Annotated in this window: 49 protein-coding genes, 2 pseudogenes and 1 riboswitch (1 of these 52 only partly in view); of the genes and pseudogenes, 16 read left to right on the forward strand and 35 right to left on the reverse strand. The window is 42.1% G+C overall.

Annotated elements, in window-relative coordinates; translation table 11 throughout:
* The first annotated feature begins 153 nt into the window (after window positions 1–153).
* Window positions 154–366, forward strand: a complete 213-nt coding sequence (locus Xedl_RS00680) for a hypothetical protein (protein WP_074022148.1) — start codon at window positions 154–156, stop codon at window positions 364–366.
* A 213-nt stretch (window positions 367–579) separates the two neighbouring features.
* Here the strand turns inward: Xedl_RS00680 and Xedl_RS00690 are convergent, their stop codons facing one another.
* The 8 genes from Xedl_RS00690 to rluE form a co-directional block, all read right to left on the reverse strand.
* Window positions 580–1,701, reverse strand: a complete 1,122-nt coding sequence (locus Xedl_RS00690; RefSeq protein WP_074022150.1) for a ribosomal protein uL16 3-hydroxylase — start codon at window positions 1,699–1,701, stop codon at window positions 580–582.
* A gap of 128 nt (window positions 1,702–1,829) precedes the next feature.
* Entirely contained in the window at window positions 1,830–3,296 is a 1,467-nt protein-coding gene (gene phoQ, locus Xedl_RS00695; RefSeq protein ID WP_074022312.1) for a two-component system sensor histidine kinase PhoQ, read from the reverse strand.
* Window positions 3,289–3,972 (reverse strand): two-component system response regulator PhoP, encoded by a 684-nt coding sequence (gene phoP, locus Xedl_RS00700; protein WP_074022151.1) that lies wholly within the window; start codon window positions 3,970–3,972, stop codon window positions 3,289–3,291. Before phoP ends, phoQ begins: the two co-directional genes overlap by 8 nt.
* Window positions 3,973–4,334: 362 nt before the next feature.
* Window positions 4,335–5,705 (reverse strand): adenylosuccinate lyase, encoded by a 1,371-nt coding sequence (gene purB, locus Xedl_RS00705; protein ID WP_074022152.1) that lies wholly within the window; start codon window positions 5,703–5,705, stop codon window positions 4,335–4,337.
* A gap of 79 nt (window positions 5,706–5,784) precedes the next feature.
* Complete coding sequence (gene hflD / locus Xedl_RS00710) at window positions 5,785–6,411, reverse strand: high frequency lysogenization protein HflD (RefSeq protein WP_074022153.1); 627 nt, start codon at window positions 6,409–6,411, stop codon at window positions 5,785–5,787.
* A gap of 2 nt (window positions 6,412–6,413) precedes the next feature.
* Window positions 6,414–7,517: a tRNA 2-thiouridine(34) synthase MnmA gene (gene mnmA / locus Xedl_RS00715; protein WP_074022154.1), complete on the reverse strand. Its 1,104-nt coding sequence runs from the start codon at window positions 7,515–7,517 to the stop codon at window positions 6,414–6,416.
* A gap of 73 nt (window positions 7,518–7,590) precedes the next feature.
* Window positions 7,591–8,043: an NUDIX hydrolase gene (locus Xedl_RS00720; protein WP_074022155.1), complete on the reverse strand. Its 453-nt coding sequence runs from the start codon at window positions 8,041–8,043 to the stop codon at window positions 7,591–7,593.
* Window positions 8,036–8,665, reverse strand: coding sequence for a 23S rRNA pseudouridine(2457) synthase RluE (rluE, locus tag Xedl_RS00725; protein ID WP_074022156.1), 630 nt, complete (start codon window positions 8,663–8,665; stop codon window positions 8,036–8,038). The genes Xedl_RS00720 and rluE overlap by 8 nt, the downstream gene beginning before the upstream one ends.
* Before the next feature lie 140 nt (window positions 8,666–8,805).
* Between rluE and icd the strand changes: the two genes are divergently transcribed.
* On the forward strand, window positions 8,806–10,059 hold the full coding sequence (gene icd / locus Xedl_RS00730) for an NADP-dependent isocitrate dehydrogenase (RefSeq protein WP_074022157.1): 1,254 nt from the start codon (window positions 8,806–8,808) through the stop codon (window positions 10,057–10,059).
* A gap of 112 nt (window positions 10,060–10,171) precedes the next feature.
* Here icd and Xedl_RS31830 read toward each other — a convergent pair.
* The 3 genes and pseudogenes from Xedl_RS31830 to Xedl_RS00740 all read right to left on the reverse strand — a co-directional run.
* A pseudogene (locus Xedl_RS31830) lies at window positions 10,172–10,450 on the reverse strand (site-specific integrase); the annotation flags it as partial.
* Window positions 10,444–10,575 carry a hypothetical protein gene (locus Xedl_RS33950; protein WP_279625348.1) on the reverse strand — a complete coding sequence of 44 codons (132 nt, stop codon included), beginning with the start codon at window positions 10,573–10,575 and terminating at the stop codon, window positions 10,444–10,446. The gene Xedl_RS33950 and the pseudogene Xedl_RS31830, both read right to left, overlap by 7 nt.
* Window positions 10,568–10,747, reverse strand: coding sequence for a hypothetical protein (locus tag Xedl_RS00740; RefSeq protein WP_074022158.1), 180 nt, complete (start codon window positions 10,745–10,747; stop codon window positions 10,568–10,570). The genes Xedl_RS33950 and Xedl_RS00740 overlap by 8 nt, the downstream gene beginning before the upstream one ends.
* A gap of 300 nt (window positions 10,748–11,047) precedes the next feature.
* Between Xedl_RS00740 and Xedl_RS00745 the strand changes: the two genes are divergently transcribed.
* The 4 genes and pseudogenes from Xedl_RS00745 (at window position 11,048) to Xedl_RS00760 (ending at window position 13,265) form a co-directional block, all read left to right on the forward strand.
* Window positions 11,048–11,743, forward strand: coding sequence for a Thoeris anti-defense Tad2 family protein (locus tag Xedl_RS00745; protein WP_074022159.1), 696 nt, complete (start codon window positions 11,048–11,050; stop codon window positions 11,741–11,743).
* 210 nt (window positions 11,744–11,953) lie between these two features.
* The gene (locus Xedl_RS28045; protein WP_074022160.1) at window positions 11,954–12,427 is read left to right on the forward strand and encodes a phage tail fiber protein; all 474 of its coding nucleotides are present in this window, start codon (window positions 11,954–11,956) and stop codon (window positions 12,425–12,427) included.
* Between the two features lie 157 nt (window positions 12,428–12,584).
* Window positions 12,585–12,746: pseudogene (locus Xedl_RS00755) on the forward strand (NADP-dependent isocitrate dehydrogenase); the annotation flags it as partial.
* Window positions 12,747–12,905: 159 nt separating this feature from the next.
* Window positions 12,906–13,265, forward strand: coding sequence for a DUF2007 domain-containing protein (locus Xedl_RS00760; RefSeq protein WP_244149648.1), 360 nt, complete (start codon window positions 12,906–12,908; stop codon window positions 13,263–13,265).
* A 72-nt stretch (window positions 13,266–13,337) separates the two neighbouring features.
* On the opposite strand, the gene Xedl_RS00765 is transcribed toward Xedl_RS00760, so the two are convergent.
* The 3 genes from Xedl_RS00765 to Xedl_RS26125 all read right to left on the reverse strand — a co-directional run bounded on the left by Xedl_RS00765 (window position 13,338) and on the right by Xedl_RS26125 (window position 14,786).
* A complete protein-coding gene (locus Xedl_RS00765) occupies window positions 13,338–13,709 on the reverse strand; it encodes a hypothetical protein (RefSeq protein WP_074022163.1) in 372 nt (123 codons plus the stop codon).
* Between the two features lie 132 nt (window positions 13,710–13,841).
* Window positions 13,842–14,321: a PliI family lysozyme inhibitor of I-type lysozyme gene (locus Xedl_RS00770; protein ID WP_074022164.1), complete on the reverse strand. Its 480-nt coding sequence runs from the start codon at window positions 14,319–14,321 to the stop codon at window positions 13,842–13,844.
* A 273-nt stretch (window positions 14,322–14,594) separates the two neighbouring features.
* Window positions 14,595–14,786, reverse strand: a complete 192-nt coding sequence (locus Xedl_RS26125; protein WP_158024337.1) for a hypothetical protein — start codon at window positions 14,784–14,786, stop codon at window positions 14,595–14,597.
* Between the two features lie 792 nt (window positions 14,787–15,578).
* On the opposite strand from Xedl_RS26125, the gene Xedl_RS00775 reads away from it, so the two are divergent.
* Window positions 15,579–17,033, forward strand: coding sequence for an alanine/glycine:cation symporter family protein (locus Xedl_RS00775; RefSeq protein WP_074022165.1), 1,455 nt, complete (start codon window positions 15,579–15,581; stop codon window positions 17,031–17,033).
* A 221-nt stretch (window positions 17,034–17,254) separates the two neighbouring features.
* On the forward strand, window positions 17,255–18,088 hold the full coding sequence (locus Xedl_RS00780; RefSeq protein ID WP_074022166.1) for an N-acetylmuramoyl-L-alanine amidase: 834 nt from the start codon (window positions 17,255–17,257) through the stop codon (window positions 18,086–18,088).
* 121 nt (window positions 18,089–18,209) lie between these two features.
* Here the strand turns inward: Xedl_RS00780 and Xedl_RS00785 are convergent, their stop codons facing one another.
* Window positions 18,210–18,596 (reverse strand): helix-turn-helix domain-containing protein, encoded by a 387-nt coding sequence (locus Xedl_RS00785; RefSeq protein WP_074022313.1) that lies wholly within the window; start codon window positions 18,594–18,596, stop codon window positions 18,210–18,212.
* A gap of 195 nt (window positions 18,597–18,791) precedes the next feature.
* On the opposite strand from Xedl_RS00785, the gene mgrB reads away from it, so the two are divergent.
* From mgrB to thiD, 4 genes are all read left to right on the forward strand, one after another.
* Window positions 18,792–18,938, forward strand: a complete 147-nt coding sequence (gene mgrB / locus Xedl_RS00790) for a PhoP/PhoQ regulatory lipoprotein MgrB (RefSeq protein ID WP_479688307.1) — start codon at window positions 18,792–18,794, stop codon at window positions 18,936–18,938.
* A 304-nt stretch (window positions 18,939–19,242) separates the two neighbouring features.
* The gene (locus Xedl_RS00795; protein ID WP_074022168.1) at window positions 19,243–20,607 is read left to right on the forward strand and encodes an amino acid permease; all 1,365 of its coding nucleotides are present in this window, start codon (window positions 19,243–19,245) and stop codon (window positions 20,605–20,607) included.
* A gap of 767 nt (window positions 20,608–21,374) precedes the next feature.
* Window positions 21,375–21,584, forward strand: coding sequence for a transcription antiterminator/RNA stability regulator CspE (cspE, locus tag Xedl_RS00800; protein WP_074019552.1), 210 nt, complete (start codon window positions 21,375–21,377; stop codon window positions 21,582–21,584).
* Window positions 21,585–21,709: 125 nt separating this feature from the next.
* Window positions 21,710–21,802, forward strand: a riboswitch (TPP riboswitch).
* Between the two features lie 43 nt (window positions 21,803–21,845).
* Entirely contained in the window at window positions 21,846–22,643 is a 798-nt protein-coding gene (gene thiD / locus Xedl_RS00805) for a bifunctional hydroxymethylpyrimidine kinase/phosphomethylpyrimidine kinase (RefSeq protein ID WP_074022169.1), read from the forward strand.
* Window positions 22,644–22,704: 61 nt separating this feature from the next.
* Here thiD and fbaB read toward each other — a convergent pair whose 3' ends face one another.
* From fbaB to purM, 13 genes are all read right to left on the reverse strand, one after another.
* Window positions 22,705–23,754: a class I fructose-bisphosphate aldolase gene (gene fbaB / locus Xedl_RS00810; protein WP_074022170.1), complete on the reverse strand. Its 1,050-nt coding sequence runs from the start codon at window positions 23,752–23,754 to the stop codon at window positions 22,705–22,707.
* A 598-nt stretch (window positions 23,755–24,352) separates the two neighbouring features.
* A complete protein-coding gene (gene trhP / locus Xedl_RS00815) occupies window positions 24,353–25,717 on the reverse strand; it encodes a prephenate-dependent tRNA uridine(34) hydroxylase TrhP (protein WP_074022171.1) in 1,365 nt (454 codons plus the stop codon).
* A 202-nt stretch (window positions 25,718–25,919) separates the two neighbouring features.
* Window positions 25,920–26,264, reverse strand: coding sequence for a YegP family protein (locus Xedl_RS00820; protein ID WP_074022172.1), 345 nt, complete (start codon window positions 26,262–26,264; stop codon window positions 25,920–25,922).
* Window positions 26,265–26,474: 210 nt separating this feature from the next.
* Window positions 26,475–29,576, reverse strand: coding sequence for a multidrug efflux RND transporter permease subunit MdtC (gene mdtC / locus Xedl_RS00825; RefSeq protein ID WP_074022173.1), 3,102 nt, complete (start codon window positions 29,574–29,576; stop codon window positions 26,475–26,477).
* Window positions 29,573–32,749 carry an MdtB/MuxB family multidrug efflux RND transporter permease subunit gene (locus tag Xedl_RS00830; protein WP_074022174.1) on the reverse strand — a complete coding sequence of 1,059 codons (3,177 nt, stop codon included), beginning with the start codon at window positions 32,747–32,749 and terminating at the stop codon, window positions 29,573–29,575. Before Xedl_RS00830 ends, mdtC begins: the two co-directional genes overlap by 4 nt.
* Window positions 32,749–33,984: an MdtA/MuxA family multidrug efflux RND transporter periplasmic adaptor subunit gene (locus Xedl_RS00835; protein ID WP_074022175.1), complete on the reverse strand. Its 1,236-nt coding sequence runs from the start codon at window positions 33,982–33,984 to the stop codon at window positions 32,749–32,751. Before Xedl_RS00835 ends, Xedl_RS00830 begins: the two co-directional genes overlap by 1 nt.
* Window positions 33,985–34,304: 320 nt before the next feature.
* Window positions 34,305–35,768: a magnesium transporter gene (gene mgtE, locus Xedl_RS00840; RefSeq protein WP_074022176.1), complete on the reverse strand. Its 1,464-nt coding sequence runs from the start codon at window positions 35,766–35,768 to the stop codon at window positions 34,305–34,307.
* Between the two features lie 70 nt (window positions 35,769–35,838).
* On the reverse strand, window positions 35,839–36,015 hold the full coding sequence (locus Xedl_RS00845) for a YfgG family protein (RefSeq protein WP_074022177.1): 177 nt from the start codon (window positions 36,013–36,015) through the stop codon (window positions 35,839–35,841).
* 12 nt (window positions 36,016–36,027) lie between these two features.
* Entirely contained in the window at window positions 36,028–37,560 is a 1,533-nt protein-coding gene (gene ppx / locus Xedl_RS00850; protein WP_074022178.1) for an exopolyphosphatase, read from the reverse strand.
* Window positions 37,561–37,563: 3 nt separating this feature from the next.
* Entirely contained in the window at window positions 37,564–39,633 is a 2,070-nt protein-coding gene (gene ppk1, locus Xedl_RS00855) for a polyphosphate kinase 1 (RefSeq protein WP_074022179.1), read from the reverse strand.
* 49 nt (window positions 39,634–39,682) lie between these two features.
* The gene (gene speG / locus Xedl_RS00860) at window positions 39,683–40,246 is read right to left on the reverse strand and encodes a spermidine N1-acetyltransferase (RefSeq protein ID WP_074022180.1); all 564 of its coding nucleotides are present in this window, start codon (window positions 40,244–40,246) and stop codon (window positions 39,683–39,685) included.
* Between the two features lie 201 nt (window positions 40,247–40,447).
* Window positions 40,448–41,086 carry a phosphoribosylglycinamide formyltransferase gene (purN, locus tag Xedl_RS00865; protein WP_074022181.1) on the reverse strand — a complete coding sequence of 213 codons (639 nt, stop codon included), beginning with the start codon at window positions 41,084–41,086 and terminating at the stop codon, window positions 40,448–40,450.
* Window positions 41,087–41,184: 98 nt separating this feature from the next.
* Window positions 41,185–42,228, reverse strand: a complete 1,044-nt coding sequence (gene purM, locus Xedl_RS00870) for a phosphoribosylformylglycinamidine cyclo-ligase (RefSeq protein ID WP_074022182.1) — start codon at window positions 42,226–42,228, stop codon at window positions 41,185–41,187.
* Between the two features lie 224 nt (window positions 42,229–42,452).
* Between purM and upp the strand changes: the two genes are divergently transcribed.
* From upp to hda, 3 genes are all read left to right on the forward strand, one after another.
* Window positions 42,453–43,079 carry a uracil phosphoribosyltransferase gene (upp, locus tag Xedl_RS00875; RefSeq protein ID WP_074022183.1) on the forward strand — a complete coding sequence of 209 codons (627 nt, stop codon included), beginning with the start codon at window positions 42,453–42,455 and terminating at the stop codon, window positions 43,077–43,079.
* A 69-nt stretch (window positions 43,080–43,148) separates the two neighbouring features.
* Complete coding sequence (uraA, locus tag Xedl_RS00880) at window positions 43,149–44,459, forward strand: uracil permease (protein WP_074022184.1); 1,311 nt, start codon at window positions 43,149–43,151, stop codon at window positions 44,457–44,459.
* 407 nt (window positions 44,460–44,866) lie between these two features.
* Window positions 44,867–45,574 carry a DnaA inactivator Hda gene (gene hda / locus Xedl_RS00890; RefSeq protein WP_074019532.1) on the forward strand — a complete coding sequence of 236 codons (708 nt, stop codon included), beginning with the start codon at window positions 44,867–44,869 and terminating at the stop codon, window positions 45,572–45,574.
* 114 nt (window positions 45,575–45,688) lie between these two features.
* Here hda and arsC read toward each other — a convergent pair whose 3' ends face one another.
* From arsC to bcp, 3 genes are all read right to left on the reverse strand, one after another.
* A complete protein-coding gene (gene arsC, locus Xedl_RS00895) occupies window positions 45,689–46,060 on the reverse strand; it encodes an arsenate reductase (glutaredoxin) (protein WP_074022186.1) in 372 nt (123 codons plus the stop codon).
* Window positions 46,061–46,071: 11 nt separating this feature from the next.
* Window positions 46,072–47,535, reverse strand: a complete 1,464-nt coding sequence (bepA, locus tag Xedl_RS00900; protein WP_074022187.1) for a beta-barrel assembly-enhancing protease — start codon at window positions 47,533–47,535, stop codon at window positions 46,072–46,074.
* 318 nt (window positions 47,536–47,853) lie between these two features.
* A complete protein-coding gene (gene bcp, locus Xedl_RS00905) occupies window positions 47,854–48,321 on the reverse strand; it encodes a thioredoxin-dependent thiol peroxidase (protein WP_074022188.1) in 468 nt (155 codons plus the stop codon).
* A gap of 500 nt (window positions 48,322–48,821) precedes the next feature.
* Between bcp and Xedl_RS00910 the strand changes: the two genes are divergently transcribed.
* A complete protein-coding gene (locus Xedl_RS00910; protein ID WP_074022189.1) occupies window positions 48,822–53,840 on the forward strand; it encodes an autotransporter outer membrane beta-barrel domain-containing protein in 5,019 nt (1,672 codons plus the stop codon).
* A 56-nt stretch (window positions 53,841–53,896) separates the two neighbouring features.
* Here Xedl_RS00910 and Xedl_RS00915 read toward each other — a convergent pair whose 3' ends face one another.
* The 4 genes from Xedl_RS00915 to Xedl_RS26130 form a co-directional block, all read right to left on the reverse strand.
* Window positions 53,897–54,313, reverse strand: coding sequence for a hypothetical protein (locus Xedl_RS00915; RefSeq protein ID WP_074022190.1), 417 nt, complete (start codon window positions 54,311–54,313; stop codon window positions 53,897–53,899).
* Between the two features lie 2 nt (window positions 54,314–54,315).
* Window positions 54,316–54,996, reverse strand: coding sequence for a hypothetical protein (locus Xedl_RS00920; protein ID WP_074022191.1), 681 nt, complete (start codon window positions 54,994–54,996; stop codon window positions 54,316–54,318).
* Window positions 54,997–55,048: 52 nt separating this feature from the next.
* The gene (locus Xedl_RS00925; protein ID WP_074022192.1) at window positions 55,049–56,557 is read right to left on the reverse strand and encodes a hypothetical protein; all 1,509 of its coding nucleotides are present in this window, start codon (window positions 56,555–56,557) and stop codon (window positions 55,049–55,051) included.
* 131 nt (window positions 56,558–56,688) lie between these two features.
* Window positions 56,689–57,671, reverse strand: the 3' portion of a protein-coding gene (locus Xedl_RS26130; RefSeq protein ID WP_074022193.1) for a hypothetical protein. The gene runs 547 nt beyond the window's last position; 983 of the gene's 1,530 nt are visible here — the last part of the coding sequence; the start codon falls outside the window, past its right edge — the gene reads right to left on this strand; it ends in the stop codon at window positions 56,689–56,691.

The raw sequence follows: 57,671 nt of genomic DNA on the forward strand, positions 1-57,671 counted from the left end.
ACTCTTAGTGTGCGTTGAAGAATTTATGACCGCCTTTTCATCAGGGCAACAACCGGGAGTGAGAAAAATGAGTGTATCGTTATTATGAAAGCTTATTTAGATTAATGAAATTTCTGCTTCTTAATCCTTGGCCAGCTTTACACGGTACTTACTATGAATAAAATGCACAAATTGGTCAGAAAAGGAAATTCAGATGTGTTTATTATCATTTTTGGATTAGCAAAGAGTTCAGGTATAAGTGTGATTATTGCTGGCAGGAATAAAGATGGTTATTTTAAATCCGAAGGAATGCACGATAAAGTGATAAAAATTTTTAGGATACTGACTATGTATACCACAAAAACTGCAAAAAAGGATTCATGGTAACTGGACAGAGAAATAGCTTTTCTGAAATATTGCAGATAGGGTGGTATAGCTTTTGGCTTCCCCAGCAGAAAGAGTATTATTCGCTGGGGAAATTCATTACCTGGTATCGCGGCGAGTCTTTAAGTAACAATCCGCAGATTCAAAAAGAAATAAAGATATTTCATGCCAGTCAGTTAAGCTGACTGGCATAGGAAAAATGCCCCTTGGTCTGGATTAATCATTAAAATACCAATAACCGCTATTAACCAACGCCGTCAGCAGGCTGACGAATCGGACATCATCGATAGCATCCCCCAGCAGTTCAGGATTGACTTTGTCATATTGGCAAAGGGCATCAGTGGCATGAATATGAGGGGTATCCATCAGCTCCCCATTGACGAAACATTGATTGCCAACCCGTAGGACGCGCAGGCCACTCAATCGATTTAATTCTTCGCCTTGTTTCAGTAAATCATAAATCTCATCGCTCTCATAAGGAGGTTCTGGTGGTGCCAGATCTAATTCATGGCGCGATTGGGAGATGAATTCGCCAAACCAATTTTGGAAAGTTTCTGGTTGTTCCAACAATTCACGCATCATTGAACGCAGTGTGTCCAGTTCGTTTGTCTGGATCAGTGCTGGGTTATCACGGAATGTCAGTTCAGGATCGCTGTAGCGATGGCTTCCTAGCTCGTTTGCCAGAATATAATCTGCAAATCCACTGAATAATTCACGGGCATTGGGGGCACGGAACCCCACTGAATAGTTCAGTGAATCCTCAATAGCATAACCTTCATGTGGGAAACCTGGTGGAATATAGAGTATATCGCCCGGTAACATCTCTTCGTCAATAATGGCTTCAAAGGGGTCAACCTGCAATAAATCAGGATGAGGGCAATGTTGTTTCATAGAAATTTTTTCACCTACCCGCCAGCGTCTGCGCCCTTTTCCCTGAATGATAAAAACATCATATTGATCAAGATGTGGGCCAACACCACCGCCAGGTACTGAGAAAGAGATCATCAAGTCATCCATGCGCCAATCAGACAGTACACGGAATGGCTTCATAAGCGCAGAAGAGGGGAGATGCCAATGGTCAACAGCTTGTACAAGCAAAGACCACTCTTTTTCGCCTAAATGGTCGTAGGTTTCAAAGGGGCCGTGGGAAACTTCCCAGCGCCCATTTTTCTGACTGACTAAACGGCTATCGATTTCATTTTCCATTGCCAACCCTGCCAGTTCATCGGGGGAAAGCGGATCAACAAACTGATGGAAGCCCTGTTTAATTAATAACGGCCGTTTTTGCCAATGGTTCTGCAAAAACGCCTGCCAGTCCAGATTTAGCCGATAATCCATGGTGACATCCTGAAGTGAGTGAAATGAGAAGTGAATTTCGCGCTATTATAACGAATAGTCAATGACGATATCAGATTTGGTTGAAATATTTCGAGAGTGTGTTAGCAATCACTTGATCAGTATTGTGATTATTGTGTGGAGGCCGCATTGTGTTGGGCTCCAAATATCACGCTCACTCTGGCACCGCCAAGCGGGCTATCATCAATGTTGATATCACCTTCATATTGTTCGACAATTTCAGAAGCTATCGATAGTCCAAGCCCCTGACCTGATCGCAATGTATCAGCTCGTAAACCGCGCTGAAAAATCATTTCTCGCTTATCAGGGGGAACACCTAATCCATCATCATCGACAATAATAGTGACTGAATTCTCTCCCATTGTGGCGGTGATTTTGACCAATTTCAGGCAATACTTACAGGCATTGTCCAGAATATTTCCCATTACTTCCAGAAAGTCATTTTTTTCCCCTAGCCATGTCACTTCTGGAGAGACATCTAGCATAATCTTGATGCCCTTATGTTGATATACCTTGGTTAGGGCACTGATTAGACCATCCAGCAAGATTGGGACAGAAGAAATCTGTCTTAGGAGTAAGCTATGGTCGCTACGCATATTGGCTCTATGCAGATAATAGCCGATTTGTTGAGATATTCGGTCAATTTGTTCAAGCATAATGGGTTCAGCTTGTTTAATGGTCAGTTTTTGCGGGGGGAGCAGAGAGCGTAGGGTTGATTGCAATACCGCTAAAGGTGTTTTCAGGCTATGCGTCAAATCTGAAAGTGTTGTGTGATATTTTGCATAGCGTTTACGCTCGTTGGACAGCAAGTTGTTTAAGTTTCTGACCAGCCCTTTTAACTCAGTAGGAGGGGTCTTTTCGTCTAGTTCTTCCCTTTCACCATTTTCTAGTGAACTGATCTGGCTAATTAAGGATTTTATTGGCCTAAGGCTCCAGTCAGCAGCAAGCCAAATTAACGGGATGATGAGAAGCAAGTTAGCAATTAGTACATATCCAAACCATTCCCATACTTTTGCTGATTCCTGTACATCTTGTGGAATGGTATTAATGATAACAATGGTCATGGCAGGTAGTTTAGCAGTGGCAGGATAAATATTTACAGCAACTGAGTAGGTTAATAACACGTCCTTACTATTTTCTGTCTTTTTTACATTATCTTGATTTGGTGTTGCTGTTGGATTATAGAAAAAATCCCCTTTTTCTTTAAAATACGCTTCTAGCGTATATAAACCCTCTTTTTTCAGCCAATCAGGATCAATCATTCTTTCTAATTCAGGGACATTATTCTGGCGCCAAAGAATATTCCCGTCATTATCATAGATCAGTGCTAATGAACGGTAATTCATAGAAAAATCTTTCGGGGCAAGAATTTCTAGTTTGTTATTTTCCCATTTGGCTAAGGTAAAAAATAGATTACTTTGGCTACGGAGGATGGAATAGCTTGTTTTATCAAAACTGACTAAATAGCCGACAATAGCAACTATTCCATATGATAGCGTCAATGCAAGAATAATAGCAGCCGTAGCCATGAGAAACCGTGTTCTCAAGGAAAAAGGTTGTTCAGAAAACTTAAGCATCATAAGATTTCACATCGAAGCGATACCCTTGGCCACGAACAGTGACAATGACCTCTTCCGGCCATTCATTCAATATTTTTTTCCTCAAACGCCCCATTAATACATCAATTGTATGACTTTCGCGTAATTCAGCATCGGGATACAATTGGCGCATTAGTGTTTCTTTACTGACAACCTTGCCATTATTGCGCATTAAGGTTTCAATAATAATGTATTCAAAGGCGGTCAACTTAATATTAGTATCATGGATAGAAAACTCTTTTCTTGAGAGATTGATTAAAAATGGTGATATCTCAACTAATTGTGATGCCAAACCACTGTTGCGTCGCATTAATGCCTGTATGCGAGCATTAATTTCTTCCAGATGAAAGGGCTTGGTAACATAATCATCTGCGCCTGCGTTCAGCACGTTGACTTTTTCTTGCCAGCTTTCACGGGCGGTGAGAACAAGGATAGGCAAATTAATTTGCTCACTGCGCCAGCGCCGTAACATGCTAAGACCATCTTCTCCCGGCAACCCTAAATCAACGATAGCAATATCAGGGTGACCTTCTTTAAGATAATAATCCGCTTCTTTAGCATTCTCCGCCGCATCAACTTGATGTCCAATATCCCGTAATTGTACGGTTAAGTGATGGCGAAGTAGCGCGTTATCTTCAACGATCAATATCCGCATAATGATTCCTTATGCTAATCAGTCATGTTTATCAAATAAATTTAAAATAGCTAAGTAATCAATTTCGTCAATAAGGATTAAGTAAAATTATAGGCATATAATTATGAGTAAACTAAGTATAGTAACTATTTAGCCTTTGTTGGTATATTAATGATTGGTCTATTTAAAAACAAATGGTTAGGTTGAAATAGTAAATGAATTTACAATTTATTTAGCTTTTATGTAAGTTCATATACTCAATAACATTCAAGTTGCTACGAGGGGCAGGGAATTGGTTGAGATTACGCAGTGGATATGAAGTGGCACCTGAAACTCGCGTATGGGCGGGATAGAACCCGCCCATTGATATGAGTAAACAGAAATTATTTTAATTGATCGACCAGTGAAGTCGCGTATCCAATGTAATTTGCTGGTGTCATGGATTTGAGGCGCTCTTTTTCCGTTTCAGGAAGTTCAAGGCCATCAATAAACGCTTTCATGCCTTCAGCATCAACACGTTTACCACGCGTCAGTTCTTTCAGTTTTTCATACGGTTTTTCAATGCCATAACGGCGCATAACAGTCTGGATAGGCTCCGCCAATACTTCCCAATTGCTATCCAATTCATTCAGTAAGTGCTGTTCATTGACTTCCAGCTTATTCAACCCCTTCATAGTGGACTGATAAGCAATCAGTGCATATCCCAGACCTACCCCAAGGTTACGCAATACAGTTGAATCTGTCAGGTCACGCTGCCAGCGAGAAACAGGCAGTTTGCTGGCAATATGCCCCAAAACCGCATTTGCCAGACCCAGGTTTCCTTCTGAGTTTTCGAAATCAATCGGATTGACTTTATGCGGCATAGTAGAAGAACCAATTTCTCCGGCAATGGTTTTTTGCTTGAAATGGTTCAAGGCGACGTAGCCCCAGATATCGCGATCAAAATCGATTAGGATGGTATTAAAACGTGCCACACAATCAAACAGTTCTGCAATGTAATCATGGGGTTCAATCTGAGTGGTATACGGGTTCCACTGGATACCCAAAGAAGTCACAAATGACTCACTGAATTGATGCCAGTCAACTTGTGGATAGGCTGACAAGTGGGCATTGTAGTTACCGACCGCCCCGTTGATTTTACCCAGAATTTCTACCTGCTCAAGCTGACGGCATTGGCGCTTCATACGATAGGCCACGTTAGCAAATTCCTTGCCGACAGTAGAAGGTGTGGCAGGTTGGCCGTGAGTGCGTGATAGCAGTGGCAAATCGCGATAATCATGTGCCATGCGTGTGATGGTATCGATTATTTGACGCCATTGCGGCAGCAGAACTTCCTCACGGGCTGTTTTAAGCATCAAGGCATGTGACAAGTTATTAATATCTTCTGACGTGCAGGCAAAGTGAATAAATTCTGCAACTTGATGCAGGGCAGGGATATGCGCGACTTTTTCTTTCAGAAAATATTCAACAGCCTTAACGTCATGGTTGGTTGTACGTTCAATTTCTTTAATACGCAATGCATCTTGTTCATTGAAATTTGCAATAATTTCATCAAGGTAAGCGTTTGCGTTGGCATCAAAAGCAGGAACTTCTTTGATTTCTGTTGTTGCGGCCAGTTTTTGCAGCCAACGTACTTCGACTTGCACACGGAATTTTAGTAAGCCGAACTCACTAAAAATAGCGCGTAATGCGCTGACTTTATCGCCGTAACGGCCATCAATTGGAGAAACAGCGGTCAGTGAGGATAATTCCATTGGTAGCAACTCCCGGATTTTATTTAACAATTTATGCTTAACAGCTTTGGTTTAACAGTTTTTAGCTAATCGTTTTTATCTAACAATTAGCAAGGATCTCTTTTGCCTGTCGGATCAGGCGCTGACGCGAAAACATGATTTGCAGGCGGCCACCACCAACTTGTCGCCATAAAACGGCACTGCGGATACCCGCCAGCAACACAGATCTGACTTTGGCCTGAATCAATGTATTACGTAATACCTCAGGTGAACCCGTTACCTGGATGCGTGGCCCCAGCGGGCTGATAACATCGACATAAATTCCAGCCAGGGCGTTGAGCATTCCCTCTGACATAGGTTCAAAATAGGCTTGTTGACGTTCTAATTGTTCAATGCGGTTTGCCAATTGGTCGATGCCAGATTGATTTTTATTCAAACGGCGTTCCAGTACCATCAAACTCAGCATATAGCGGGTAAGATCAGCAGAAACGCCACTGTGTGAACCATTGAACATTCCCAACATGGCATCAAGGCCAATACGCAGGTTGCAGGCGTTATTGCCAAAAACATCCAGCGTGGATGTTGGGTTCATGTTCAGGATGCTGTTGATCATGATCTCAAAAGCATCAGTATCACACTGGCCTTCATGGGCAAGTTTTTGTACCAGACGGCCTGACTGGCAGATACCTGCCAGAGCCAGTGTAATATCGTAATAATTTTTAGCCACAACTACTCCTGTATACGTTGTTCGATCACGCCACCACCGAGACAAACTTCACCTTGATAAAACACGGCTGATTGACCAGGGGTGACAGCGGCAACAGGGCTATCAAAACGAACCTCAATTTTATCTTCGCCCAAAGGGACGACAGTGCAGGGAATATCATGCTGGCGGTAGCGTGTTTTGACTACACAACGCATTTCTGCTTGCAGGGATTGACGATTAACCCAATGAAGTTGCTGGGCAATCAAACCGACAGACATCAAGCGAGGATGCTCATGGCCTTGGGCAACAATCAGTATGTTATTTTCGACATCTTTATCAACGACATACCAGGGCTCTTCACTGCCATTTTTCGTGCCCCCAATCCCCAACCCCTTGCGTTGGCCGAGTGTATGGTACATCAAGCCAGTATGTTGGCCGATGGTTTGTCCATCCACGGTCATAATTGAGCCAGGCTGGGCGGGTAAATAGCGCCCAAGGAAATCACGGAACTTACGCTCACCAATAAAGCAGATACCCGTCGAATCTTTTTTCTTTGCGGTGACCAGGCCAATTTCTTCGGCAATGCGGCGTACTTCGGGTTTTTCTAATTCCCCTACTGGAAACAGGCTCTTGGCAACTTGCTGGTGGCTTAAGGTATATAAGAAATAGCTTTGATCTTTGTTGTCATCCAAGCCACGGAGCAATTGGCTGGTGCCATTCACATCCCGACGACGGACATAATGTCCGGTTGCGATATAGTCAGCCCCTAAATCCTCTGCGGCAAATTCCAAAAATGCTTTGAATTTGATTTCCTTATTGCAAAGAATGTCCGGATTTGGGGTTCTGCCTGCTTTATATTCAGCAAGAAAAAGTTCGAATACATTATCCCAATACTCGGCTGCAAAATTGATGGTATGCAACTCTATGCCCAGTTTGTCACAAACGGCTTGGGCATCGGCAAGATCGGTAGCCGCCGAGCAATACTCTTCACTATCGTCTTCTTCCCAGTTTTTCATGAACAGGCCAGCTACCTGGTAGCCCTGCTGTTGCAGAAGGTAGGCGGAAACGGATGAATCAACACCGCCGGACATGCCGACAATGACTTTTTTCTGGCTGTTATCTGACATGGATATATCTCACTGCGGAAAAAAACAAACGCAATACTTTAGCACGTTGGCAACCAAGGTGCACCAAACGTCTTCATTTGACGAAAGGTGAACCACAATAATCCAGTATCGATAATGGATAAGTTTTATGCTCTAAGTAGCAAAGAAGACTTTCGGCGACCAGAGGCGAGCGTAACTGTGAACTATTAAGGATTTCTTCTGCACTTAACCAATGGCAGTAATGGATATCGTTATCTTGTGGATTGGTGTCCAGGATTTTTTCCATTTCAATGAGGAACAGGAAGCGAATAAATGGCGTCCCATCCGGTGCAACCCATTGGTGCAGTTTTAAAAATGCTTGTGGTTGCGCACGAATTCCAGTTTCTTCCCATAATTCCCGTTCAGCAGCTTCCAGTAATGTTTCATCTGCTTCAAGGTGGCCTGCGGGCTGGTTCCACAGCGGCTTGCCGTTGATCAACTCTTCAACAACTAAAAACTTATTTTCTGCATGAACAATGCAGGCAACTGTAACATGCGGACTAAACAAGGTTAATTTCTCTCCATTCTCCAGGGGATAGTGAGTCTAATTGCATCGAACCCATACTAAAACGAATTAGGCGCAGTGTCGGATAACCCACATGGGCGGTCATTCTACGTACCTGCCGGTTACGTCCTTCATGTAACGTAATTTTAAGCCAACTGACCGGGATGTTTTTTCGTTCACGGATAGGGGGGGGTCTCTCCCAGAGCCATTTCGGTTCTTCCACTAATTCAGCGCCGGCGGGCAAAGTCGGGCCATCTTTCAATAAAACGCCGCGACGAAGTTTATTGAGAGCAGTTTCATCAGGAATGCCCTCGACTTGAACATAATAAATTTTAGCGGTTTTTTTATTGGGTTGAGTCAATTTGGCCTGCAATTTTCCATCATTGGTCAACACCAGCAAACCTTCACTATCACGATCCAGACGACCGGCGGCATAAACATCAGTAAAAGGGATAAAATCTTTTAACGTTGTTCTTCCCATTTCATCGGTAAATTGAGGTAAGACATCATAAGGTTTGTTAAAAATCAATACCCGACGAGGGGCGATTGATTTTTTTAGGATTCTGTTATTTTTTCTCTGGCTGAATCGGTTAAGTTGGCGTTTTTTAAAAGAGATATTTGTCATGATAAGCCATTGTTAAAAATTAGGGTGCGTATTATACCTTAAATCTGTGATCGTTGGCGTTTGCAGAATATTCAAGTAGTATTGACACGTCCCTTACAAAAAATTAACAAGGCATTGCGCTTATTTGAAAGGAGAGGTTAATGGAAAGCAAAGTAGTTGTTCCGGCGGAAGGTAAAAAAGTTACTATTGATGCCAAAGGTAAATTAAGTGTTCCGAATAACCCTATTATCCCTTATATCGAAGGGGATGGCATTGGTGTTGATGTTACGCCGGTCATGCTAAAAGTTGTTGATGCTGCGGTGCAGAAAGCGTATAGCGGTGAACGCAAAATTTCCTGGATGGAAATCTACACAGGTGAAAAATCCACGCATGTTTATGGTAAAGATGTTTGGTTGCCAGATGAAACGCTAGATTTGATCCGTGAATACCGTGTTGCTATTAAAGGCCCTCTGACAACACCAGTAGGCGGTGGTATCCGTTCACTGAACGTTGCATTGCGTCAGCAATTGGATCTGTATGTCTGCCTGCGTCCGGTTCGTTACTATCAAGGTACGCCAAGCCCTGTTAAACAGCCTGAACTGACCGATATGGTGATTTTCCGTGAAAACGCTGAAGACATTTATGCGGGTATTGAATGGAAAGCGGGTTCAGCGGAAGCGGACAAAGTAATTAAATTCCTGCAAGATGAAATGGGTGTTAGTAAGATCCGTTTCCCTCAACAGTGTGGTATCGGTGTAAAACCTTGTTCAGAAGAAGGGACTAAACGTTTAGTACGTGCCGCGATTGAATATGCCATTGATAATGACCGTGAATCAGTCACTCTGGTTCATAAAGGCAATATCATGAAATTCACCGAAGGTGCTTTCAAAGATTGGGGTTATGAATTGGCTCGCACTGAGTTCGGCGGAGAACTGCTGGATGGTGGGCCGTGGGTTAAGATTAAGAACCCTAAAAATGGCAAAGATATCCTTATTAAGGATGTTATTGCAGATGCTTTCTTGCAACAGATCCTGCTGCGTCCAGCAGAATATGATGTTATTGCCTGTATGAACCTGAATGGTGACTACATTTCTGATGCCCTGGCTGCACAGGTAGGTGGCATCGGTATTGCCCCAGGTGCAAACATTGGCGACGAATGCGCGCTGTTTGAAGCAACACACGGTACTGCACCTAAATATGCGGGTCAGGATAAAGTCAACCCTGGTTCTGTGATCCTTTCTGCTGAAATGATGCTACGCCACATGGGATGGTTCGAAGCCGCAGATCTAATCGTTAAGGGAATGGAAGGCGCGATTGCCGCGAAGACCGTGACTTACGATTTTGAGCGCCTGATGGATGGCGCTAAGTTACTGAAATGTAGCGAATTCGGTGACGCTATTATTTCTCATATGTAACAATCACTGATTGAAATAGATAACGGGGGCTTAATGGTTCCCGTTGTTTTATTATAACGTGAGTAACGGTTATCAAAAAGTTATCAAAACAATTTATCAAAACTCAGGTATTTTAGATCACAATTTTTATCCAATCTTTACCGCGGTCATCGTGATATTTATCGGTCTGTTGTTGCGTTTTGTGCCCTAATAAATCCTTCGTATTAATACCCTGTTCGCGATATAGGCGTTCTGACAATGAAGGCTGTTCGTGGAAAGAGGCAGGAGTTCCTTCCCCCCAATCAATTTCTGCCTTATCGCGTGCTTTTTTGAAATTTGTCGTTAGTGTATTGGCAGTTACTTTTCCTCCACGTTTAGATTGCGATGTAGTGTGAAAATAGTGAACTAGATATTGGCCTCAATAGCAATCTCTTTTGCTTCTTGTTCATTGTTATCGTCGTATTTGGGCAGTGCGGTTAATTCTTCAAGGCAATCCCTCGCCACCTTCCTCCTTGCGTTCTCGAATTCGTTAGTCATCGGTGATTCTTACTATTACATCTGATTCTGGGAAATTGACTGATAACAATCCATCTATAGCAATATTGGCAACAAAACCAGATAGCATTCCAGTTGGAACTTCTTTGTCTATGCCAGCCAGTTTTTTTGCTATAGATTTTGGTATTTCAATAGTTATTATTGGATCTTTCATATTTAACTCCGTTAATAAACTCGATATTGTTTACGGGCGATTCATTTCGGCGGGTTTTTTGTTGCCCTGTATTCATTAAAAGTATCCAGGATCAGCAGCAAACTTCAAATTTACACTCCAGCGGATTACTCTCTTGGCGAATAGACAGATTTTATAATGCATCACCACATATTCATGCGTATTAGCTACTGTGTGGTTGTATCCCATTGAGATAAAAATTTGCCTTAAGTAATATCAACTGGCGGTTTAGCAGTAGGATGAAATGACCTTTAACTTTAACGATAAATAAGTGAGGAAATGATGTCTGATGTTAATAAGCTGGATGATAAACAATGCCCGTTTGATCCTGAGCAATATCAAGTAAATGTCAAGGTCAATGATGTAGTCCCAGAGGGTTCCTTTCCATGGGCATTAATTCAAGTGTATGTAGGGAAATCAGCTCGCCGTAAAGGTTGGGATGCGCAGGTTGAGTATATAAAGCTCCTTCCGGACTCAACGGGAAATAATGGCCTACCTCAGATTGAGGTAGTGGATAAAGAGGGAGCGACATCTTGGCAACCGACACAGGAAGATATGATGGCGTGTGACTGGAGCCCAGTAGATTACATGCTGTCTTTTGATCTTAAGATAGGGACTCAACATGGCGACTATGGGACTCAATGGGGGTATGGGGCGAACAAGTATTCAGGTGATTTTGGTACTCTGACTAATCTTCAAAACAATCTAGGTATTGGAGAAATATCAACTTTTGCGCTTTTTGAAGAGACTATCGGTACTTTTAACGGTCTGTCCTTGCAGTTTTATACCTCATTGGAAGTAGAACTTAAGAATCTTGAAGTAATAGTTAATGGTTCAATTTATAATCTGGGCTCCCCTGAGCGTGATCCTGCTCCTCTTGTTATTTTCAACTATTTCTCTGACGACGCACGAAAACTAGGTGACCTACTGAAACAAAACGTAGGTAATACGCTTCATTTTTGCTTCAACTGGAAATAACCTCAAATTTACACCCTGAATCCAAACCTCGCACTCGCGGGGTTTTTTGCTATCTACCCGTAATCAACTCAGGGTTTACAACCCAACTCCAGCAAAATATGCACTAGTTCAAAATCCCGTAAGTCAGGGTTATACCTGCTATCAGTACGCACTGCGTATCTACCTATCGAACTGGTACTGACCGATACAGTTCCCGTTACCCTGAATAACGTGAAATACCAGATTCAGACCACCGTTCCTGATTCTGTTTCGGATGGGGTCAGGCATATTGTAGCCAACACCAGCTATATCACCCTGTTCCTCCAGAACATGGACAAATGGATGTCGCAGAATGGTGTAGTTGATGTGACATTGCCGAATGGCCAGACGGTATCGTTGCAGTCGATAAGGGCATTGCAGGCGGCGATGTTGGACAAGCACAAGAACGGCGCGGATATCCCCAACAAACAGGCATTTGTGAAAAATCTAGGCGCTCAACCGGCGGGGAATTATGCCAGCGCCACTGTCGAGCGTTTATCTGAGGGCGTCTATCTCATCAAAAACGTGCTGGAATTTAATGCTGATGCTGCATGGGGCGGGGTCGATGGCGGGGTTGAGATACTGACGGTGACCCGATTGATATTCCAAATGGTAGATCTGTTTCTGTCCGTGTCCAGATGCCGGAAGATTCGGTGTGGAATGTGAGGCAGGGGGGGATTTTGAATGAACGCGGTTATCAAAACCAAAATAACATCTTGCAAAATTATGTAGTTATATATGACCTGTTTACGCTTTTTTTGTTTTTAAATTGACATAAAAACATTTAAATTCAAACTTTTATATGTATTTTGGCTATATATGGCTACGCCATATGGGATGGTTCGAAGCCGCAGATCTCATCGTTAAGGGAATGGAAGGCGCGATTGCCGCGAAGACCGTGACTTACGATTTTGAGCGCCTGATGGAAGGTGCTAAACTACTGAAATGTAGCGAGTTCGGTGACGCTATTATTTCTAATATGTAATAGTCACTGATTGAAACAGATAGCGAGGGCTTAATGGTTCCCGTTAGTTTTTTTACTATTAAACAACGAAAGGGAATAATGCAATGATAGGCTATACTGGTTTATAAATCATCTGATCATGGTGTGCTTATGTGGAATAGTCATCCTCAGAGAGGAAATATGCAGTTATTAGCGAATTTCCTATCGCCAATCGATGCTCACATTATCTTGGGCAGGATGTTATCAGAAGATATTTATGCAGTAGTAATAGATGAAGATATTGTGTGGAATAACTATATGTATTCTCAGGCACTTGGTGGTGTTAAACTGCTTGTCCACCATGCTGATATAGAACGCGCAAAAGTGATATTTGCTGAAATTGAGGCTAATAAGTTTTCGTTAGATTTAGATAAAACAGTGCCTAATCAGGGTAATAAGAAAAAATCACCATTTCGATATCGCTTATCCATATTAATAAACACTTTTTTAGTACTTTTATTGTTTTTAATATTGGGCATAGCATTGCCGTTAAGAAGCTGAAATTAAATCTTCATTGATAACAAGGCCAATGAAAATTAGAGCGACAACATAAGTAAGTCGCTCTACAGAAGCCTATTTTGTACTGCCAGATAAAGCCTGTTTTGTTTGTAATTTACATGCTTCAACAGATTTATCCAGTGATTCGTCAAAATGACGCGTGCTTGGGAAGATTTGTTTATTTTTTCTGACTTCTGTGACCGTTTGTTTGATAGATACAATAAATTCATCCTTATTGCTCTGGATCTCTTTAAGGTCAAATCCCTTGCTAGTTAATTCATTGAATGCCTTTTGCGCTATCGTATCGGGTGAGTCATGAGTTTTAAATGCTTCCACAGAGGCTTTCCCGAACAAATTACAATAAGTTTCTGCGGTTTTATCTATGTTAGCATGTGCGGCATATGAGAATAATGGGGCAAGGAAAATTGGTAATAAAAGGCGTTTCATAATTTCCTCTTGATCGACTAGATCACGATAGTGGTGGTGACTTTAACAGGAACGACAACATTAACAATAGTACATAATTCAGCGTTTGCGCTGAATTCCAAAGGAGAGCAATTTTAAGTGAGAAGCTGATTATTAAGGCTTTTGTTCGACGCATTTTCCTCTTTTACATATTGCCTGGAGTGATTTGATCGGATCATTTTTCCCATTTATATAGATGCGGCTGATAAGTTTGACATTTTTCTTGGTAATTTTAAGTGCATCGACGTCAAGATAATTGCCAGAGCCTGCACTAAGTTTGGAAACAATGAGTTCTTTGGAGCCATCACCATCAATATCAGCAAATTTGATCCTCGGAGTGCCATTATCTTCAAATACTGAACCATCACGTTTAAATACACCTCCAGTTTCAAAGTCTATGAGATCTTTATCCTTAAAAATAGCAATGGAATAGCTACCAATTGATGCACTTTCCAGATCACCTGTGGAGAGGACGGCAAATCGTTTATCAGGTAATTTAATCAATTTACCTTCTCTTGCGCTGGCAGGTGTTGATAACATTAGAGTAATTAGGGTAGAAATAGCAATAGTTTTCATCATGTTATTTATAGGCATGAGCAATGCTCCGTTTTTAATCAATGTATAGGTGTGATTTATATCGTAGCACGAATTTGGGAAGACTATATTCTTAACGGTAAGGTCAGCTCGATAGCTATTTAATATTGAGTATATAGATATGAAAGATGATATAGATTATTGAGGATATAGTATAAAATCCCCAAAAAAAACATTAGATTATCTTATTATTTTATTGTGGTAGGGTTTATGATGTTAGTATCAACGGGAGTCATGGCTCCCGTTGTTATTAACTTCGACATATATTGGGCTCTATGTGCTATTTTTTTCTATTTTTTCCACAATCTTATTGTATTCTTTCCAAACAACAGATACTGGTGAGCTCAAACAGCAGATAGAAATTGAACCACCTGTTGCAGGATGATATTCATACTTTGATTTTCCTCTGTAAACTCTCTTGGGCAGTATGTTGTCTGCAGGATTCTTTCTTTTTCGCTTTAACATCAATTATAACCTCACTTGCAGATTATCTGATGGCCAGATAGTGGATTATTAACATGTTACTAAATTGTTATTGTTGTTTCCTGTTGTAAAAATAACAACTGAAAATTTTAATATGCAATGGTAGCTTTTTCCAACTATCACAGTATTAAAATTTAATAATCTAATTTTAAGTAAAATATTGCTATATGTTTTTGTAAATATAAGAGATTTAAAGATTAAATTTTGTAATTACCCCATTTTTTTTAATGAAATTGGTTATTACTACATTAGTGATATAGCAGTGCGTGATTATCTAAATTTTTCTATGTATTTTGTGTAGCATGATATTAATAATTTCTAATTAACATATGCTCTAGATGTTTGTGGGTATTGGAGCAGGTATTAGATTGACGCTGTTTTTGATAGGTTGTATTTTAGTTGCTAACTGGTTTCGTGTTTTGAGTCCAATTGTTAATTTATTTATGTTTCTTGCTTATATATGAGAGGAAAATTGTTGCGTATTTTTTGCGCTAAAAATGTAATTAAGTGGCTTGAAATAAGAAATGAAGCGTTTATGAACATCAAGATAAAAGTTCAATAATGCTAAAGTAAATGTAAAAATTTCATTAAAAGTTACCCATTGAAATAAATATTGTGTTACATTCTTTTCGCTTTAATGGTTCGTATCTCTGTGTTTTTCATATACAGAATTGTGTTACCTGTTAATTATAAAAGGAATTAAGTTCAATAAAATTTTGCCGAATACGGCATTATGGTCAGCTAATGTTTGCTAATTAGTAAGGGGAAAATATCTTGACGGATCTGATTAACTTCATTAACAACATTCTTTGGGACTATGTACTGATATACCTTCTCCTGGGAGTTGGTCTTTACTTCACACTGCGTTCTGGTTTTATACAACTTCGCCACTTTGGCCACATGTTTTCAGTTCTGAGAAAAAGTAATAAGTCGGATGATTCTGGCATTTCATCTTTTCAGGCCTTGTGTACTAGCCTTGCTGCTCGTGTGGGAACCGGTAACTTAGCAGGGGTTGCCATTGCAATTACTGCCGGTGGGCCAGGAGCTATTTTCTGGATGTGGGTAGTGGCATTTATTGGCATGGCGACAGCCTTTGTGGAAAGCACGCTTGCCCAGTTGTACAAGACGAAAGACGATCAAGGAAATTATCGCGGTGGCCCGGCTTACTACATGGAAAAAGGGTTGAAGAAGCGATGGATGGGGATTCTGTTTTCATTCTTCCTTATTATCGCGTTTGGTCTTGTATTTAATGCCGTTCAGGCGAGCTCAATTGCGGAAGCGGCTGCTTTTGCCTTTAATATCAAACCAATTTATGTTGGTATCGTATTAGTTATTATCAGTGGTGTAATTATTTTCGGCGGGTTACGTTCTATCGCCCGAGTCGCGGAATTTGTTGTACCATTTATGGCGATTGCCTATTTTATCCTGGCACTTTGGGTTGTTGGTCACAATATTGAACGTATCCCAGCGGTATTTGCACTCGTTATCAAAAGTGCTTTTGGTATTCAGGAAGCGATAGCGGGAACATTAGGCTATGGTATCTCCCAGGCAATGCTTCAGGGGGTTCAACGCGGATTATTCTCGAACGAAGCGGGAATGGGTTCTGCACCAAATGCAGCAGCGTCAGCTTCTCCTTATCCACCACATCCAGCCTCTCAGGGGTATGTGCAGATGTTGGGGGTATTTATGGATACCATTGTTATCTGTAGTGCGACGGCTATGATCATCCTCTCTTCCGGTGTTCTTAACGAAAATGTCACTGCGATCAGTGGAATTGAATTGACTCAGCGAGCGTTGTCATCCGCTGTTGGGCATTGGGGGACAATGTTCGTTGCGATTGCTATTTTTTTCTTTGCTTTTACGTCGATTATTGCCAATTACGCTTATGCTGAAAGCAACATGATATTCTTAGAACGTAACCACACTGCTGGCCTATTTATTCTGCGATTGGGTGCGTTGGGTATGGTGATGTTTGGTACATTGGCAGACGTACCTCTGGTTTGGAATATGGCTAACCTATCAATGGCATGCATGGCTATTGTTAACTTGATTGCCATAATTATGTTGTCAGGTATCGCGATGAAACTGGCGAAAGATTATAACCAGCAGAGAAAATCAGGCAAGTTGCCGACATTCAATATTAATAGCTACCCAGAGATTCAACAGCAAGTTGAAAAAGGTATTTGGGATAATGATGCACCGCATAACAATGAAAAGAGTAATAGCTGATACTGAAATGTCTATATAGGTTATCTATCGGATATCAGTAACACAAGATGACTCGTATCAAGTAACTTTATTAGCCAGCTATTCGTTCGTTCCGCGAATAGCTGGCTTTTATTTATACTTAAAAACATGATGATAAGTATAAGAACATCACATCTCTTTTGGTTTCATCTAATATATAATCATTATAATGTTATCTTTTTCTGCAAAATAGCTGACCGATCATGATAAAACAATTAATCATAGGCATATTTATCACGTTGTTGATTGGTTGTTCTTATTCCCCTAAGCAAGAAGGTAGAAATGGTTATATTGTTGACTATTCCTATCCTTATTCGACCAGCCAAGATATTGACTCAATTAGATTTCTTGTCCTTCACTATACTGCGTTAGGCGATAAAAGATCTTTACAGGAATTAACGGGGGGGCGTGTTAGTATTCATTACCTTATTCCTTCGCAACCGAGGTATAAGGATAAAGAGCCGATTGTTTTTCAGTTGGTTACAGAAAAGGAAAGAGCATGGCATGCGGGAAAGAGTGAGTGGAATGGATACCAAAGCCTAAACCGCTATTCTATCGGTGTTGAAATTGTTAATTGCGGATTTAAACAAAAATTCATTAAAAAAGAATGGTGTTTATATCATCCATCACAAATTGATGCAGTCAGCAGATTGGCAAAGGATATTATTCACAGGTATAAAATCCAGGCTGTGAATGTTGTGGGTCATAGTGATATTGCTCCCCTGAGAAAAGAAGATCCTGGGCCTGTTTTCCCGTGGCGTGAACTTTATGAACAGGGGATTGGTGCTTGGCCTGATCATGCAACAGTGAATAAATATCTCGCTGGCAGGGCAGTGAATATGCCAGCATCAGTGATATCAATTCAGAAAGTACTGGCCCTCTATGGTTATAGTATCCCTCAAACGGGCGTTTTGGATAGTGCTACACATAAAACTATTCAAGCATTTCAGATGCATTTTCGCCCGTCAGACATTAGTGGCATGCCCGATGCAGAAACGGAAGCGATAGCACTGGCGTTGGTCGAAAAATACCAATAACGATTTATGCTCAATATATAGAAATAGAGTGATGCTTTTCAGAAAGAGAAAATAGCTGGTGGATATAAAAATAAGTTAGAGCATGGCGGCCATGAGTAATGGCCGCTAACAATACTAAATTTTATGATCCGCAGTTGTAAGTTAGATGTAGTGGAAGCTTAACTTCAAGTTCAATATCTGTACTCTGGCGAAAATCATAAGGTGTAATGCCATACTCTTTACGGAACATATAGGTGAAATGGGATTGAGAGCCAAAACCGAAATCCAGGGCGATATCAAAAATAGGCAAGGAACTATTTTTTAACAGATAAACAGCGCCAGCCAAGCGTCGTTGACGGATGTACTTTCCAAGAGATATGCCGGTAACTTCCTTGAATATTTTCTGCATATGCCAAAGTGAATAGCCAGAATAAGCAGCAAGCTCTTCAAGATGAATGACACGGCCAAGATGGTTTTCTATCCATTTGCTCAGTGCGCATACAAGTGCTAAGTGGTTATCTTGTGCCATTACAATTTTAAATTGGTTGAAGGTTGGGGCAAGTATACACAACTTCTTTTCAAGATGACAAAATCCATCATTAATAAAGAAAACAGTGAATAGATTAAAAAATTTAATACTCTATCATCACTTTGTCACATGATAACTTACTATAATATTTTAGTATAAAGTTGACTACAATGAAATAATCCTAAGGTGATCTCATTGAATACTAAAAAAATCCTTTTAACTTTGTGCTCGGTATTGATATGTTTGTTTTTGTATTTGTTAGCGTTGGATGTACATTGTGATCAAGGTAATGATGTATTTGAATTAGGTGTTTGTTCCATCACCCGATACTTACCTTTTTGACAATCAAACATTATTCTGCCTGTATGTGTGTTAATATGCATCTGTAGTATTCATTATTTGTAAATGATGTTTTAATATCCACTTGATACGAATTAACAAACTCAATATTGCGTTAAATCAGTACATAACTCAATCACTACAATATGTTGAACGAATTATGTTGAGAAAATTTAAACTCGACAGATTTTGCTCAATTTGAGAAGAGTGGGAGAATTTCTGGCCCTATTCAGGTACAAAGGTTCAAAACAACAAATAAAACAACTTCTAATGAGACGGGTTCTAAGCATCGTAAAAAGAGGATTAGATGGCAGAACAACAAGAACAACAATCTACGCTTAAGCGTGGTTTAAAAAACAGGCATATTCAGCTTATTGCTCTCGGCGGTGCAGTAGGAACGGGGTTATTTTTAGGTATTGCCCAAACCATTAAAATGGCAGGGCCTTCAGTGCTCCTTGGGTATGCGGTCGGCGGATTTATCGCATTTTTAATTATGCGCCAACTGGGCGAAATGGTTGTTGAAGAGCCAGTAGCAGGGTCATTTAGCCATTTTGCTTATAAATATTGGGGAAATTTTGCCGGTTTTCTATCAGGCTGGAATTACTGGGCGATGTTTATTTTGGTTGGAATGGCAGAGTTAACGGCTGTTGGTATGTATATCCAATATTGGTGGCCGGAAGTTCCAACATGGGTTTCTGCCGCAATATTCTTTATACTGATTAATCTCGTCAATCTAATTAATGTTCGGTTATATGGCGAAACCGAATTTTGGTTCTCTATTATTAAAGTCAGTGCTATCGTCGGGATGATTATCTTTGGGAGTTATTTGCTGATTAGCGGTAATGGTGGCCCACAGGCAAGTATCACCAACTTATGGCAGCAGGGCGGCTTTATGCCAAATGGAATTTCTGGCTTGATTATGGCGTTGGCTGTAATCATGTTTTCATTTGGTGGCCTGGAAATGGTAGGCATTACCGCAGCAGAAGCAGAAAATCCTGAAAAAAATATCCCCAAAGCCACTAATCAGGTTGTTTATCGAATTTTGCTGTTTTATATCGGTTCATTGGCTATCTTGCTGTCACTGTATCCGTGGACGAAGGTGGTAGAAGGTGGTAGCCCATTCGTTTTGATCTTCCATGATTTGGATAACTTTTGGGTAGCAAATGTGCTAAATGTGGTGGTACTAACGGCGGCGTTGTCTGTTTATAACAGTGGTGTTTATTGTAATAGCCGGATGTTGTATGGCTTGGCTAAACAAGGTAATGCACCTCGTGTATTCACAAAAGTTAATAAACGTAATGTACCTGTCTTGTCTATTGGTTTATCAGCACTGGCAACATCAATTGGTGTATTGATTAACTATGTTATGCCGGGTAAGGCATTTGAGTTGTTGATGGCATTAGTGGTAACAACCCTGGTCATTAACTGGATTATGATTTGTTGCGCTCATTTGAAATTCCGTTCAGCCAAAGATAAAGACGGTATCAGGACAAAATTTCAGGCACTGTGGTATCCATTTGGGAACTACCTGTGTTTGGTATTCCTGGCATGCGTTCTTGTCGTTATTTTAATGATGCCACCAATTCGTATTTCAGTTATATTGATGCCGTTTTGGATTGGTGTTTTATGGGTTGGCTATTTGATTGCTCACTCAAAGAAGGTCAAAAGATAAGTGGATTAGTTGTCAATCCATACCACGTTTTTTCAGCCGGGTATTATGCCCGGCTGATTGTTTATTGTCAGCGTTAACTACACAAACCCGCTAAATAGTACACTCTCGTTATTATGTGTAATTGTGAATATAAATTTCTCAAAGCGAGCCGAAGATATTTTCCTCTACCATAAATAAAATGGCTGCATCTAATTTTTTTTAACTCTTACTCCTTCCGTGAGATGCACTTTATGAAATCGGTTGATCGTATGAGGATATGAATGGGTAATGAAAATCCCCACCAATATTATAATTGAATAATATTTAATAAATGATAAACAAAAATTAATCTGATTATATGTAAAGTAACTATATTGTCTGTTCAAAAATAATAAGAGAAATTAGTCATGGTTTTTATCATTGTCTAAAATTAATTTTGCATAACGATAACTTTCTGATTTACACCATAATCGATATGAAAAATAGTATTATATATTACCTCTATTAAGAAAATTTTTTGCGATGATTTTTTATTTTTACATTAATTCATGCGGTTATGTGATTTAAAAGTTATTGGTTAATTTCAAGTAGGAATAGAGATTAAGAATTTTAAATATGTGCGTTGGCTCCAGCACCTGAAAAAAATGGCTTGCGATTATATAAAGAGTATGTAATAAAACATATGGGTAAACGAAGTACTGTTCTGTTAATAAATAACAGAAACTAATACTGGTTTGTTTATTTTAATGCCAATAGGCTAATAAAGTGATTCAAAGGAAATTTTTGAAATGGCAAAAATCACTGGTACTGTGAAGTGGTTCAACGAGTCTAAAGGTTTTGGTTTTATTACTCCAGCTGATGGCAGTAAAGATGTATTTGTACATTTTTCTGCAATTACAAAAGATGGATTTAAAACATTATCTGAAGGTCAACGAGTTGAGTTTGAAATTCAGGATGGTCCTAAAGGTCCTGCTGCGGCAAACGTTACAACTTTATAGTAACAAATTTAATTTGGCTGGCATCTGATTACTGGCTAAATATATTTATCGTTAGTTTATGTTTTAATATCTGACGATAAACTATTGCAAATATCACTCTATTAGAGTACTAATGGAGTGATTTTTATTTTGACTCGGGGCGTTCTTTATTGAACTGAGAAGTACCCGTATTACCTGATCTGGATAATGCCAGCGTAGGGAAGTCATGGTATCTCTTATTCCGATACCACCTTTCTTTAGCTGGTGGTAGGAATCACCATAATGAGAATTAACTCACTAACTATCGCAGGAACCGATCCTAGTGGTGGTGCCGGCATTCAGGCCGATTTAAAAACCTTTTCCGCGCTTGGCGCTTACGGTACGACAGTTGTTACTGCTTTGGTTGCACAAAATACACGGGGCGTACAGTCAGTTTATGAACTTGATCCCCTTTTTGTTGCTGCTCAGTTAGAATCAGTACTTTCAGATGTCAGGATAGACAGCGCCAAAATTGGTATGTTGTCGAATGCGGCTAATATCGCTGTAATAGCAGAGTCGTTGCATCGTTATCCTATTCCCTACATTGTATTGGATACAGTCATGGTAGCGAAAAGCGGTGATCCCTTATTATCACCAGAGGCCATTACTGCAATGGTAGAACAATTGCTGCCTATCGTTTCTTTGATCACCCCCAATTTACCGGAAGCGGCAGCCATATTGAAATGTGATCTTGCTGATAGCGAAGATGAAATGTTACGACAGGGGAGAGCATTATGTTCAATGGGATGTCAGGCCGTTTTATTGAAGGGCGGGCATTTGAATAATGAGGAAAGCCCAGATTGGCTTTTTACTCCGGAAGAAGAATGGCGTTTTACCGCTCCCAGAGTAAACACACAGCATACTCATGGGACTGGTTGTACTTTGTCGGCAGCACTCGCTGCATTGCGTCCGCGTTATTCTGATTGGCAAAGTACGCTGCCGGTTGCCAAAACATATTTACAAAATGCGCTGATACAGGCAGATAGTTTGCAAGTTGGTCATGGCATTGGGCCAGTCCACCATTTTCATCAATGGTGGTGAATTCTTGAATAATGGGGATGCAGAGATCCCCATCTTAAAAGTAGTGAACCTAATAACTTGATTAGGCGACAGTAATTTTTTTATCGAGATAAACATCCTGTACGGCGTGGATTAACTCAACACCTTCTTTCATCGATTTCTTAAACGCCTTACGACCAAGGATTAATCCCATTCCTCCGGCACGTTTATTGATAACGGCAGTGCGGACAGAATCACTTAAGTCATTGTTTCCAGAAGCGCCACCTGAATTGATTAAGCCAGCGCGCCCCATATAACAGTTAGCAATTTGATAACGAACAAGATCAATCGGATGTTCAGTGGTCAAATTGCTATAGACGCGTTTATCTGTATGCCCGAACCCAATAGCAGTATAACCACCATTAGTTTCAGCCATTTTTTGTTTAACGATATCGGCACCAATTGTTGCTGCCAGGTGATTCGCCTGGCCGGTTAAATCAGCGCTGGTGTGGTAATCAACCCCATCTTTCTTGAAAGCGGAGTTGCGCAGATAAGCCCATAACACAGTGACCATGCCGAGTTCGTGAGCGCGTTCAAAGGCGGCTGAAATTTCTTCTATTTGGCGGCGTGATTCGGGAGAGCCATAATAGATTGTTGCACCTACCGCAACGGCACCCATGTTAAATGCCTGTTCGACACTGGCATACAAAGTTTGATCATATTGGGCGGGATAGGTCAAAGTCTCGTTGTGATTAAGTTTAACCAGAAATGGGATCTTATGGGCATAACGGCGAGAAACTGACGCCAGAACACCGTAAGTTGAAGCAACACAGTTACAGCCTGCCTCAATCGCCAGCTCAACAATATTTTTGGGATCAAAATAGAGGGGATTGGTAGCGAAAGAAGCGCTGGCAGAATGTTCAACTCCCTGATCTACGGGCAAAATTGAGAGATAACCAGTCCCTGCCAGACGTCCATGATTCAATAAGGTTTGCATGGAACGAAGAACAGTATTGGGGCGGTTATTTTCGAGCATGACTCTATCAACAAAATCGGTTCCTGGGAGATAGAGATTTTCACGTGGAATGGTATTGCATTGATGTTCCAATAAACTCTCTGCGTCTTTTCCTAACAACTTAACGATATCAGTCATGATTAACTCCAGTTTGCAAAAGGCGCTATTGATTGTTGTTTATATTTGAGTTGATCACAAGACAAGTAGAGAGGGAAGCAGCAGTGGATCGCTTCAGTTAATACAAATGTTGCCAAAATTTGACCATTTTGTATGACAATAAAGTGAAATAATATTTATCTGATGTGGTGATAAATATTGGAGTTATTTAGCAATTAGGTAATTTGGTTTATTTTTTCTCAAAATTTCCTTCATTAAACTGAATAAATCTTAACCCTATTTATCAAAAGATAGTTTTTCTGATTATTATAAACACTGTCACCAATGGAAGATGAATAAATGTCCAGCTTGAATTTGACAACATTAATTAATTTAATGGTTTTTGAAGACAGGTGTTTTTTATTAGTTATTTGAATTTATTGATTTTATGTAAAAGAAAAGGCCAGCCCAAGGGAGATTGAGCTAGCCAAGGAGGTGGTTCCTAGTCTTACAATAAAACTTTTTTAGTTTTTTTATTTTTCAGCGCTGATAATACGAGAAATAAATTAGCATTGATGTGATCTATTTCTAAAAAAATAGATCAATTTCTTTAAAATCCTATTTTGAATTATTTTACTTGTCATTCCTGTGGATGAGGTGCTCTGGAATTACCATCTTTTAAGTTTCTCACAAGTAAAGCATAATCCAGATTAATCTCTTCAGGAATAGGAAGATAAACGAGATGCCCATCACCTGGTGCAATTTCTACGGCCTGGCCTTTTTTATTTGTCATGGCTTCTAACGTGAAGTTAATATTGCCCGATGGCGTCATGAGTTCCAGATGATCACCGACAAGAAATTTATTTTTTACGGCAACTTCTGCCAAACTATTGACTCGATTGCCAGTAAACTCACCAACGAATTGCTGAGTGTCTGATACGGAATAGCCGTATTCGTAATTTTGGTAGGCATCATGGGTATGACGGCGCAGAAAACCTTCTGTGTAGCCACGGTGTGCCAAACCTTCTAATGTGGTCATCAATGTTGGATCGAAGGGTTTTCCAGCAACAGCATCATCTATGGCACGGCGATATACCTGAGCGGTACGAGCACAATAATAGAAAGATTTAGTCCGGCCTTCGATTTTCAGTGAGTGAACCGCCATCTTGGTTAATCTTTCCACATGTTCAATAGCACGTAAATCTTTGGAATTCATGATATAAGTACCATGCTCATCTTCAAATGCTGACATATATTCGCCAGGGCGTTTGGCTTCTTCGACCATGAATACTTTATCTGTTGGTGCACCCTGTCCCAGTGTCGGTTCAATGTTTTTAACAGGAATAGGGTTGTGCATATGGACAATATTGCCAACACTATCTTCCTTACCTTCCTGCACATTGTATTCCCAGCGGCAGGCATTGGTGCAAGTGCCCTGATTAGGATCGCGCTTGTTGATATAGCCCGATAGCAGGCAACGGCCAGAATAAGCCATACAAAGTGCGCCATGCACAAAAACCTCAAGCTCCATATCAGGCACTTGCTGACGGATTTCGGCAATTTCTTCCAGCGAGAGCTCACGGGAAAGAATGACCCGCGTCAATCCCATCTGTTTCCAGAATTTGACCGTAGCCCAATTAACGGCATTGGCTTGAACCGAAAGGTGAATATCTATTTCAGGAAATGTTTCGCGCACCATCATAATTAAGCCCGGATCAGACATAATCAAAGCATCTGGTCCCATTTCTATGACGGGTTTTAAGTCACGAATAAACGTTTTCAGCTTTGCATTATGGGGTGCGATATTGACAACGACATAAAAACGCTTACCTAATTCGTGTGCCTCCTTAATGCCCTGTGCCAATGTCTCATGGTTAAATTCATTATTACGGACACGTAAGCTATAGCGAGGCTGTCCGGCATAAATGGCATCTGCGCCATAAGCAAATGCGTAACGCATATTTTTCAAAGAGCCGGCAGGAGAAAGTAATTCTGGAGTAAACATATTTTTTAACGTTCTCGGTCTGAGTTCAAGTCAGCCCTTACCCGGTCTTCATTATCATTACTAAGGGTAAGGTTTAAAGGAGGGGATTTTAACGCCTATTTTATCATTAGCACAAATACATTATGGTAATGATGGGCGCCATATTTGATCGATATGTGGGAAAACGCGCCGCGGATACGGCGCGAGTCATTAATTGTACCTGCTAATTTTGCTTGGTCAGGTCACGAATACTTTCTGTTGGCCCGATTTTTATGACCGATTGTATAGATTTCTTCATGCTTGCTTCATTGGCATGAGTTTCACTGATAGCAATAATTTGGTGGTTTCGGGCTTTCAAGACAAAATAAGGTTTGCCTGATTTGTTTTTTCTCACTTCATGGCGAGTTTTATCGGGAGAATTAACTTGCACAGAGTGAATGCCTTTATTGGCAGCGGCCTTGGTGGTATACATTTCACTGCTCAAAATGATGTCACCGTTTGCCGCTACCAGATTGAAATAAAATTGCCCGTTTTTTGTTTTCTTAAGATCATAATGCCCAGCAGCCATAAGAAATTCTCCTGATTGGGTAATTATCAGCTTAAGTTTAGCCTGAATTTTGTCCAGTCAAGGGATTTGAGGAGAAAAATTTATCCTCTTTAGGTTTTTTCTTTCCAGCGCATCTCATTATTTGTATTTGTCCTTCCACTAGTTGCTTAACCGGTTTTGGCTATTTTGTTTGATGTAGATACCCATTTTTATCCTGAATTTCATTTTGGTTCAGCTAGTTGGGTCAACTATCTGAGATGGTGTTGTTTTGCGCCGGCGCCATTTTTCACGCAATCGGTCAAAAAACAGATACACAACCGGCGTGGTATACAAAGTGAGAAGCTGGCTTACCACCAGGCCACCAACAATCGTGATCCCCAGTGGGAAACGTAATTCTGCACCATCCCCATTACTCAGTACTAAAGGTAAAGCACCAAACAGGGCGGAAAGCGTCGTCATCATGATCGGGCGGAATCGTAATAAACTAGCCTGAAAAATCGCTTCCTGAGCACTGAGTTTACCGTTTCGTTGAGCTTCAAGGGCAAAATCCACCATGATAATGGCATTTTTCTTGACAATACCAACCAGCAGCATAATCCCAATCATGGCGATTAGGCTGAAAGGCGTATTGAACAGTTCCAGAGCCAGCAAAGCACCTATACCCGCAGAAGGTAGAGTAGAAAGGATTGTCAGAGGGTGAATATAACTCTCATAGAGGACACCGAGTACCAGATAAACAGTGACTATAGCAGCCAGGAGCACCATTAATTGGGAGTTTTCACTCTTTTGAAAATCCTGTGCTGTGCCGGCAAAAGAGCTGCGTACTGTTGAAGGCACGCCCAGTTCAGTAATTGTTCTTTCTATTGCACTGATTGCATCAGACAGCGTATAGCCTGGCGCCACATCAAAGGCAATGGTAGAAGAAACGGAAAGTTCCTGGTGATAAACGTCCAAGGGGGCATTGGCAGGACGCCATTGGGCAAAGTAGGAGAGAGGAATACGTTCTCCTTGACTATTAATGACAAACATTTTCTCTAACGCACTGGGATCTTGGTTATATTGTGGTGCAACTTCCATGACCACTTTATATTGATTCAACGGGGCATAAATCGTGGAAACTGGTCTCTGCCCAAAAGCGTTGTTGAGTAAATTATTTGCCTCGGCAACATTGATACCTAAACGAGCCATCACATCACGATCATAGGTAATTGCTATTTCAGCGCCTTTAGCTTCTTCATCACTATCGGCGTTTACATCTACCAATTGAGGCAATTTTTCCAATGCTTTCTTGACGACAGGACTCCATTTACGTAGAGCATCAAAGTCATCCGACAACAAATTAAACTGATATGTTGATTTGCCTCCCTTTCCTCCTCCACTTCTCAGATCCTGCACAGGAACTAAATATAGGCGTGCTCCCGCTTCATGAGTTAGTTTACTTCTTAAGCGGGTGATAACTTGCTGGATACTTTCGCTACGTTCTTTCAACGGTTTTAGCGAAACAAACATAAAGCCTGTGTTAATGCTATCACCACCGGTAAAACCGACGACATTATCCACGGTTGGATCACCATCGACGACCAGCATAAAGCGTTTCATTTTTTCACGCATAGCCTGAAATGAAATGCTTTGATCAGCGACCACAAACCCTAACATTTTCCCAGTATCTTGTTGTGGAAAAAACGTTTTCGGAATGCTGATATAGAGCCAGATATTCAGGACGATAATGCCAACCAATGTCAACAATACCCAGCGAGTATGGTTGAGTATCCATTTCAATGAACGGGCATAGCCTTGTTGGATTCTCAACAATACCTTACCGAATCCCCGCGTCTGTTTCTGGGCATCTTTAGGCGTGGATTTGAGCAAATGCGCGCACATCATCGGGGTTAAAGTCAGCGAGACTAACAGAGAAATCCCAATGGCGGTTGCCAAGGTAACAGCAAAATCCCGGAATAACCGACCAAGCAATTCATCGATTAAGACAAGGGGAATGAAGACCGCCACAAGTGATAAACTCATAGCCAACACAGTAAATCCCACTTCTCTGGTTCCCTTGAGAGCCGCTTGCATGGGTTTTAACCCCGCATTTAAATGGCGAGAAATATTCTCCAGCACCACAATGGCATCATCGACAACAAATCCGGTGGCAATAGTTAATGCCATCAACGAAAGATTGTTTAAACTGAAACCACACAAATACATGGCGGTAAAAGTACCAATCAGTGATACCGGAACGGCAATTGCTGGGATCAGCGTAGCTCGGCCAGAACGTAAAAACAGGAATACAACCAGAATCACCAAAGCGACGGCAATGGCTAATGCCCGTTTTACTTCTTGCAGGGAAGCATGAATAGTTGGCGAACGATCCTGGGCAATGTTTAGCTGAATATTGGCAGGCAAGGAGGCTTGCAGGACAGGAAGCTGATCACGAATACGTTGGACGGTCGAGATGATATTTGCACCGGCTTCACGACGGATAATAAGAGCAATGGCAGACTTATTTCCAGACATACCGGCGGCGCGAATATCCTCGACAGAGCTTTTAACATTGGCAACATCCTGCAATCTGACAGGTGCGCCATTATTATAATGGACGATAATTGAGCGGTAACTGTCAGGGGTTTTCAATTCATCGTTGGTGTGTAGCTGCCAAATCTGGTTATCGGAATCAATATGGCCTGTCGGATGCCGGACATTGGCACTATTGATGGCATTACTGACATCGTTAAGAGAAATCCCTTGATTGAAGAGTGCATTAGGGTTTAATTCAACACGTATAGCGGGTAACGAACTGCCACTGACACTGACTTTACTGACACCTTCTATCTGAGAAATCTTTTGAGCCAATCGGGTGGAAGCAAGATCATATAGTTGTCCCTCACTATAATTATCTGAGGAGAGGGTCAAAATCATGATCGGGGCACCTGACAGATTAGCTTTGTAGTACCCTGGCTTTCTTGGCATACCGGAAGGCAACAAACTTTGAGCGGCATTGATGGCGGCTTGGACATCTCGTGCTGCGCCATTGATATCCCGATTGAGATCAAATTCCAGATAAATATAAGAGCTTCCCAATGAGCTGGCAGAAGACATCTCTTTTACCCCAGCGATTCTGCCCAATGCGCGTTCCAGCGGTGTCGTTACCGAAGACGCCATCGTTTCCGGTGACGCGCCAGGCATAGAAGCGTGAACCGTTATCACGGGAAAATCAACTTGTGGCAGTGGCGACACAGGCAGCAGGATAAAACTGAGTGCGCCACATAGAGTGATGGCTAGACTCAGCAATGTTGTGGCAACTGGCCGCTGGATAAATAGGGCGAAGAATTTCACAGCGGATCCTGATGATTATCTGAGGATTTATCCCGCTTTATTTGATTACCTTTTTTATTATTTCGACGGAGATGTTTATTATTTCGACAACAGTGTGCTAACTGATCAAATAGCAGATAAATCACGGGAGTTGTGAACAAGGTCAGGATTTGGCTCATAATCAGGCCTCCCACCATACTGACACCTAAAGGACGGCGCAGCTCTGCACCCATGCCGGTGCTCAACATTAGCGGCAATGCGCCCAGCAATGCTGCCATGGTTGTCATTAATATCGGCCTGAAACGTAACAGACAGGCTTGGTAAATAGCTTCATAAGGGGTCATGCCTTTTTCCCGCTCTGCGGCCAGAGCAAAATCGATCATCATGATGGCGTTTTTCTTCACAATACCAATTAAGAGAATGATCCCAATGATGGCAATAATATCCAGCTCGTACCCTCCCGCCATCAACGCCAACAATGCGCCAACCCCCGCAGTAGGCAAGGTTGACAAAATGGTGACAGGGTGAATAAAGCTTTCGTACAAAATACCGAGCACGATATACATGGCAACGACAGCAGCCAGAATCAGCCAGAGGGTATTACTGAGCGCATCCTGGAACGCCAGCGTTGCTCCCTGAAATTGCGTAACGATATCTTTTGGTATTTGGATCGCTTGTTCTGCGTCCTTGATGGCATTAACAGCTTGTTCAAGGGACGAATCTTTTGCTACGTTGAATGAAAAAGTGACAGCAGGAAATTGTTGTAAATGGTCGATAGACAAGTTCCCTAACCGTTGTTCGACTGTGGCAATGGTATTAAGAGGCACCATTTTTCCATCATTACCGGTCAGATAAAGATTGTTTATTGCTTCCAGCCCTGGTGAATGTTTCGTATCTTGCTCAAGGATAACGCGATATTGATTTGATTGAGTATAAATAGTCGAAATCAGGCGTTGGCCGAATGCGTTATACAAAGCATTATCTACAGCAGCCATAGAGATCCCAAAGCGGCTGGCCATATCCCTATTTACATCAAGGTAAGCCACTAGTCCCTGATTTTGCCAATTGTTACCGATATCCATCAATTCTGGCCGTTGTTTCAGCGCGTGTTGCAATTTGGGAACCCAAATAGCGAGTTCATCAAGTGAAGTCGCCTGCAACGTAAATTGGTATTGCGTGCGGGATATTTGGGTATCAATAGTCAAATCCTGGGTTGGTTGCAGGTACAATTTGACGTCGGGGACTTTAGCCATTCGCGCTTGCAGCCGTGGGATCACCTCGTCAATACGGTCGTCACGCTGGCTGAGTGGTTTCAACGTGATTTGAAGACGGGCATTATTCAATGTGGGATTGCTACCATCGACACCAATAAAGGTCGTGACATTGTCCACGGCAGGATCTTTTAATAACAGAGCGGTAACTTGCCGCTGCTTATCTGCCATTGCATTGAATGAAATGGATTGTGGTGCTTCCAGTGTGCCCTGAATCAGGCCGTTGTCTTGCAAGGGAAAGAATCCCTTGGGGATCATAATGTAGAGCAGGGCGGTCAGAGCCAATGTAGCGAATGCGACACCCAGTGTCATCCAGGGGTGATTCAGCACCCGTTTCAGGAAGACTGCATACACGGCAATCATGCGTTCAAAGAAGCGCTCGCACACCTGTTCAAAGCGATTGTGTTTTATATTCGCTTCGGGTTTCAGCATCCTTGCACACATCATCGGTGTTAGCGTCAATGAGACAACGGCGGAAATTAAAATGGCGACAGCGAGGGTAATGGCGAATTCCTGGAACAGCCGACCGACGATATCCCCCATAAACAGCAGAGGGATCAAGACGGCGATTAGCGAGAAAGTCAGGGAGATAATCGTAAAACCGATTTCTCCCGCGCCTTTTAGTGCCGCAGCCAGCGGTTTTTCTCCCCGTTCAATGTAACGGGAAATATTTTCTATCACCACAATCGCATCATCCACCACAAAGCCGGTTGCGATGGTTAATGCCATTAACGTGAGATTATTGACGGAGAAGCCGCAAAAATACATCACGGCAAATGTACCTACCAGCGACAGCGGTACGGCAATACTTGGTATCAGGGTTGCAATGGCATTGCGCAAAAACAGATAGATCACCATGACGACTAGCGCAATAGCCAGCAACAGTTCAAATTGAACATCTTTGACCGAATGACGGATCGAGACTGTACGGTCTGTCAGCATTTTCACATTGACAGATTTGGGCAGGCTGTTGATCAATTCTGGTAACATGACGCGAATATTATCCGTCGTCTCAATAACATTAGCGCCAGGCTGGCGCTGAACATTGATGACGATAGCGGGTTTCTCATTTGCCCATGCGCCCAATTTGCTATTTTCCACTCCCTGTTCAATGCTGGCAACATCACGCAAACGGATCGGGGAGCCATTTTTATAGGCCACGATTAAATTGCGATAATCATCGATAGATTTCATCTGATCGTTGGAGGATATGGTGATGGAGCGAGTAGGCCCATCAAAACTGCCTTTTGCCGAATTCACATTGGCTTTCATGATGGCAGAACGGATCACGTCGCTGTCTAATCCTTGTGCAGCCAAAGCCTGTGCATTCAATTTCACGCGCACAGCGGGGCGTTGCCCTCCCGCCAAGGTCACCAGACCGACACCACTGACTTGGGAAATACGCTGGGATATACGGGTTTCTACCATATCTTGCACCTGACTCATCGGCAGGGCATCAGAGGTTACGGCCAGCGTCAATATCGGTGGATCAGCCGGATTAACTTTGCTGTAAATGGGGGGATAAGGCAGATCATCGGGCAACAGGTTACTGGCCGAATTGATCGCCGCCTGTACGTCTTGCTCTGCCACATCCAGGGGCAGTGATAACTGGAATACCAATGTGATAACAGAAGCACCACCAGAACTTCTGGATGACATTTGCTTTAAGCCGGACATTTGACCAAACTGGCGTTCCAGCGGGGCAGTTACGGCGGATGTCATCACATCTGGATTGGCACCAGGATACAGTGTTACCACCTGAATAGTGGGATAATCTACCTGTGGCAATGCAGAAACTGGCAGCATCCGGTAACCCATTAGCCCGGCCAGCAAGATCGCAATCATAAACAGGGTTGTGGCAACAGGGCGCAAGATAAACAGGCGGGATGGCCCTCCGCCTGTCATTGGAGAATCAGATTGCATCAGGGATTCTCCACCTTATTGTTTGATTTTTCTGAATTTTTCTTCTTTTGATCCGCATTGAGTGCTTCAATGGTCAAAGGTTTGACAATCTCGACCTTAGCGCCTTCGGTCAGGTTGTCAATACCATCAGTAACGACTTGCTCGCCTGCTGACAGCCCACTATTGATGACCACCAATTGATTATCTTGCAAACCTGCAATGACTTGATGTTTGCTAACTTTATTCTCTTTATCCACTTTCCAGACGAAATTTCCGCTATTTCCCATTTGTAATCCAGCCACAGGGATCACGACGACATCGCTCAGGGTATTGACTTTCATCTGAATATTAACGAATTGATTAGGGAACAGCACATTATCTTGATTATTGAATTGAGCCTTCATCTTGATCGTGCCAGTAGTAACATCAATCTGATTATCGATACTGATTAGTTTTCCTTGCGCCAATGGCTGCTGATTGTTGCGATCCCACGCAATGACAGCTACATTTTTGTGATCTTTTTGCGCCTTTAATACAGCACTGATATCGTTTTCAGGCAGAGAAAACAGCACATCAATGGGATCGACTTGCGTAATAACGACGATTGGCGTTGCTCCTCCGGCAGAGACATGATTGCCGATATCGATGCGTTTTAATCCGACGCGACCGGAAATCGGGGCTATGATACGGCTATATGCCAATTGCAGTTTGGCTTCGTCGATATCTGCCCGGTCGGACTGTAAGCTGGCTTCACTCTGGCGAACCAAAGAGATTTGTTTATCCAGATCTTGCTGAGAGATAAGTTTACTTTTCGCCAATTGCTGAAAACGGAGCAAATCTTGTTTAGTGTTAGCTAATGTGGCCTGATCTTTGGCATATTGCCCCTGTGCCCTTGCCAGTTTGACCTGAAAAGAACGGGGATCGATTTCTGCCAGCAAATCCCCTTTTTTGACGAATTGACCTTCATTAAAATGCAGGGCGACTAACTGACCTTCCACTTGGCTGGTGACAGTAACGGTATTTGCCGCCAGAACCGTTCCTAATCCTACTAAGTAATGAGGGACTGATTTGATTTCAGCCGTCGCTACTTGCACCGGTGGTTGAGCGGGGTTAGGCAAACTCTGTTTTGATTTTGAATTCTGAGAGTTATCTGCTGAAGGGGCATTGAAATATTTCCATGCAAAGAAAGTTGCACCGACGATCACGGCTAGCACAGCAGCAAGTCGGAAAAAGTAGGAACGGCTTTTATTATTCATTTGCTCGACATTCTCTTAGTGTTGTGGCGGTAATCAATCATGCAGCATCTTATGCTAAATTAGATGCAAGAATATATTATTAGTGTAACCAGCAAGATTTCGTCAATAATGAAGAAAATATGGCGGTTATGTCAAAAAGATAGTGTTTCTGGTAGTAATTATCCATAATATTTGTGATGAGGTATCCAATAGAGTACAGGGAATTATGTTATGAAGACTTGTAAAGCCGCAAGATAAATCATCACTATTATTAATGATGACGATGATAAAGACATGATTTATCGCCACCATATAGCGGGAACGCCTTTAATTAAAATAAGTTAAACCAAAAATAGCGTTGCCAATCCCAAAAAGATAAAGAAACCCCCTGTATCGGTAATGGCAGTAATCATTACACTGGAACCAATAGCGGGATCTCTTCCCAATTTCATCATAATAAATGGGATCAAAACGCCCATCAGCGCGGCCATCAGTAGGTTTAATATCATTGCCATTGTCATGACTCCCCCCATAGCAAGGTCACCGTAGAGCAGATAAGTGATGACACCCATAAGTCCTCCCCAAATAATGCCATTGATAAAGGCAACACCAAGTTCCCTTAATAGCAGGTAAGAAAAACTTCCCGTCTGGATTTGATGCAGTGCGAGTGCGCGGACGATCATGGTAATGGTCTGGTTACCCGTATTGCCACCAATGCCTGCTACGATGGGCATTAAGGTTGCAAGAGCAACGAGTTGGGAAATAGTATGCTCAAAGAGTCCGATAACTCGTGATGCCACGAACGCGGTGCACAAATTGATGGCAAGCCATGCCCAGCGGGTTTTGACTGCCTGACCAACCGGAGAAAAAACATCTTCTTCGCGGCTTAAACCCCCCATGCGGCGAATATTGGTGTCAGTTTCTTCACTTAAGGTATCAACTATATCTTCAACAGTCAGGCGTCCCATTAGGCGCCCGTTGTTGTCTACCACGGCGGCAGAAATCAGGTCATAACGTTCAAATGCACTGGCGGCATCTTCACCTTTTTGCTCCGGTAAGAAAGTCACGGTATCCGTATTCATGACTTCGGAAACTAATTTATCCGGTACGTTGGTCAGCAACGTGGTGAGTGGCAACTCTCCTTGCAGACGATTTTTGCGATCAATAACAAAGATCTTATCTGTTGTTTCAGGAATGGCATCTCGGGAACGTAAAAAACGCTGAACGGTGCCGAGTGTAACGTTGCTTCGCACTGTCACAAACTCGAAATCCATCATTTGGCCGATACTGTCTTTATGGTACTGCAATACTTCTCGAATACGGTTGCGTTGACCTGGCTCTAAATAGGTCAGCAAGCGTCGAGTGGTATCACGGGGAAGATGTTCTGCAATATAGGCTTGTTCATCTACATGCAGTTTACCGATGGCGCGTAACAGCTCGACATCAGTCATATCCTTGATCAAATTATCCCAAACAGGAATCGAGGCCTCTACCAGAACCTCACCGCGCTGGTTATTGTCGATCAAACGCCATAAAGCAAGACGTTCATCATAAGGTAAGGCTTCCAGAATATCGGCGATATCGGCAATATGCAGGCTGGACAGCAGTGTACTGACTTCCTCTATTTTCTCCAATAATTGTTCATCACTGATTGCTGAATGTTCATCAGCCTGACCTAATAATGTATCGACAAACAGCCTATCGTGGATAAATAGAGAAAGCAGACGTTGACGAATATGTGCCAGTCTTTGGGAATACTGGCTGACAATAGTTGGATTATCAGGTGTAAAGGTTGATTGTGGCATAGTAAACCCTTAAGGCAGAAAATAGGGCGAAAAAGCGACGATTGTAATAAGATCGTCATAAATTTGACAGCTATTGGATATTATATTCTGTTTTCGAACCATTTAGGGGCGTCACCGATTGCTGCTGGGCTTGCTGGTGATGCTCCAATGCTGCCATAAATGAATAAATAAAGCGTCCAAAGAAAATGAAGAAGCTGATAAACAGTACCAATTTTATAATTTGAACAGTTTTCTTTTTCTTTTTCATAACGCGATATCGTTAAGTCGATTCCTCTGCAATGTGTAAATGCCAGCCAGCCACATCATCCCAGTAACTTTGTTCTTGCTCCAGATCGAGCAACACCAGCGCATTTTGTTTTAAATAGTTTTTGGGTAAGCGGAGCGTCCAATGACTATGATCCGTTTCTAGCCTCAGTATATCCGGTGTTGTGGTCGCCTGACGTTGGTTATTTAACAGGGTAGCTAATCGCAATATCTTAAGCATGGGAAGATACTGTTTTTTCTTAAACAGATAAAAGCGGGGATGCTCATGTACTTTAACCGCTTTGCGATGGTAACGTACCAGTGTTGCCAGCAACGATTGTTGTTCCTGGGTAAATCCCGGTAGATCGGTATGTTGCAGGATGTAAGCTGAATGCCGTTGCAATCCACTCAGATTGATGCTTAAACCGACTTCATGCAGCATGGCTGCCCACAATAGAATAGATTCCAGTTGTGGATGTATGTGCTTGGGATTTTGTTCTGCCCATTGGTCATACAGGTTTTTGGCGGTATTCCAGACGCGGGTTGCCTGTTCTCGATCGATATTATAGTGTTCAGCAAGGCTCTTGGCCGTTCGTTGGCGAATATCCTGATGGCGGAAACGATCTTCCATTTCATACAGTACACCTTCCCGCAATGCGCCATGAGACAAGCGCAGTTCCTGAATATGCAAAGCATCAAAAATACCGCACAAGATTGATAAACCAGGAACAAAAGTTTGTTTGCGATCATTAGATATTCCCGGCAATGCCAGCGCATTGAAATTTTTATATTTCAGGACACGTTTCACCAGCCTATTTAAGCGCTCTGGCGTAATCAGGCCATCTTTCTCACCCAGTTCGACCAAAAGCTCGTGTATGGCTTTGATCGTTCCCGACGCGCCTAAAGCAAAATCCCAGCCTTTAGCTCGAAATTGCCAGACAAGATTTTCCAATTTTTGTGCCGCCTGGAGTCGTGCCTTGCGAAAATTATGCTCATTAATGATACCGTCTGGAAAGAATTGGCGGGAAAAACTGACACATCCCATACGGCGGCTTTCAATCAATAGTGGTTCAAAATCTTCACCAATGACCAATTCCGTCGAGCCACCGCCAATATCAATCACCAATTTGCGGCCTTTTTCTGGTTGTGTGTGCTCAACGCCCATGAAAATCAGGCGGGCTTCTTCATGGCCAGAGATAATTTCAATGGGATAGGGAATAACTTCCTTTGCCTGCTGTAGAAATTCTTGTACGTTGGTCGCTTCACGTAAACTATGCGTTCCCACCAAACAGACATTACTTGCGGAAAAACCTTGCAACCGTTCAGCAAACAGGGCAAGGCATTTCAGGCCACGGTTTATGGCTTCTTCGCTTAACTCATTTTTACTGTTTAAACCATCGGCAAGATAAACCCGTTTCTTTAAACGCCCAATAACTTGTAGTGCGCCATTGACGATACGGGCAATGACCATATGAAAGCTATTAGAACCCAAATCAATAGTGGCAATTTCTTGTGGTTTGGGCATTGGAGTATCGTGTTTCAACGGCATAGATCAGGCTCTTGGTTCTGGTTGTTCAAGGTTTTTCAGATAATCATAAACAGCAAGCTGCGCGCGGATTTTACGCTTATTTCCTCGCGGAACATAGCGATTGCCCAACTCCTTATCAATATATCGTGCTTTGACGGTATCACTGAATTGCAGTTCAAGGATATCCATAACTTGTTGTTTTAACCTGGGGTCGAGCAGACAAACGGCGACCTCAATGCGATAGTCAATGTTACGGGTCATCCAATCGGCCGAAGAAAGGAAAATTTTTTCATTGCCTTTGTTGGTGAAAACATAAACGCGATCGTGTTCCAGAAAACGATCCACAATACTGGTAACTTGAATGTTTTCACTAAAACCGGGTTGGTTAGGAACCAAAGAGCACATGCCTCGTACCAGAATGCGGATTTTGACACCCGCTTCAGAGGCATCATACAGGCGATTTACCAATTCCCTGTCTACAAGATTATTAATTTTCAGGGTGATGCCTGCCAGTTCACCGGCTTGTGCATTTTCGATTTCCTGAGTAATCAGTCGATTGAGCATTGCCCGCGAGTTTTGGGGCGATACCATTAAATTCTCAAATGTGACAGGCCGATAAGGGTTTTCAATGAAGTTAAATACCCGACGAACTTCATTGGTAACTTCAGGTTTGGCAGTCAGCAAAGAATAGTCGGTATAGAGCCGCGCCGTTTTTTCGTTGAAATTTCCTGTCCCAATATGGGCATAACGGATAATTTCTTCCCCTTCCAGACGCGAAATGATGAATAGTTTTGCGTGAATTTTCAAACCAGGCGCGGAGAAGATAACATGTACACCAGCCTCAGTGAGGCGTTTTGCCCAATGAATATTGGCTTCTTCGTCAAAGCGTGCCTGTAACTCCACCACGACGGTCACTTTTTTGCCGTTGTATGCGGCATGGATCATGGAGTCAATAATGCGTGAATCTTTTGCGACACGGTAGATATTAATCTTAATCGAAAGAACACTGGGATCGAAAGAAGCCTGACGCAGTAATTCCAGCACATGTTCGAATGTGTGATAAGGATAATAAAGCAGAACATCCCTTTCACGGATAGCGTCGAAGCCGTTGCGGAAATGGTCGAACCAAGTATGGCGCAGGCGTGGCATGGGTTTATTCTGGAGATTTCGATTTCCTTCATTGGGAAATTTGATGAAATCTTTAAAGTTATGATAACGGCCACCTGCAATCACCGAGTCATCATTGGATAGCCCTAGCTTGTTACGCAGTAGTTCCACCATTTCATCAGGCATATCACGCTGATAGGCAAACCGTACAGGCTCAGCCGTTAGTCTCTGTTTCAGCGTGGAAGACATCAATTCCAGCAGGCTGGATTCCATCTCTGTTGCCAAATCATATTCGGAATCACGGGTCATTTTCATCGAATAGACGTTCAAAGTGTCGTAATCGAAAAATCCTTTGAAAATTTCATCCAGCGTGTAACGCAGAATATTATCAAGTAATATCATTGACTTGCGTTTTCTTGGCATCTCTGGCGGTAGGTTGACGAAACGCGGGACTTTATCTGATGGAATTTCCAACAAAGCATATTGTATTGCTTGCCCATGGATAATTTCAACGGCCAGATAAGTGTAATCATCTTTGAGAAACTCAACTAAATTAGTTTCTGGGTTGATGACGATTGGCGTGATATGTGGCCGCAAATGCTGACGAAAATATTGCCGTAACCAGATTTGTTGATTCGGAGATATTTGCCGTTCATTGATCAAGAAAATTTGGTTACGAGCCATTTCCAGCAGCAGATCGTTATAGAGGGCATCGAATTCTTGATCGATTTTGGCAACCTTAGTTTGAATCTTTTTCAATAATTGGCGGGCAGCGGTGGCTGAACCTTGTTCTTCACTGATAAGAATACGCCGCTTTACATCGGCAAAGCGCACTTTATAAAACTCATCTAAGTTATTGGAGTAGATCCCTAAAAACCTCATTCTTTCAATCAGCGGGTTACTTTTGTCAGCCGCTTCCTGAAGTACACGTTCGTTGAAAGAGAGCCAACTGAGTTCTTTCTCGGTATAAAGACGATCGTGGGACATGACTACTCCTTACTACTCCACTGGGTTTATTTAATTTAATGGTTGGCGTTTAATGAGTCGATGTGCTGGTTTGGGTTTCACGGGTTTTATTGGCGAAATAGTGGTGCTGGAAAGTACACATCCTGATAGCGGTATGATAAGAGCCGTTTACAAAAAACTCATCGATTAATTCACCTTCAATATAGAATCCCAATTTATTGTATATATGAATTGCTTTCGTATTCTCTTTATCAACAATCAGATACAGTTTGTAAAGGTTTAAGACAGCAAACGCGTATTCCATTGCCAGCTTGACTGCTACCGCTGCGTAACCTTGTCCTTGATAAGCCGGAGCGATGATAATCTGGAATTCTGCCCGGCGGTGGACATAATCAATTTCGACCAGTTCCACCAAACCGACTTTGGAATTCAGGCTTTCGATAATAAAACGACGTTCGCTTTGGTCATGAATGTGCTTGTCATAGAGGTCACATAGTTCAACAAAGGCTTCATAAGGCTCTTCAAACCAATAGCGCATGACACTGGCGTTATTATCGAGTTGATGAACAAAAGGGAGATCTTCCCGTTCAAGAGGACGTAAATTTACCGATGGATTTTCCGAACCACTGGACATTGGATACCTCAGTGTTTTGTAGTGAAATCTATAGGGTATAAATATATTAGATATTGAATAATGTTCGAATAAATAATTATTGCCAGATAAATCAATCCAAAATAGCCACTTACAGCAAAGTGTTACTGGAATATAGCACTTAAAAAATATTATAACAAAATCTGCTAACACAGAGCCGTAAGTTGAAGTCAGTGGGTTAAATTATTCCGATGCGTAACCTGGTGGCGGCAGAACTTTGCCATCCATAATCGCATGATTGCCTTCCATAACCAACCGTTGATCTAAAAACCAGCCGATAACCAGAGGATAAATATTGTGTTCCTGGGTTTGTACACGTCCGATAACGTCTTCTTCTTTATCCCCCGCAAAAATTGGCACCTTAGCCTGTAAAATAATCGGGCCACCATCTAATTCTTCCGTCACGAAATGGACGGAAGTGCCATGTTCTTTATCACCGTTTTCAATCGCTTTTCGATGGGTATGCAGGCCGGGATATTTAGGCAAAAGAGAAGGGTGAATATTGAGCAGGCATCCATAATAATGCTGAACAAATTCGGGTGATAAGATCCGCATGTAACCCGCTAAGACCACTAAATCGGGATTGTATTGGTCAATGGCTTTGAGTAAGGCGATATCATAACTTGTACGATCCGCATAAGTTTTCGGGTTGATAAAGTGGGCAGGGATATCTGCTTGTTCAGCACGTTGCAGGCCATAGGCATCGGCATTATTACTGAAAACGGCAGCAACATATCCATGAATCCGGTTTTGTTGGCAGGCATCTATGATAGATTGAAGATTGCTGCCATTGCCGGAAATTAGAACGACAATTTTTTTCATAACGGATTTTCACTGAAGAAATTCATTGATTAATATGCTTTTCATTTTTCAAGTTACAGCTTTATTAGCTGTAACTTGAAATCAATCAGACCAAATATTTATTTTGTAATAACGACAGGCTGCTCATCGGCATTAAGTTCGGCAATTGTACCGATTTGCCATGCATTTTCGCCTGATGCGGTCAGATACGAAATTGCCAGTTCTGCCTGAGACTGAGGAAGGGCGATTATCATACCGACTCCGCAGTTAAATGTGCGGTACATTTCATGTTCGCTGACATTACCGGCTTGTTGTAACCAGGTAAAAATCGCCGGCCATTGCCAACTGTCAGCTTTGATTCTGGCCTGCCTGTTTTCTGGCAGAACACGCGGGATATTTTCCCAGAAGCCGCCACCAGTCAGATGTGAAATCGCATGAATATCAACTTTTTCAATCAGTTCAAGAATGGATTTGACGTAAATTTGGGTTGGGGCAAGTAAGTGTTCTGCGAGTGATTTCCCTGCAAGCTCGGTAGTTTCTGGATCAACCTGACTCACTTCAAGGATTTTACGGATCAAAGAATAACCATTGGAGTGTGGTCCGCTGGATGCAAGTGCAATCAGGGCATCACCAGCCTGAACCTGACTGCCGTCAATAATTTCCGACTTTTCAACAACCCCAACGCAAAAACCCGCAACATCATAATCTTCACCGTGATACATACCGGGCATTTCTGCGGTTTCACCACCGACTAATGCACAGCCTGCTTGCTTGCAGCCTTCTGCTATACCCGTGATGACACTGGCGGCTGTATCGACATCCAGTTTGCCAGTAGCATAGTAATCAAGGAAGAAAAGAGGCTCGGCGCCTTGCACAACCAGATCATTAACACACATGGCAACCAAATCAATTCCGATAGTGTCATGGCGCTTTAAGTCCATGGCCAGACGTAGCTTAGTACCAACGCCATCGGTACCGGAAACCAACACCGGTTCGCGATATTTCTGTGGCAGGGCACATAATGCACCGAAACCACCTAGTCCTCCCATCACTTCGGGGCGACGGGTCTGTTTTACGACACCTTTGATACGATTGACTAAGGCATTACCAGCATCAATATCGACACCAGCATCTTTATAGCTAAGAGAGGTTTTGTTGGTCACTGCGTAGCTCCCGGGTGGTTGCATTTTTATGAATAAAACAGAACGGTGACAATTCTAACAGTCTAAGCAAACGTTTGCGATAGCTTTATATTGGTTTCCTGTTAGATCGGGATCGAAGAAAATAGCTTGTTAGTGATAAAAATGAATAGATTGGTAGTGGTTTGATACTGAAAAGGAGTTATAATCCCGCGATTTTTTTATCTGCCGGCTATTAGGAGAAACCCATGAAGATCGTTGAGGTTAAACACCCGCTAGTTAAACATAAACTTGGCTTGATGCGAGCTCATGATATAAGCACCAAACGCTTCCGTGAACTGGCCTCAGAAGTGGGTAGTCTTCTGACATATGAAGCAACTGCTGATTTGGAAGTGGAAAAAGTAACCATTGACGGATGGTGTGGTCCGGTAGAGATAGATCAGATTAAAGGGAAAAAGATTACTGTAGTACCTATCCTGCGCGCGGGCTTAGGGATGATGGATGGTGTACTGGAAAATATCCCTAGTGCACGGATCAGTGTTGTTGGTGTCTATCGTGATGAAGCAACACTTGAACCAGTACCTTATTTTCAGAAATTAGTCTCTGACATTAATGAACGCATGGCATTGGTTGTCGATCCCATGTTGGCTACCGGTGGCTCAATGATTGCTACCATTGATTTGTTGAAAAAAGCGGGATGTCCTGTCATTAAGGTATTAGTTTTGGTTGCTGCGCCGGAAGGGGTCGCGGCACTGGAGAAAGCTCACCCTGATGTTGAATTGTATACCGCGTCGATTGATAAATGTCTTAATGAGCATGGATACATCGTCCCTGGTTTAGGGGATGCAGGTGATAAAATATTTGGCACTAAATAATATTTATAGCCGGCTGGAAAGTCGGCTTTTTTTTGGTTTCTAGCAAGATGATATAAGAGGATAGCCATAATGACTCGTCGAACTATTGGAGTAGAAGAAAAACCCCCTTTGGCACAGACTATTCCTTTAAGTTTGCAACATCTATTTGCCATGTTTGGTGCAACCGTTTTGGTTCCCATTTTATTTAAAGTGAATCCTGCGACAATTTTGTTGTTTAATGGCATTGGCACATTACTGTATTTGGTAATTTGTAAAGGAAGAATTCCGGCTTATTTAGGCTCCAGCTTTGCTTTTATTTCACCTGTATTGTTATTACTGCCTTTGGGATATGAATTGGCATTAGGTGGATTTATTGTCTGCGGTTTGTTGTTTTGTTTGGTTGCCCTGCTGGTAAAAGTTGCTGGAAGAGGATGGATCAATGTGATGTTTCCTCCGGCAGCGATGGGTGCCATTGTTGCCGTGATTGGTCTGGAGTTGGCCGGTGTTGCTGCTGATATGGCGGGATTGCGTCCAACGGCAGGCACTGAAATTAATATGACCAACCTGACCATATCTATGGTTACGCTGGGCGTGACCATCTTGGGATCGGTAATATTCCGCGGTTTTATGGCGATTATTCCGATTTTGATTGGTGTTTTGGTCGGGTATGTGCTGTCATTTTTTATGGGGGTTGTCGATTTAACGCCAGTACGTGAAGCGCCGTGGTTTGCATTGCCGACGTTCTATACTCCGCGTTTTGAATGGTTTGCCATTATGACCATTTTACCTGCGGCGCTGGTGGTTATTGCAGAACATGTTGGGCACTTAGTGGTAACGGCAAATATCGTGCAGAGAGACTTATTGAAAAACCCAGGTTTGCACCGCTCAATGTTTGCTAATGGGTTTTCAACGATAATTTCGGGTTTCTTTGGTTCAACTCCTAACACGACTTATGGTGAAAATATTGGTGTTATGGCACTTACCCGTGTATACAGCACATGGGTGATTGGTGGCGCTGCGGTGATGGCAATATTGCTGTCCTGCGTGGGTAAATTGGCGGCAGCGATCCAAATGATCCCAGTCCCAGTGATGGGGGGTGTTTCCCTGTTACTGTATGGTGTGATTGGTGCATCAGGCATTCGGGTTCTGATTGATTCGAAAGTTGATTACAGTAAGGCTCAGAACCTGATCCTGACCTCTATTATTTTGATTATTGGCGTCAGCGGAGCGAAAATTCAGGTCGGCTCGGCAGAATTGAAAGGTATGGCGCTTGCAACTGTTGTAGGGATTGGTTTAAGCCTGTTTTTTAAACTGATAAGTTTTATCCGGCCAGAAGAGCCGTATATTAACTCCTCTGTGGAATCAATTAGAAATGTTCAGAAGAGTGAAGTGGTAGAATAAAAGACATTAATGAAATTTATTGGAAAGGGTTTTTTAAAAGCCCTTTCTATTTTAAAAAAATTATTTTCACTATCATTTTACTTTGTCATTTATAACGATAAATTTTTCCTTTACCAATAATATTTACCGTTAATCTCCATTGAAAATAACTTAAGATAGATAAGTTAAAATCCTTGGCAATACAATCTATTTTTACTCTTGGTTTTTCCTTTTTACTATTGTCAATATTGATTATTAATAGTATGGGATTATCAGATGTAAGCATTTTTATTCTGGAATAGGTTATTTCTGGCTTGCACAAGAAATAGGCTTTGATGATAATCTCCAGCTTTAAACAAAGCATTCATTTCATTTATAGAGACTTTTTGTGGTAGACTTAGCATTGTTCGTTATCCATTCTGTTTGAGGTGCTTCTGAATACACCGTCGCAGCTTTCATTACCATTATATTTGCCCGATGATGAAACTTTTGCCAGTTTCTTTGCAGGTGAGAATACTTCCTTATTAGCTGCAATAAAGTTGGCTATTAGTCAGTCACACGGCAGTTATATCTATTTCTGGTCCCGCGATGGCGGGGGTAAGAGCCATTTGCTTCACGCAGCCTGTGCTGAATTATCCCAACAGGGAGAAGCTGTAGGGTATGTACCACTGGATAAGCGCGCCTATTTTGTCCCTGAAGTCCTTGATGGTATGGAACATTTATCATTAGTGTGCATCGATAATATTGAGTGTATCGCGGGTGATCAGGAATGGGAGATGGCTATTTTCAATCTCTACAACCGCATTGTAGAAATTGGCCGAACCTGCCTTTTAATCACCGGTGATCGTCCTCCACGGCAAATTAACCTGACGCTACCGGATTTGGCATCTCGTTTGGATTGGGGGCAAATTTACAAATTACAACCTCTGTCAGATGATGAGAAAATCCAGGCATTGCAACTACGGGCAAAATTACGGGGTTTTGAATTGCCTGAGGATGTGGGGCGTTTTGTGTTAAAGCGGCTCGATAGGGAAATGCAAACGTTGTTCAGAACCTTGGATGAGCTTGATCGGGCTTCCATTGTGGCACAACGCAAACTCACCATCCCGTTTGTAAAGGATATCCTTGAGCTTTGAGTGAATAAAGCAGTAAAGAAACGAGATCAGAATAAAAAAGTGATAGGGAATATATTCCTGTCACTTTTTTATTGAAAAACGTTCTTATTGAAAAACGTTCTTATAAAAAAATAATTACAGCAGAATTTCTTTAACTTGCTCAGGGGGACGTCCCAAACGAGCCTTATCACCGACAACAACAATCGGGCGTTCTATCAATTTGGGATTTTCAACCATCGCCTGGAGCAATGCCTCTTGGGATAACGTAGCATCGCCCAGATTTAATTCTTTGTAGCGATCTTCTTTAGTACGCATCAATTGGCGGGCATCTTTGAAACCGAGCTGTTGTAACAGTACGGCGAGCTGTTCTGCTGTAGGGGGGGTATCAAGATAGTGAATGATTTCCGGTGTAATACCGAGTTCTTCAATCAGCTTAAGGGTTTCACGGCTCTTTGAACAACGAGGATTGTGGTAAAAAATCACTTTTCGTGTATCAAGATTTTGCATGTAAAAATCCTTTATTTTTTATATTGGTCATAACTTTGTTGCAGTTGGCGCAATTGATCAATACGGGCATCATAGCGCTTTTGTTCATAACTGCCCAATTTGGCCAACGCACTGGCTTTGCTTAGTTGTTCTATAGCGGAGTCAAAATTACCTTGCAATGCCATGATTTCCGCATAGGCGGCAAGTTCGTCATTGTGTTTTCCCTGCGCTCCGGCCGCTTTTCTTAACAATATCCAGCCAGTAAGATCGTCAGGGTGATTGAAAGTATAACGAAACAGAAGTTGTGATGCCTGAGAATACTTTTTATCCATAAAATAGGTATTTGCGAGGTTAATTTGCAATACCGGATTGTTTTTCAGTTTCTTGAGTGCATCCTGCAAGCGAGCGATGGCGTTGGTATACTGTTTTTGCCCGATATCAATATCCGTCATGGTATCAATAAACCAAATATTATCCGGTTGTTTATCTAGCAATGGAGAGAGTATTGCCCTGGCTTCGGCATACTTTTTATCTTCAGTAAGCAAAATAGCACGTCCATAGGCAGCCGCAAGCTGTTCTTTAGCGGTTCCCTGGCTGTATTTCTTGAGCCATTGATCAATATAGGGACGTTGATCCGTTGAATACATGGTTAAAATACGGACACGGGCGAACAGAAAATCTTGGGATTCTGAAACCGCTTTAGTGGGATATTGATTTGCCCGATTACGGGCATCAGCCAAACGGTTGGCAGGTAATGGGTGAGTGTATAGCATTTCAGGTAGTTTGGAGCTATAGCGAGATTGATCTACCAGTACTTGCATAAAATCGGGCATGCCTTGTGGATTAAATCCCGCACGACTAAGCGTTTGTATTCCAATCCGATCAGCTTCTTGCTCATTCGATTGGGTAAAACTGATCATGCCTTGCTGGACGCCTGCCAGTGTGCCGCTAAGTGCAGCTATGCCAGCTTGTGGATTAGCTATCATAAGCAAAATAGCGCCCAATGTGCCGGTCCATGCCAGAGGGCGGGTCCGTTTTTGTTCTTCCATCCATCGTGCTAAATGCCGCTGTGTAACATGGGAAATCTCATGAGCCATGACAGATGCCAGTTCACTTTCATTGTTACTATAGCGAAATAAGCCCGAATGAAGAACAACATTGCCACCAAAAAAGGCGAGGGCATTAATATTAGGGTTATCTATCAGATAGAAATGAAAAGGTGTTTTGACTGAATCGGCGTGGGTGACTAATTTTTGACCCAACTGGTTAATGTATTGAGTCAGCAACGGATCATAAATCAGAGGAGCCTGGGCTCTTATCGAACGTATATATAAATCACCTATAGCCATTTCCTGATTGATGCTGAGGGTTGCTCCTGCTGTGGTGCCGATATCAGGTAGTGAATCTTCAGCCGGTGCAGAGAATACAGGAGGCTCCCCCAATAACAACAGGCTGATAAAGATAGTTATCAAAGATTTTCTGGGTGTTTTTCTCATAAAGCGATTCTCATAAAATAGTGTGCTCCGTTTTAGCTATCAATTTCATGAATACTTTTATGATCAAGAGTACCTTAAAACGATTAATCATAATAAATTTTAGTGAAAAATACTCATATCAAAGCCGTTATTCGTGCCTGGTAGGAAGAAAAATGGGAGGAAAAAGAATGATAACAACCAATATTATAGATACTTGCAGCGAAGAATGTTTAGGTTTTTTGAATAACGATACAATAGAATAAATACCAAACGAATAAATTGAGTTGCCGCTTTATTGGTTGAGCGGCAACTCAAACTTGGTTGTGTCTATGCTGACAATTAATGTCGGCTCAGGTAATCCAATACCACTTGGTGGTGATCACTGGTTTTGAATTTATTAAAAACGTGTTCAATTTCACCTTGTGGATTAATTAAGAAACTGATGCGATGGATGCCATCATAGATTTTCCCCATGAACTGCTTTTCTCCCCACACCCCAAATTGTTCAGCAACTTGATGGTCAATGTCAGAAAGCAGTGTGAAATTTAGCCTCTCTTTTTCTACAAAGCGGGATAATTTTTCTGGTGCATCTGTGCTAATACCCAGTACTTCAACATTAGCACTTTTCAGTTCATCTATCGAATCACGTAAGCTACACGCTTGAACTGTGCAGCCTGGTGTCATTGCTTTGGGATAAAAATAGACTAAGACACGTTGACCTTTGAAGTCAGATAAATTAATGGTTTCGCCATCTTGGTCAGGAAGGCTGAATTGAGGGGCCATATCACCGGCTTTCAATGGGCTCATCACTCATTCTCCGTTTAATCGTTTTGATTTAAATGATCTTGTATCATTATATAGCCATATATTTTTGCATTAATATATATACAATAAATTATTGCCCATTTATATGAATTTAAAGATTAAATTTTCTCTTTGTTCTGTGATATTCAACATTATTCACATCTACTCATCAAGAAATCTATAGTGGCGTCAACAGCGGCTGAAACTTCGAACTCCGAAGTGATGCACGATAAGGTAATAGGAACATTCATTGAACGTGAATGCTACTTTCTCTAAACGATCTAATCATTGGGTTCATGACCATCTTAATTTTCCTTTCTAAAACTCATTCCAGAGAAGCGTAAATTTGGGCAGAAATAATCGACTAAATAGTAAAGTTATTCTAAAGTATTTATAGCTTTTAGAGTCTCCACTATTTTGTTTACGCTGACAAAACGTTGATTGTGTCTCAGGCATTTTATCTCCTTCTTAAACGAAATTTAAGTTATTGAGGGAATTCATCCATGAAAATATACAGACGTGCCGTATTGCCGATGGCCCTTAGAGTGGCTTTGTTTTTTCCCGGAATAAGTGTTAATGCAATAGCGGCTGCATCATCATGTGGCTCTTCGAATACGGCGACTATTTCCGGTAATGAGACAGAACCATATAATCTATCAAGTTGTGAGAATCTTATTGTCAATAAAGGTGCATCGATTAATGCCCCTAAAGGGTTAGCACATGGATTTGATCATTACGGTCTAAAATACAGTGCAGTTAATGTCGGCGATAACAGTAATCTGGCATCAAAAAATTTAGTTGATTACATTGAGAATAATGGAACTTTGCAGGGATCTAGTGGAGTCACAGTAACTTACACTGGTTCTGTTGAAAAGCTACTCAATCACGGAACAATAAGTGGAGAAGCGTCTGGAGCCGTTTGGGTTTCTGGTCAAATAAACACGTTAGATAATGATGGTTCAATTAATGCCAGCAATGACTCTAGCTCATTGAATGCAATACAAATACAATCTGCGAGTGGCCCATCTGATGATGGTAAATATGGATTCATAGATACCATCAAAAATCGGGAGAAAGGATCATTATGTAAAGGAATGTCGCATTGTACGCCATCTATTGATGGAATATCTGTTGAAACTGCAACACTTAAGACACTTGATAATTATGGGATACTGAAATCTCAGAAAAATAACATTCTATCCAATCTCGCAACGTTTGATATCAATGCTGGCGGTAATGTTGGTACTTTCAATAATGATGGGACAGTAACTGGCCTCTATCACGGCGTTCTGATTCGAGGTGGGGGATACCTCGAAAACCTGAATAATAACTCCGGGAGTAAAGGGATCTCGGCTGACCAGGACGCCGTTCAGGTCACGGGGCAAGGCATGGCTCAATTGGACGTTAATCCCCAGATCAGGTCGTCCAAAATTAAACAGATTACCAACGCTTCCTTTTTATATGGAAAGCGAAATGGAATCTATATCGACGATAAAGGCGTTGTTGATACCATCACGAATTTGGATGGCGGTGTAATAAAGGGAGACAAATTCTCTATAAAGAATAGTGGCACCATTACTAACGATATTCATAATTCAGGCGCAATTGATGGCAATGTAGAGCTTGGCAGTACCCGCCTTTATATGTCTGGTCCAAATGCAACCCTGAAGGGCAATGTGTCCGGGTCGAAAAATTCAGTTGTCACTATCGGGGGGAAAAGTGCTACGACGGGAAATCTGGATCTTACCTATACCCACGACATGAATATTGGCACGGTCAATATATTATCCGGCAGCACGTTACGTCTGGGTGACGGACATAAAACAGGAAGTGTCTCCAGTAATATTGATAATGAGGGAAACCTTTATTTCAACCGGAACGATAAAGCTCCCTATAACCACATTATTAGTGGCACAGGTTCAGTTCACCAAGTGGGTAGTGGCATAACCATTTTGACAAATGCAAACACCTATACAGGTGAGACAAAAATCGAATCGGGTATTTTGCAACTGGGTGATAAAGGAACAGCGGGAAGCATTGATAATACTTCCAAAGTGACAATCGGGCAGGGAGGCGTACTGGCCTTCGACCGAACGGCTCACACCCCCTTTGCCGCTGATATTGAAGGCGTTGGTTCCCTTCACCAACAGGGTACAGGTGATTTGACCCTGACCGGCAATGTAACCACAGGTAAGCCAATCACCGTGACATCAGGCAAACTGCAATTTGGCGATGGTGCCACAATCGGCACGCTCTCACTCACCGGAATTGACAATAATGGGGCGGTTATTGTTGCCGGTGCCGCTAACAGTGTGGTGACACTTGATGGGGAAATAAACGGGACAGGTACGCTGGAAATCACAGGTGGCAAAGCTGTCATAACCAGTGACAGTACCTACTCGGGTCAGACTACCATTAGCAATGGTGCAACGTTACAACTCGGTAATGGTGGTATGACTGGAAATCTTGCCAAGAGCGATATTGTAAACAAAGGCACTTTGGCGCTCAATCTGAATGGAACAAGCAACTTTGATGGTGTTATTTCTGGAAATGGTCATATCGAGAAGATGGGCGCTGGTGTAACAAGGCTAAGTTCGGATTCCTCGGCTTTTACAGGATCAACGCGTGTTGAAAAGGGAACTCTTGTCGTTGACAACCAGCTAGGCACAAAAACCTCGACTTTCAATGTTAAAAATGGGGGGAATGTTAATGGCACTGGCATCATTGGCGGCACGACAACACTCGAAAGCGGCGGTCACCTTACAGGCAAACAAGGCGATACTCTGACATTTAGCAAAGATCTTATTCTCAGTAGCGGCGCCAATGTGGATATTTCGCTTGGGGCAGAGGATGCATCCGCGTCTGCATTATTTAATGTCCGTGGTGATCTGACACTGGCAGGAACGCTTAATGTCACGGATCTTGGTGGGCTAGCAGCAGGTGAATACGATATATTCCACTATGGCGGCACTTTAACCGATAACGGAATGACGCTCACTGGCGGAAAACCGGACTCACTCTCTCTCGGTACGAATAGAAACCATGAAGTTCATCTTATCAATACTGGCGGTATGCTCCTGAATTACTGGGATGGTAGAGACACCAGTAAACACAACAATAATGCCATTGATGGGGGTGATGGTATTTGGCAGGTCGGTGGAAATGATAACTGGACGTCAAAAACAGGATATCCCAATACCAGTTGGAAAAGTACTGACCAGTTTGCCATTTTCTCAGGAACCGCAGGCACGGTGCAGATAGATAACAGCGGTGGAAATGTCACTGTAAATGGCATGCAGTTTAGCGCTGATGGTTACAAAATAACCGGCAATTCTCTGACCTTAGAAAATGATAACACAGGCAGCGCTAAAATTCGCGTTGGAACGGGTAATATGTCAACAGCCGGTAGGGTTGCCACGATTGAGTCAAGCCTGACTGGTTCGGCTACACTTGAGACAACGGATTACGGTACGTTGGTTCTGAACGGTAAGAATGATTACACGGGCGGTACGAAAGTGACGCGGGGTGTTCTCCAGGTCGGTGACGGCGGCAACAGGGGCAGTATCGTCGGCGATGTGGTCACGGGCAGTAAAGGGACACTCGCCTTCGACCGCTCTGATGCAGTGACATTTGGCGGCAATATCACTGGCGAGGGCAGGCTGGCTCAAAACGGAGACGGCACGCTGGTGCTCACCGGCACGAATGCCCATTCGGGCGGCACAGTAATCCGTCATGGCACCTTACAGATCGGTGACGGGCATAACAGCGGAACCCTTGCCGGATTAGTTGAGAGTGAGGCAGGAACGAAATTGGTTTTCAACCGTGCCGATCAAGTGACATTTTCCGGTGCCCTGAAAGGGCAAGGACAATTGGGGCAGGCTGGTAGCGGTACTACCGTTCTGACAGGCGCTAACCACTATACAGGCATAACAGAAGTACAAAAGGGAACACTTCACCAAGGAGCAGAAGGGGCTTTCAGTGCCGCTTCGTCATATACAATCGGACAGTATGGTACGCTTGATATAGGCGGGTTTAATGCGACGGTTTCCGCTCTGAATAACAGTGGCACAGTCTTGGTTGGTGGAGATGACAAAGACGTGGGGCGTACACTGGCGATTGCGGGTAACTACAGCGGCAATAACGGTACGGTGAATTTATCGACCGTGTTGGAAGGCGATAATTCAAAAACTGACAGACTTGTAGTGAACGGCAGCACATCCGGCACAACTCATCTCGTTATCAAAAATGTCGGTGGAGCGGGTGCGCCGACGAATAAAGGCATCAAGGTTGTTGATGTGAAAGGCACGTCGGACGGAACTTTCAGTTTGGTTGGTGACTATAGTTATAAGGGAGAGCCAGCCGTTGTGGCCGGCGCCTATGCTTACCGTCTTCATAAGAATGGCATTGATAATTCGGATGGAAATTGGTATCTGCGCTCATCGCTGACCAATCCAAAACCCGATCCAAAACCCAATCCAGATCCTATACCTCCGGCGCGGCTCTATCATGCTGGTGTTAGTGTTTACGAGGCTTATGGTCGGGTTTTACAGACTCTGAATATGCCTGAATCTTTGCATGGACGGATCGACGGGCGTGAGAATAGGTTGCGTGGCGTGACGGGTTTCAGAACCACCGCTGACGAGGGGAGCACAGACGATAACAAAAACCCGTTGTCCAATGGCGCATGGGGGCGCATGACAGCCGCTTATGGCAAGTTATCGCCACGTGTCACTACATCTGGTGCTGGGAATATCACTTATAACATGGCGCGTGCTCAAGTCGGCATAGACGGGCGCTTTTATGAAAATGATCAAGGTTCAGTAGTTGGTGGTGGTTTCCTGCAATATTCGAAGATTAATGCAAATGTAGGCTCCGAACATGGTGAAGGTAAAATCCATGGGAATGGTTACACGATAGGTGCGACAAGTACGTGGTACGGCAATAATGGGTTTTATTTGGATGGCTTAACGCAGCTTACCTACTTTAACAATGATCTGGATTCAAAGACTGCGAATCAGCGTCTGGGTAATGGTAAGTCCGCACTGGGATATGCATTGGGTCTGGAAACTGGGCGACGGTTTGATTTGACCCCTAAATGGTCACTGACTCCGCAGGCGCAGTTGGTTTATTCTTCCATCGATATGAATGATTTCCATGACACGTTTGGAACCAAAGTCCGTTTTGATCAAAGCAGAAATATGAAATTGCGTATGGGTGCGACGCTAGACTATAGCCAAAAGTGGTACGATGATCAGGGTAAGAATGAACAAGCTGCGAAGATTTATGGCCTTTTTAACATCCGTCAGGAGCTTTTGGGGCGTAATGACGCTGTTGATGTTGCTAATATTGCCTTCCACGGTGGGAACGACCACACTTGGGGTGAGACAGGTGTCGGTGGTTCCTATAATTGGAATGATGAAAATTCTTTCATCTATGGTCAGACTTCAGTTAACACCAGCCTCAATAATTTTGCAGACAGTTATGAACTGAGCGCGAAAATTGGGTTAAGGGTGATGTGGTGATATAAAAATATGTAATAAGAATGAAACCGTGGAAAATTATTCCACGGTAATCACTATCAGATAGGTATAGGTGGGACAGGTACTATAGGCAGGACTGACGGCCAGCTTACCAGAGAAATAAAAAAGTTAGAGAATTGAATTGGACCACTATAATCATTAAAGGCAACATTATAGACTGTTCCATAAGTTGGACTTTCCGGATTAGGTGTTATTATGTTTTCAGCCCATGTATTATCAAGACGGGGGCTTTGTGGACAATCCACTGTACATATTAGATTTCCAGGTGCTCCATCATAAGCAAATGAACCAGCAACTCCATAGTCAGGAGACTGATAATTCCAAGTGGCGAAAGGCCTTCCAGTAGAACTGTCTTTTAACTGTACGAAATAATAATATTGAGATACTCTTTGAAAGAAAAACGACACACGTGCACCATTCCCTATAGCTGGAAATAAAAGTGTCTGCATTGCCATAGTTAAAACTCTCCCATAGTATGATTTACGTTACCAACAAGATTGTTAATTGTCACCTGTATAATACAATGCCCAAATTTTTGACCTTTTAGATTTATTTTAAACTCTCCATATTCGTTTGTAGTCATTGAATATCTAGTGTCAGGATTTGAACCAATTTCAGGGACGTCAATGATATTAACGGGTTGAATTAATTTATATTGAAAATCAGTATTTTTAATTAATTCATTCTTTTGTTTATCGTAAACCTGAATTGTTAGAATTTCATATTCATAACCGACTGGTTCATATCCAATTATCATTAGAATAGCTTCAAGAGATGTCTGCGGAGAAGCTGAGTCCTTAATTGAGACAGGGGTGCTACCAGATTTCAACTGCATATGTAATAAATCAGTAATAGTGTAGAAAACGTTATAACTCCCGAGAGGGATTTTAGAAAAAGGAATGGTTATTTGGTATGTTAAATCATCGATATTTTCATCTGTGATGAAAAATGGTATTGAGAATATATTTGAAGTTAGATAAACAATTATTTTATATCCAACACGAAATTTTTTATGTCTATTGACTATAACTACTAATATCTTTTGGTCTAGTTCTGATTCATCAATAATATTATTACGGCTTTGTGGTAAACTCGGAGGAATGAGCACTTCATCCATTATTATATTATTCACTGACATATTAGAATTTCCTATATAAAGAATAATATTTCTTAACAGTCATCTATTCTGGTTAAAGTGCAACAGTACCAAAGCTTCTGGTATAAAGTTTCGATTTTTGGGCCGGAGCAAGGCGGCTATAGACAATTGTGATTAACCCTACATCGTAATCATCTGCAACAGCATACCCAATTAACTTGTCGGCAGTTAGCTGAAACTTAAAATAGCCATTGGATATTTCACTCTTTTGAACAATATAATTTTTAAGAACAGAAATCGGCATCGAACGATTTTTCTCCGGTAGAGTATCAATGCAATGTGAAATATAGGCGGTAATTGTTATCTTATCACCGGCGGCGATAGTATGCTCGTAATCGTTAGGGTCAGATGGCAATCTGATTTCAAGGCCTTTCTGACCGATGCTATCGATATTAATTGGATCATATAGACCAATAAATTGGTTGTCTTGATCGTACACCTTTGGTTCAACCAAAGTTCTGTGTTTATCATTAGAACTCGGGCCATTAATACCACCGTTATCATAATTGATGTAATTAAACTTGGATCTTACTGGCATACCGGTTTGGTCAAGCGCAACATAGCAAAGATGATTATCACCCGAATACAGGTCACTGTAAGCGGCCTTAAATTTATAATATCCGTTTTCTTCACTTGTTAACTGCCCGGCGAAAAGCTCTGTCTTAAAAATGTCTTTTTTATCGTCCGTCACAAACCCGATGATAAAATCACCAATTTGGGCTGTCTTATAGCTCGGAACCATGACCGTAAACTCATCCGCTTGATCCGGCCTTGTTAAAGTCGAAGACAAGAGTGTTTCTTCAATGCTCGGTGGCTCCAGGCTGCTGGATACATTAGTCGGAACGGTCGTAATAAATATGGTTTGTTTTTGATTGTATTCCTCATCATTGAATATCGTATCAAGCGTAACGAACTTATGTACATTCTGAGTAGCATATATTTTTAGGTTCACCGCTGCGCTTGATGTTTTCTGAATCAGGTAGTAATAAAACTTATTATCCCGGTCAATATCATAAGGATAAATTTCATCCATGTCCTCTGTGAATATTCGCAGCGGAGCTGTTGTACGAAGGGGAATATCATAGTTTGAGATTGCCCCCCCTCCCTGCTTTAACATTGGATTGATTGATGCTGAAACGAATGGGTTGTCCTTCCCTGGGGCGAGACCCGTTAATCCAACAGGCTTAGAGTCATACAAATAAGCCGCTGCTCCTCTCAGTGCACAAGTATCGGGATTCAAGTCTGGATTATCGACAGGATGATAGGTTACATCCGTATGTGCTCCGCCCGGTGAATTTGAGGTAAAACTGATTTTGTGAGTGTCACTGCTTTCGTCGGCCTGAAATATCAGTTGTTGAGAAAATGTTCGTTTATTAACTTTGCCGGGGAATGTCTTGAGTAATGTCACTCCGGGTGGGAGAACAGCACTGACCTCCACTGTACTCTGAATATTATTTTCACCATTTATTGAAACAACCACACTGAAGGGTTGCCCTTTGATAATATTTTTACCATCAGCAGGAACTGTTGTCATGTTAGCCATTATATTATCCTTTCAAAATATTATGTTTATTCTTAATTTGAAATCACATTCTCTAGGTGTGTTCAATAATGGATATTAACTCTGTAAGGTGACAGCCAATAACAGTCACTATTAGCTGTCACACATTCAGGTTAGTGAGGTTCGACTGTACCAAAACTCCTAGTGAAAATTTTCGATTTCTGCTTCTGAGCAAGACGGCTGTAGTCTATCGTGAGCACTCCTACGTCATAACCATCGGCTCTATCATACCCCATCAATTTATCGGGCATGATGGTAGCCTTATAATACTTATAATCGCCATTTTTTATTATTTCCGTCGATTTCACAGTGTGGTTCTTTTCAATCACTTGAATCGGCAAAGGACGTGGTGGTGAAGAGGTGGTATCGACGCAGTGTGAGATATAGGCTGTAATCGTGATCTGATCACCCACGGCGATAGTATGATCTGGATTAGTGGGATCGGATAGCAACCAAACCTCAAGCCCTTTTGTACCGATACTGTAGATATTAATTGGGTCGAATTTGCCAATATATTGACCGTACTGGTCATATACTTCTGGGGCAACCAGAGTCCGGTGTCCATCAAAGGAACTTGGACCGTTAATACCGCCATTATCATAATATATGTAATTAAGCTTGGATCTTACTGGCATACCTGTTTGGTTAAGCGTAACATAGCTGATATGATTATCACCCGAATACAGGTCGTTGTAATCGGCTTTCAACCTATAAGATCCGCTTTCTTCAGTTGTTAGCTGCCCAACGAAGAGTCCCTTCTTAAAAGTGTCTTTTTTATCGTCCGTTACAAACCCGATGATAAAATCGCCGATTTGGGCTCCCTCGTAGCTCGGAACCATGAACGTAAACTCATCCACTTGTTGCTCCGGCCTTGTTAAAGTAGAAGAAAAATATGTTTCTTCAATGTTTGGTGGCTCCAGGCTGTCGGATACATCAGTCGAAACAGTCGTAATAAATATGATTTGCCTTTGACTGTATTTCTCATCATTGAATATCGTATCAAGCGTAACGAACTTATGTACATTCTGAGTAGCATATATTTTTAGGTTCACCGCTGCGCTTGATGTTTTTTGAATCAGGTAGTAATAAAACTTAT

The organism is Xenorhabdus eapokensis (assembly GCF_001908105.1).

Coding starts and splice junctions, on each gene's coding strand:
- Xedl_RS00680 (WP_074022148.1), top strand. CDS start 154: ATGAATAAAATGCACAAATTGGTCAGAAAAGGAAATTCAGATGTGTTT.
- Xedl_RS00690 (WP_074022150.1), bottom strand. CDS start 1,701: ATGGATTATCGGCTAAATCTGGACTGGCAGGCGTTTTTGCAGAACCAT.
- phoQ (WP_074022312.1), bottom strand. CDS start 3,296: ATGCTTAAGTTTTCTGAACAACCTTTTTCCTTGAGAACACGGTTTCTC.
- phoP (WP_074022151.1), bottom strand. CDS start 3,972: ATGCGGATATTGATCGTTGAAGATAACGCGCTACTTCGCCATCACTTA.
- purB (WP_074022152.1), bottom strand. CDS start 5,705: ATGGAATTATCCTCACTGACCGCTGTTTCTCCAATTGATGGCCGTTAC.
- mnmA (WP_074022154.1), bottom strand. CDS start 7,517: ATGTCAGATAACAGCCAGAAAAAAGTCATTGTCGGCATGTCCGGCGGT.
- rluE (WP_074022156.1), bottom strand. CDS start 8,665: ATGACAAATATCTCTTTTAAAAAACGCCAACTTAACCGATTCAGCCAG.
- icd (WP_074022157.1), top strand. CDS start 8,806: ATGGAAAGCAAAGTAGTTGTTCCGGCGGAAGGTAAAAAAGTTACTATT.
- Xedl_RS33950 (WP_279625348.1), bottom strand. CDS start 10,575: ATGACTAACGAATTCGAGAACGCAAGGAGGAAGGTGGCGAGGGATTGC.
- Xedl_RS00740 (WP_074022158.1), bottom strand. CDS start 10,747: ATGAAAGATCCAATAATAACTATTGAAATACCAAAATCTATAGCAAAA.
- Xedl_RS00745 (WP_074022159.1), top strand. CDS start 11,048: ATGTCTGATGTTAATAAGCTGGATGATAAACAATGCCCGTTTGATCCT.
- Xedl_RS00760 (WP_244149648.1), top strand. CDS start 12,906: ATGCAGTTATTAGCGAATTTCCTATCGCCAATCGATGCTCACATTATC.
- Xedl_RS00765 (WP_074022163.1), bottom strand. CDS start 13,709: ATGAAACGCCTTTTATTACCAATTTTCCTTGCCCCATTATTCTCATAT.
- Xedl_RS00770 (WP_074022164.1), bottom strand. CDS start 14,321: ATGCCTATAAATAACATGATGAAAACTATTGCTATTTCTACCCTAATT.
- Xedl_RS26125 (WP_158024337.1), bottom strand. CDS start 14,786: ATGTTAAAGCGAAAAAGAAAGAATCCTGCAGACAACATACTGCCCAAG.
- Xedl_RS00780 (WP_074022166.1), top strand. CDS start 17,255: ATGATAAAACAATTAATCATAGGCATATTTATCACGTTGTTGATTGGT.
- Xedl_RS00785 (WP_074022313.1), bottom strand. CDS start 18,596: ATGGCACAAGATAACCACTTAGCACTTGTATGCGCACTGAGCAAATGG.
- Xedl_RS00795 (WP_074022168.1), top strand. CDS start 19,243: ATGGCAGAACAACAAGAACAACAATCTACGCTTAAGCGTGGTTTAAAA.
- cspE (WP_074019552.1), top strand. CDS start 21,375: ATGGCAAAAATCACTGGTACTGTGAAGTGGTTCAACGAGTCTAAAGGT.
- thiD (WP_074022169.1), top strand. CDS start 21,846: ATGAGAATTAACTCACTAACTATCGCAGGAACCGATCCTAGTGGTGGT.
- fbaB (WP_074022170.1), bottom strand. CDS start 23,754: ATGACTGATATCGTTAAGTTGTTAGGAAAAGACGCAGAGAGTTTATTG.
- trhP (WP_074022171.1), bottom strand. CDS start 25,717: ATGTTTACTCCAGAATTACTTTCTCCTGCCGGCTCTTTGAAAAATATG.
- Xedl_RS00820 (WP_074022172.1), bottom strand. CDS start 26,264: ATGGCTGCTGGGCATTATGATCTTAAGAAAACAAAAAACGGGCAATTT.
- Xedl_RS00830 (WP_074022174.1), bottom strand. CDS start 32,749: ATGCAATCTGATTCTCCAATGACAGGCGGAGGGCCATCCCGCCTGTTT.
- Xedl_RS00835 (WP_074022175.1), bottom strand. CDS start 33,984: ATGAATAATAAAAGCCGTTCCTACTTTTTCCGACTTGCTGCTGTGCTA.
- mgtE (WP_074022176.1), bottom strand. CDS start 35,768: ATGCCACAATCAACCTTTACACCTGATAATCCAACTATTGTCAGCCAG.
- Xedl_RS00845 (WP_074022177.1), bottom strand. CDS start 36,015: ATGAAAAAGAAAAAGAAAACTGTTCAAATTATAAAATTGGTACTGTTT.
- ppx (WP_074022178.1), bottom strand. CDS start 37,560: ATGCCGTTGAAACACGATACTCCAATGCCCAAACCACAAGAAATTGCC.
- ppk1 (WP_074022179.1), bottom strand. CDS start 39,633: ATGTCCCACGATCGTCTTTATACCGAGAAAGAACTCAGTTGGCTCTCT.
- speG (WP_074022180.1), bottom strand. CDS start 40,246: ATGTCCAGTGGTTCGGAAAATCCATCGGTAAATTTACGTCCTCTTGAA.
- purN (WP_074022181.1), bottom strand. CDS start 41,086: ATGAAAAAAATTGTCGTTCTAATTTCCGGCAATGGCAGCAATCTTCAA.
- upp (WP_074022183.1), top strand. CDS start 42,453: ATGAAGATCGTTGAGGTTAAACACCCGCTAGTTAAACATAAACTTGGC.
- uraA (WP_074022184.1), top strand. CDS start 43,149: ATGACTCGTCGAACTATTGGAGTAGAAGAAAAACCCCCTTTGGCACAG.
- arsC (WP_074022186.1), bottom strand. CDS start 46,060: ATGCAAAATCTTGATACACGAAAAGTGATTTTTTACCACAATCCTCGT.
- bepA (WP_074022187.1), bottom strand. CDS start 47,535: ATGAGAAAAACACCCAGAAAATCTTTGATAACTATCTTTATCAGCCTG.
- bcp (WP_074022188.1), bottom strand. CDS start 48,321: ATGAGCCCATTGAAAGCCGGTGATATGGCCCCTCAATTCAGCCTTCCT.
- Xedl_RS00910 (WP_074022189.1), top strand. CDS start 48,822: ATGAAAATATACAGACGTGCCGTATTGCCGATGGCCCTTAGAGTGGCT.
- Xedl_RS00915 (WP_074022190.1), bottom strand. CDS start 54,313: ATGGCAATGCAGACACTTTTATTTCCAGCTATAGGGAATGGTGCACGT.
- Xedl_RS00920 (WP_074022191.1), bottom strand. CDS start 54,996: ATGTCAGTGAATAATATAATAATGGATGAAGTGCTCATTCCTCCGAGT.
- Xedl_RS00925 (WP_074022192.1), bottom strand. CDS start 56,557: ATGGCTAACATGACAACAGTTCCTGCTGATGGTAAAAATATTATCAAA.